We start from the raw sequence: 57,671 nt of genomic DNA on the forward strand, positions 1-57,671 counted from the left end.
ATATTTGCCATTGGTACATTTGTAATTTTACTTAAAAATGGCACCGTACGAGAAGAACGTGGGTTTACTTCAAGAACATAAACTTCTTCTTCTTTTGTCACAACGAACTGGATATTTAACAATCCAACAATTTTTAATCCGCGTGCAATACGCGTTGTATAATCGACTAATAATTCCATAACTTTATCTGATAATGTTTGTGGTGGATAAACTGCCATCGAGTCTCCTGAGTGAACCCCTGCACGTTCAATGTGTTCCATAATACCTGGAATATACACATTCTCACCATCTGAAATAGCATCAACTTCTACCTCTTTCCCAGTTAAATAACGATCGATTAAGATTGGATTTTCTCCATTCTCTTTTAAAGCTTCTTTCATGTAACGCTCGATTTCTGCATCGTTATCAATAATTTCCATCGCACGTCCACCGAGTACATATGAAGGACGTAATAAAACTGGATACCCGATTCGGTTTGCAATTTCTAAAGCACCTTCAACTGATTGACAAGTTGAACCTAATGGTTGTGGCACTTCTAATTCGCGTAATAATTTTTCAAATTGATCGCGATCTTCTGCACGATCGATATTTTCTAAAGATGTTCCTAAAATTTTAATGCCACGCTCTTGTAATTTAGAAGCTAAGTTAATCGCTGTTTGCCCACCGAACTGAACGATAACTCCCTCTGGTTGTTCTAAATCAATCACATGCATGACATCTTCGATTGTTAAGGGTTCAAAGTATAATTTATCTGAAATTGAGAAGTCCGTAGATACTGTCTCCGGATTGTTATTAATAATAATCGCTTCGTAACCTGCTTGTTGAATAGCCATAACACAGTGAACAGTTGCGTAATCGAACTCTACCCCTTGTCCGATACGAATTGGTCCTGATCCTAACACGACAACACTTGGTTTATCTGTGCGCTTAGACTCATTGAATGTTTCATAAGTTCCATAGTAGTAAGGTGTTTTTGATTCAAATTCCGCACTACATGTATCAACCATTTTATAAACTGGCATTATTGATTTTTCTTTACGGAAGTTATAAACTTCAAGCTCTGTACTTCCCCAGTACTTTGCAATCGTAATATCAGCAAATCCCATACGTTTAGCTTGTCCTAAGATATCTAAATTCCATGGATTTTCTTTAATCACTGATTCAAAATCAATAATCCCTTTTAATTTTGTTAAGAAGAATAAATCTATTTTCGTCACTTCATGAATCTCATTAATCGAAGCCCCACGGCGAATTAATTCACTGATGACAAATAATCGCTCATCATCCGCTTCCTTCGTACGTTTCCATAAAATTTCGTCAGATTCTTCTTTTAAAGATTTCAATTCGACATGATACACTTTTGTCTCCAGTGAACGAACTGCCTTTAATAATGCCTCTTCAAAGTTACGACCAATCGCCATAACCTCTCCAGTCGCTTTCATCTGAGTTCCTAAACGACGATTCGCTGAGTTAAATTTATCGAATGGCCAACGTGGAATTTTTGCAACCACATAGTCAAGTGCAGGCTCAAAGCAAGCATAAGAAACACCAGTTACTGGATTGATAATTTCATCTAGTGTTAATCCCACTGCAATTTTGGCTGCAATCTTAGCGATTGGATATCCTGTTGCCTTTGACGCTAGTGCTGAGGAACGAGAAACACGTGGATTTACCTCAATAACATAATAATTGAAGCTATGAGGATCTAAAGCTAACTGAACATTACATCCTCCTTCAATTCCTAAGGCGCGAATAATCGTTAATGACACTTCGCGTAACATGTGATATTCGCGATCTGCTAATGTTTGAGAAGGCGCCACGACAATTGAATCTCCCGTATGGATTCCAACTGGATCAAAATTTTCCATATTACAAACCACAATTGCATTATCATTTGCATCACGCATAACTTCATATTCAATCTCTTTATATCCTGCAATTGATTTTTCAATTAAACATTGCGTTACTGGAGATAAATTTAATCCATTTTCAACTGTAACACGTAGTGCAGCTTCATCGGCAACGATTCCCCCACCTGTTCCTCCAAGTGTAAAAGCAGGACGAACAATAATTGGATATCCGATTGTATTAGCAAAAGCTACGGCTTCTTCGACTGTATTAACAATTTCTGATTCTGGAATCGGCTGTTTTAATTCAAACATTAACTCACGAAATAAATCGCGGTCTTCTGCTTTTTTAATCGCTGATAAATCTGTTCCTAAAATTTCAACGTTACATTCTCTTAAAATTCCATCTTCAGCTAATTCAACAACTAAATTTAACCCTGTTTGTCCTCCAAGCGATGGAAGCACTGCATCTGGGCGTTCTTTACGAATAATTTTACTTAGGAATTCTTTTGTTAAAGGCTCCATATAAACTTTATCGGCAACTTCTGTATCCGTCATAATTGTCGCAGGATTTGAGTTAACTAAAATCACTTCATATCCTTCTTCTTTTAAAGATTGGCAAGCTTGTGTCCCCGCATAGTCAAACTCAGCTGCTTGTCCGATAATAATTGGCCCTGACCCAATAACTAAAATGCGATTAATATCCGTACGTTTTGGCATAGTGTATTCCTCCTAATAAATTATTCTTCTCATCCTTAATCCAAAAAAGGGATTATTTTAAATTTGAAATGAATCGATCAAATAAGTAACTTGCATCATCTGGTCCTGGAGATGCTTCAGGATGGTATTGTACTGTGAATGCTTTATATGTTTTATGTGATAATCCTTCAACAGTATTATCATTTAAAGCAACATGAGTTACCTCTAAATCTGTCCCTTCAACTGAATCACGGTCTACCTCATATCCGTGGTTTTGTGATGTGATATGCACTTTATTTGTCAGTAAATCTTTTACTGGGTGATTACATCCACGGTGTCCAAACTTCATTTTCTTCGTATCTGCTCCATTTGCTAAGGCAAATAATTGATGACCTAAGCAGATTCCGAATAATGGGTATTTCGTTTGAATTTTGCGAATCATTGGTAAGGCCTCAACGACATCTTTTGGGTCTCCAGGACCATTACTTAATACGACTCCATCTGGATTTAACAATTCAATTGCTTCAGCTGTTGTATCGAATGGAACCACAACCACTTCGCATCCTCTAGCTGTTAATTCACGCACAATTCCTTTTTTTACTCCGAAGTCTACTAAGACAACTCGGTGCCCTGATCCTGGTGCTGTATAAACCATTTTGGTTGAAACATGCTCAACATGACGATTTAAAACAGGTGTTGCTTTTAACTTGGCCAAAATTTCTTCATCACTTAAGTTAATGTCAGCAATCATTCCGCGAATAGCCCCATGCTCTCGGATTTTGATAGTTAATGCTCGCGTATCAACATTGCAAAGTCCTGGAACTTTCTTTGCTTCTAAAAATTGACTTAATGTTTTTGTTTTACGCCAGTTAGACGGCACTTCACAATATTCTTTTACAATAATTGCAGATGCTGATGGTGAGAATGATTCGAAGTCATGATCATTAATTCCGTAGTTTCCAATAAGAGGATATGTCATCGTAACCATCTGACCAAAATATGATGGATCAGATAAAATTTCTTGATATCCTGTCATTCCAGTATTGAATACGACTTCTCCAATCACTGAATCTGTGCATCCAAATGCCGTTCCTAAAAATACTGTTCCATCTTCTAATACAAGCTTACGATTATACATTTTTAACCCTCCTGTTAGTTCATCTCAGACTCAATATAAACAATTTTTCCTTCTACTAAAGTCATGACTGGCCATCCCATTGTTTTATAACCAGTAAATGGTGTATTTTTTCCTTTTGATTTAAATGTTTTCGGATCAATCTCCCTCTCTTTATCTAAATCAATGACTGTAATATCTGCACTTACACCTATATTCAACGTTCCATATGGTAAGTCAAAGATTTGAGCCGGTTTAGTACTCATACAGTCAAGTAATTGTTTTAAACTCATTTTATTCGTCTTAACGAAGTGAGTGTAAAGTAGCGGGAATGCTGTTTCAAGTCCAACAATTCCAAACGGCGCTGTTTCAAGCCCCCACGCTTTTTCATCTTCATGGTGTGGTGCGTGGTCTGTTGCAATGACATCAATCGTTCCATCGAGAAGTCCTGCAATACATGCCGCACGATCTTCATCACTGCGTAGTGGCGGATTCATTTTAAAGTTTGGATCATCGTTTTGAATATCCATATCACATAAAATTAAGTGATGTGGTGAAACTTCAGCTGTTACATTAATACCTTGTGATTTTGCAAAACGAACTAACTCAACACTTTCCTTTGTACTGATATGACAGATATGATAATGAACTCCTGTCGCCTGTGCTAACATAATATCTCGTGCAATTTGTGCTGATTCACTAACTGATAAAATTCCACGATGTCCATTTGCCTTAGCATATTCTCCCTCGTGTAAATAACCGCCAAATAATAAACTATCATCCTCACAGTGAGCAACGATTGGTTTATTAACTGCCTTCGCACGTTGCATAGCTTGATACATTACACCAGCTTCTTGAATTCCTCTCCCATCATCTGAGAATCCTAAAATACTTGTATTTGATAATCCCTCAACGTCGACGATTTCCTCACCGCGCTCCCCAATCGTAATCGCTCCGTAAGGTAAAACACGTACCTTTGCACTTTGTTTAATTAAATTTTCAATATATGAAACATTTTCAAGTGTATCTGGGACTGGGATGGTATTAGCCATCGCTGCTATTGTGGTGTATCCGCCACGGGCTGCCGCTTCCGTCCCTGTTTCAATTGTCTCTTTTCTTTCATATCCCGGTTCTCTTAGATGAACATGTACATCAATTAATCCAGGTGCAACTAATTTTCCTTTTAAGTCATATACGGTTGCTGATGTTTCCTCAATATGATCAGCTATTTTTTTTATCATCCCTTTGTTGATTAAAATTTCAACTGATTCGAACTCACCGTGTTCATTAACACGTTTTCCATTTTTTAAAAGTATCATCCCAATCACTTCCTACTCAAAATTTGTAATCATATTCGCTCGATGACTTTTATCCTAATAAATGAGTTAAAACTGACATACGAACATAAACTCCGTTTTCCATCTGTTTAAAGATTCGACTTCGTTCACATTCGACGACTTCATTTGCAATCTCTACTCCACGGTTAAATGGTGCCGGATGCATAATAATCGCTCCATCTTTCATACGTTTTTCACGTTCTACTGTTAATCCATATTGCTGATGATACTCTTCTTTTGTTAAGCTCATCCCATTATCGTGACGTTCGTGTTGAACTCGAAGTAGCATGATAATATCCATTTCCTCAATCACTTCATCTAATGTTTCCCAATGGTACCCAACCTCCTGGAATTGTTCCGGTGCTACCACATGAACTTCCATTCCTAATCGATTCATCACTTCAATATTTGTATGTGCAACGCGTGAGTGAGCAATATCTCCAACAATTGCAATCTTTAATCCTTCAAATTCCCCATACTCTTGAAGGATAGTGAGTAAATCAAGTAATGACTGCGTCGGATGATTACCACTTCCATCTCCACCATTGAATATTGGAATGTTGAGATTTGGAATCAGTTCATCAAAGTAGTTATTTTGTGGGTGACGGATAACAACTCCATCTACTCCGATGGCTTCAAATGTTTTAACTGTGTCATAAAGCGTTTCTCCTTTTTGAACGCTCGAAGTTTCTGCCGTAAAATCTAATGTGTGGAGCCCCACTTTATGTTCAGCCATCGCAAATGAATACTGAGTTCTTGTACTTGGTTCAAAGAATAAATTTGCTACTACTTTGCCTGTTAATTGTGGTACATTCCCACCTTCAGCATATTGATTTGCTGTTTCTAAAATAGTCATAATTTCTTCAATCGTTAAATCAGATAATCGTGTTAAATGCTTCACTTGAGTCATTCTTACCACCTTTTTCTACAATATTTTTCCTTATTTTCTATATTTTTCTTGAAATTTGGTTATAAAAAAATCAGCACAAAAGCTGACTCTTTTATAAAAGACTAATTAGTCACAGTTGGTTTTGCCTTCACAACAGTAGAAGATACAGATTCTTCTGCTACTTCTAATTCACATTCAGTTGTTCTAGAACTTGGCCCGTAAGAAGCTTCTTTTTCAGGTAAGATTAAGTGTAAGATAACACCGATAATCGCAGCCAATGCCATTCCTGATAAAGTGATTTGTCCAATGTTAATTGTTAATCCACCGATTCCTGTGATTAAAATAACCGCACCGATAATCAAGTTACGTTGTTTTCCAAAGTCGATTTGATTATTGATTAAGACACGTGCACCTGATGAAGCAATAACTCCAAATAGTAAGATACTAACTCCACCCATAACCGCGCTTGGTACTGTTTGAACTAATGCTGTAAATTTTCCGATGAATCCTAGCGTGAAAGCGACAATTGCTGCCCCACCGATAACCCAAACAGAAGCTACTTTTGTTAAACCAATAACTCCAGTATTTTCACCGTATGTTGTATTTGCTGGTCCGCCAATGAATCCAGCCATAAATGTTGCAACCCCATCCCCAATTAATGTTCGATGTAATCCAGGATTTTTTGTTAAGTCTCGTCCAACGATTGTGCCAAGAACTAAGTGATCTCCGATATGCTCTGTAATGGTTACAATTGCAACCGGAATCATAATCGCTGCTACTTCTAAGCTAAAGACTGGCTTTGAATGTAAAAAAGCAAAGCTTGGAAGTTCGAATAGGTTCGCCTGTGCAACTGGTGTGAAATCAACTAAGTTAAAGCACACCGCTGAAATATATCCTGCTACAATTCCACTAAAGATTGGGAGTAGTTGTAATAATCCTTTTGTATAAGTTGACACGATAACGGCTGTTAGCAATGTGATTAATGCAACTACGATATGTTCTGATGCCATATTTACCGCAGTTCCTGCTAAACTTAATCCGATAACCATAATTGTTGGTCCGATAACAACTGGTGGTAAAATTTTATTTAACCAATCAGTTCCGACAAATTTAATGATGACCGCAATAAACATATAAACTAACCCAACCATCATTAATCCGCCCATCACGGCCCCATAATTAGCTCCGTCTGCTACTCCTGTTGCACTTAATGCTAAAGCTGCTGTAATTGGAGCAATATACGCAAATGATGATCCTAAATAGACTGGTGATTTTCCTTTTGTTACAAAAATATAAAATAAAGTTCCAATTCCTGATGAAATTAAAGCTAAACTTACTGGTAATCCTGTTAAAATTGGGACCAAAACTGTTGATCCAAACATGGCTAAAACGTGTTGAATACTTAATGCAATCCAGTGTAATGCTTTTGGTTTTTCATGGACATCTAAAACTAACTTCTTTTCCATAATAATCACCCTTCTTTTCTTTTTTAGCTTTATTTTTTCTGTATAAGAATTGGCTTAATCTTCAATCCACCTTCAACGAGCAGATGCTCGATGAAGCCTTTTATTATACAAAAAAATCCCCTTTTAGCTTATAGGTAGGCCAAAAGAGGATACACGAGTTCCATTAAAGGAAGATATAAAATATCTATTATCTATTAACGTGTTCTTCTCAGCCTCACGGGACCGAATTAAAGCTTTCTTGGTTATTATAGGAGAATTCTTTTAAAATGTCAACAACTCCTGAACGACAAATACATGTTTCGACAGAAAAACGTTTTTATACAAAAAACCATTCACTTAAAAATTCTTTAACAAATGACTCCATTACTTGATGACGATGGTTGGCAATTTCTTTTGCCGTCTCTGTATTCATTAAATCCTTTAATTTAAATAATTTTTCATAAAAGTGATTAATTACTGTTCCTTGATGTGCACGATACGCAGCCTCATCTAAAAAATCTACGGGTTCAATATCTTCATCGAACATTTTAGAACCTTTTGCTCCACCATACATAAACGTACGACCGATCCCAATTGCTCCAATTGCATCTAAACGATCAGCATCTTGAACAATTTGGGCCTCTAAAGTTTTAACAGCTTCTCCATTCCCCCCTTTATAAGAAATATTTTCAATTATATAAAAAATTTGCTCTAACTCAGACTGTGTACATCCAATCATTTGTAAAAACAAAAATAACTTAGCTTTTTGAGCAACAACATCTTCAAATAATTTCGCATCAATCACATCATGAACTAATGCCGAAATTAAAATAACACGTTCATTTCCTCCTTCTCTTTTAGAAATATGTTTAGCGATTCTAGAAACACGAAGGGCATGATCAATACTATGTCCACTCGAATCTACGCCTAACTCACTTTCTAAAAATTCAACGATACGATCAAAAACTTGTTCCATCATACTCACCGGCACTTTCTTAGTTGTCTTTTAGTCTTTCATTATAACATTTCATCTTTTAGTATTCTCAACTATTCACTATCTAATTTTTACTAATCCATCTACTATATAATTATAGGTAATATTTTAATGATAATTTTGTTTTTATTATAAATTATTAAATAATACGCCCCACTCTAAAACGATAAAAACCATCTACTCCTTCTACTATAGTTAAAAAAAAAGACTAATTTCCCGAGAAATTAGTCTTTTCCTCATTTATTTTGTTAAAGGTTTTGTTTGTTCGACTAACCACTCTAATTCGCGTCCTTCTAAATTAGGTGATAAAACGTCTAACACTTTTTGATGATACTGATTTAACCATGCTAATTCTGATTCTGTCATTAATGTTACATCAACCGCTCTCGTATCAATCGGGAAGTATGAAATAGTTTCAAATTCATAAAACTCACCATATTCTGTTGCATTACGTTCTACAACTAATAACGTATTTTCAATACGAATTCCGTGACGACCCTCCTCATAAATTCCTGGTTCATTCGTAATCATCATTCCCGGTTTTAATGGAACAGTTTGCGTTAATCTAAACCCTTGTGGACCTTCATGAACCCCACCGAAATAAGAAACCCCATGACCTGTTCCACAACGATAGTCTAATCCATACTCCCAAATTGGTTGACGAGCTAAAATATCAAGATTTCCACCTGTACATCCTTTTTGGAAGACTGCTTTACACAGATTAATATGTCCTTTTAAAACAAGTGTGTAATGTAATTTTTCTTCATCAGTCAACTCACCAAGCACAAAAGTTCTTGTAATATCCGTCGTTCCATCAAGATATTGCCCTCCTGAATCAATAAGCAGGAATCCTTTTTTATCAAGTTTCGTACAATTCTCTTTCGTTGGATTATAATGCATCATAGCTGCATTTGCACCGTAAGCAACAATAGCCCCAAAACTTGAACCATAATTTAATGGTTGACGGCTTCTATGAACTTCTAAAATTTCACGCACATCGAATTCAGTTAATCCCGCTTCTGAGTCTAGCTTTTCATAAATCTCGCAAACCGCACCAACTAACGCTACGCTATCTTTTACTTGAGCATTATGTGTATTTTCAATCTCAACTTTATTTTTAACAGCTTTCAATTCATTAACGATATCATGTCCATCAATCACTGTTACCTCTTGTTTCTTCGTTAAAATATCGTATAAATAATAGTTCATTGAATCAACAGGACATAAAATAGAACCACTTAATTGATTTAACACCTCATCAATTTGAGCGTAATCTTTCAATGTCACACCATTTTCAGTTAGATACGTTTTAACATCTTCACTTAAACGATGATTATCTACAAATAAGTAAGCTTCATTTTCAAGTACTAGGCCATAAGAAACGACAAGCGGATTGAATAAAATATCATCACCTCGAACATTAAATAACCAAGCAATACTTCCAAGTGCTGTTAAAACATAACCATTGGCCGATATTTTTTTCATTTCCTCGCGTACAATGCTCAACTTTTCATGACAACTATATCCTGTATACTGAGTTTCATGAACAAATACATCTGTTGATGGAATTGCCGGACGATTTTCCCAAACAGAATCAAGTAAATCTTCATCGACTTTAAGTTTAAGATGTTTAGCTTCAAACGCCTTTTTCATCTCTTTAACAGTCGCAACAGATAATACTTTCCCATCAAATCCTACTGTATCTCCTTCATTCAACACACTAACTAAATACTCATTAATAGTTGGAACGCCCGGTTGTGCCATCTTAAACAGCTTAACCTCACTTCCTTTTAACTCATTTTCAGCTTGAATGAAGTAACGTCCATCTGTGAAAAGTCCACTCTCATCTAATGTAATCACAAGTGTCCCCGCAGAACCTGTAAATCCCGACATATACGCACGACCTTGCCAATGTGTCGCCACATATTCACTTAGATGTGCATCAGAACTCGGAATCACATACGCGGATAATCCATGATTTTTCATCATATTTCTTAATAAATTAATTTTCTCATTCACGTTCATTATTTTCGCTCCCTACTAATCAAATGATAAACTACGATGATTGTAACATGCTTTAACCTTCTCAAACAGTAATTTTTGGAAAAATAATAAAACGACAGTACCTGTCGTTTTATTATTATAAACAATTGTTAATAACTAATAACAAAGAACGATATTTTGGAATGATTTCATCTTCTCCTAAAACACTGATAAAATGATTTAAAACAGCAGCTGCATCCAGTAATAAATTAAGATCTAATTGTTCGGGAAGAACATGTAAACAAATATCTTTTACTGCATCGGATGTCCATTCATTTGGAATTTGATCCTTAATAGTATACATAGCTAAAACAAACGTCTGAGTTATCACTTTATAGTGTTGTTGCTGTGAAGGCGATAGGTCATCTAAAGCTTGTTGCGTCTGTAATGTATCTGTAATTTGTTCTACAAAACTAACTAATTTTTCTTCATCTGTTATTTCTTCACTTTCAATCGCTTTAGGTTCATTTGCTGATGTTTGTAACTCTTCAAAAATATATTCTGCAAATTCGTGAGCTCTTAAAACGTGTGGATTTAATGTTAGCTTAACATCAATTTGGTGACAAAAATCTTCAAGTAATGCATAAGTATCTTCATCTTCAGCGACAATTTCGCATGGTCTGAGTTTAAGTTCAAGTAATTGTTTTCCAAACTCATTAATCGTATCCGTTAAATAAAGGGCTGCCGTTTCCTGAATATCTAGGAAAAACAATTGGCCTTCTTCAGAATCCACAAAGGCTGTCACCAACATATAGAAAGGTTGCTTTGAGTTTTCTGATACAACCGGAGTTGGTAAGTAAAATTGAATGGCTTCTAATGTGACGAGTAACTGAGGCAATTTTTTTAAGCGATAGGCGAGTAAATCATTTTGAAAAATTGTTTTTTTAGTTGAGACACTTTTGCGGTATAGACTCGCATCCACAAACTTAGATTTCCAACCTTCATCTGTATGATAACGCATATAATACTTTGCATCATAAATTTCAGGAACCTTTAACACCTTTTGAAAACAAAGCTTAGACACCACTATAGCTTGTTCTATCGCCTTCGTTAAAAAACGGCATTGCCATCCATCAGTTAAATACCAAGAGTAAACGCCTGGATGATGATATCTGAAGCGTGGAAACTGATTTTTTCCCTTAAAATCATATCCAAGTAATATTGCTTGTTCATCATCGACATCTGTCATGTTTTCCGAATTTTCGAAACTAACTGTTAAACAATTACGTTTCACTTCACTTTTCATAAAGACATGATCCATATAAGCTAAACTTGCTTTATCATACAAATATCGATATGATTGATAACCACTTGGACCTAAATACACAGATAATGAGAAATGTTCGCCCATCATTCCCATAATACTACAAAATCCATCAATATCCCTTTCATCGTCATGAATAATAAACACCTGAGATGCATACATCCACGTCCACGGCTTTAAATCTCTAAACGCAATGGCTGCTTCATAAAGACGATGTAGCTCAATATTCGTGATATTTCCCATCTAAATTCACCCTCTCCTCGACTAAAACTAATCATCCTTAGTAAATAATATGTCGTTACTCGAAGAATCATGTTAAATTTTACAGAGGTAAAAAAACAAAAAGTGACTTCAACTAGCTTAAGTCACTTAAACACTCAGTTTATATGTATTGTTTATTGGTTAGAAGTTGATCTTTTTACAATAAAGAATTGAATAATTTGCATCACGGACCCTGTTAAAAAATAGAGTCCAAACGCAAATGGAGTCGCTATTGTAATCGAAAACATGGCAAATGTCATATAATAAGTCATTACTTTCATCATCATATTACTCGTTTTATTTTGTTGCGCAGACGAATTAGTCATCATACTCTTATTCATCAAGCGCTGAGAATAAATTGAAAGCCCCGCTACAATAAGGGCCAAAATCCAGTTAGCCAGTTGTACTGTGGCACCTAAATTAACCCCTAAAAATTCAGATGCAGCTGCATCTTTAATTAATGGATGACGAGAAATTGCCTGGTAGAATGCTAAAAAGACTGGCATTTGTAAAAATGGCAAAATACATCCCATCATCGGATTAAAATTATATTTTTTATAAAGATCCATCATCTCAGTTTGCATTTTTACTTGAGATGCTTGATCTGTTTTATTTTCATATTTCTTTTGAATCCGTTGCATCTCTGGCTGAATCTCTTGCATAATAGCTGAAGTCTTATTTGACTTCAAATATAATGGCATTAAAACTAACCGAACAATAGCGGTAGCTAAAATAATCGCAAGTCCCAAATTTTGATTTAATAAGTTATATAAAAATGTAATGAATGTTGCTAATGGTAATACAAAGACCTTATCCCATAGACCGGATGCCGTCTCAGGAGTAATAGATTTAGTTGAAATAGAACACCCCGTCATCAATCCTATCGCTAAGATTAAAGATACAACTAAACTTAACTTCTTTTTCAAAAAATTCCCCTCTTTCTAAAACTTTGCAACAATTTGGATAAATATCCGATTAAAAAATTCTCTCTTCGAATCAATCTTTTTAAATACTATAGCATTAAAGAATAGCTAACCTCGTCGAATAATATCTCTTGTTTCAATTTAATAAAAAATATTTTCCAACTCATAAAGATATGACCGTCATTTTTTCTATTAAACACTTTAAAAGTAAAATCGACTATATCTTCAGTTCAAATTTATGAATACCAAACCATCATGAACGCTAAAATCCATTTCATTTTTCTAAGCTTTTTAAATTACCACTTTTACCTACAACTAGAATTTATCAAATAAATAATTTGTCCTTCTATCTCCATTCATTCTAATTGCTATGAGAATCCATAACCTCTGATTTGAAAAATTCATGGTATCGCTTATCATTTGATTTTTCTGACATTAAGCTACCATCTATCTAGGATTCCTTCATAAAACTATCCTCAACTCTCATCAAAAGCAATCTATCTCATTCTTATCCCTAAATTAGAAAATTTTTAAGATATTTTTTTAAAATAAAGAATATGAGTAATCATTTATAATCAAAATAATAATGAAAAGAAAAATAATCGTTAAAAATTCTAATAATTATAATTTTATATCTAAATAAAATTGCTTCTAATTTATGTGTTTTTTTCATTAAAAGAATTTTTTATAATGATAACCCTTCATTTTTAAAAGTTTTTTTACACAATTTTTATTGAATTAGCCCTTAAATTCACTTATAATACTCATTATTGTAAGTATTTAATATAATTATGGAAAGTTTAGAATATTGTTGGTTTTGACTTGGTTTTGATAATTAATTGACTTAACAATATATCAATAAACACTACTAGGGGAAAGAAGGTATTCACTTGAAAAAGAAATTAGGTCTAACATTAACATTGGTTTTAGCTGTTGGATTATTATCAGGATGTAGTATTTCGCAAGTTCCAATTACATCTGAAACAGCATCTGGTTTATGGGACAAGGTCTTCGTATTACCATTAGCAACATTCATTACATTTTTATATAACATATTAAGCCAAAACCTAGGATTTGCGATTATCCTGGCGACTGCAATTATTCGTTTAATCTTAATGCCATTATACTCAAAATCAAATAAATCAATGGCTGTGATGCAAGAAATCCAACCGGAGATGCAAAAAATTCAAAAGAAATATGAAAACAAAAAAGATCAAGCTTCTCAAACAAAAATGCAAACTGAGATGATGGATCTTTACAAAAAATACAACTATAACCCAATGATGGGATGTATTTTACCATTCTTACAAATGCCAGTCTTCTTAGCATTCTACCAAGCAATTTCTCGTCATCCATTAATTAAAGATGCGGCTGCAGCGGAATTCTTCGGAATTAACTTAGGAGCAACTGGAACAATGCCTAACTATATTTTGGCATTCATTGTAGCTGGATTAACGATTCTTTCTCAACGTATGATGAATAAGAACATGGCCTCTAGCGCTCAACAAAACCAAACAAGCAATATGATGATGAAAGTTATGACTTACTACTTCCCATTTGCAATGTTCTCAATCACAATTGGAACACCATTTGCATTTGGATTATACTTCTTAACTGGACAAATCATGACGATTGTTCAATACTTAATTTTCAAAAAACCACAAGCGAAAAAATAATTTTATTTTAGATAAGTTAATTTAAATAAAATCATATTTTTTAAAAGAGAAGCACAAAAAAGTGTTTCTCTTTTTTTATATAATAAATTCCTTCTGTGTATAACTCTTTTACAAATTAAAATACTAGTTAATATATAATAAATATTCACCCTCATATATCAACTAAATTTTTATGTAAGAAATTATATGAAAACGTAAATAAAATGAGTGATTAATAAAGAAAATAGATTTTTTTTCTTGTCGAAGAGAAGTTAAATTTGTAAAATAGGAAAGTAATACTTTATATCTGATATCTTTTAAAAACAAAAAATATTATGGAGGGCACAATATGCAACAACCACGTATGTTATCAGCAAAAGAAATTGCGAATGAAGTCGTTGAAGTAAGTAAATACAAAGTATCTAGAAAAAATAGTGTTGTTTTAATTTCTGGTATGCTAGCTGGATTATTTATCGGCTTAGGATATACAGTTTATTTACTAGTTTATGGTCAAATGTCAGACCCTTATGTAGGTAAAGTTGTCGGTTCATTCTTATTCCCAATTGCTTTAATTTTAATTTTATTAACGGGAGCAGATTTATTTACTGGAAATACATTAATTGCTAAAGCATGCTTTAAAAAAGAAGTTAAAGTAAGTGCTTATATTAAGAATTTAGTACTAGTTTGGGTCGGTAACCTATTAGGTATTTTATGTGCTATTGGATTACTATACGGGGCTCGTTTATTTACAAATGGTGTTAGTCCAACGGTTGCAGAAAATATTATGCATATTGCTGAAGTAAAAATTCATACACTTTCAACATCAGAAGTTTTCTTCCGTGCAATTTTATGTAATATCTTAATTGCCGGTGGTGTATATGTATCTTATGCAGCTAAAGATGTAACAGGAAAAGTTTTATTAAATGTTATCGTTGTTGCAGTCTTTGCTTTAATGGGTGTAGAACACTGTATTGCTAATATGTTTGTTTTAGGAATGGGAAAAGTTTTAGGTGCTGATATTACGTTTGGTGGTATTGGATGGAATTTATTCATTGCTACTATCGGGAATATTGTTGGTGGATTTATCATTGCTATTCCATATTACTTTAACTTTATTCACGCATATAAAAAACAACAAGTATAAAAAAAATAAAAACACTGAATTTCAGTGTTTTTATTTTTTTTATTTTATTCCATTGATTTTGAATATAGAGATACATCTTTTTATAAATTATAAACTGTCTTTACTCTTTGTTGTAATGTTTCGCTATTAGGCATAATTTTAGCCTCTCCTGCGATAAATAAATAACGATATAAAATTTCAGGAACCAATTTTAATTCCTCTTCAGATAAAATATTTGGTAAAATTTCACGACATGCTGTTTCTACATGATCTGCTGTCCAATAATCCGGAAATTCATTAAAATTTCCAAGCATAACAATATGAAACAACTCCACAATATTTGAAAATTGAGCTTGAACTTCTTTTGACATATCTCTAGATAGTGAATCAGAATTTAAAATAGTCTTACAAATCTCTCGAATTGTTTGCATCATGACATCAACTTGATTTAGAGAATCTTCATCAAAGTCATAATTTTCATCTTCTGTAGAATCAATTAAATCGTCCATAAATTCATGAGCAGCTTCTAAATAATCTACTTTCAAAATCGGTATTTTAGTTTTCTTACAAAAGTCAGCAAATACATCAATAACTTCTTGATGATCTGAGACTAAACAAGCAGGTCTAAATTTTAAATCTCTACTTAATGTTCTTGCAAATTTTGATAAAACTTCATCATAACTTTCTCGACTCGAATCCGTCATCTCAGCTAGAACTAATTGCTTTGAATCTTTATCTAAAATCGCTGTAATCATTGGAAAAAATCCTCTGGCACTAGGTTTTGTTTGAACGGGGTCAGGCAATAAAAACTGAGTGACTTCAAACACCATATCATACTGTGGTAACTTCATAATACGGTACGCTTCTAATTCATTATGATATGTAATTTGCAAATCAGAAATTTGTTCCAAAAATAAATTCATTGAAACTTTAATCGTATTCCACTCAGCTTGTTCATTTTGAACACGGATAAAAATTTGATCACCAGTTGCGTTAATTTGATTCGTCTGAATGAGGTTAGCTAACTGAGTTGCTTGCTCAAGTGCTGTGGCTAAAAAACGGCATTGCCATCCATCCTCAAGCTCAGCTGGTAAAAATCCTGCTTTATAATCTCGAAACTGTGGCCATTCCTTAGTACCTTTAAATTTTAAACCTAATGCTTTGATTTGTTCAATATCTTTATCAGATAACTGACTTCTATCTTCAAAGCTAGAAACTAAACAAGTTTGTCCCCATAATGTTTTAAAATAATTTGGGTGCCACAGCTCATCATCACTTAATTCTAACATCTGTAAATACCCTTTCAATCCTTCTATCCCTAAATAAACATTCAAAGCTAAATGTTTTCCTTTTTGGCCCAAAATACAGCAAAATCCAGTCAAATTAGTTTCCGGATCTTGCACCGCAAATAATTGATGCTCCGTCATAAAATTCCATGGACTAAAACATTTAAAATCCATAGATGCTTGATATAATCGGCTCCATTCAGTAACAGTTGGCATCCTACTCCTCCTTATTAATCGTTTAAATTATTATGGTAAAATAAGGTTTTTGTTACACATAAAAGTATAATTTTTATTTCAAAAAAAATTAGAATGCACTATTCTTGACCATCTTTTTTGAATTTTGTTAAAGTAAGATTAGAAATAAATTAAAAATATCACAATATATAAATATAGATATAGTTCATACTACTTATAGGAATAATTCCGTAATTTATTTCAAATTTGACTGTTGGAGGGTAATGTATGATTCAGACTGTAGCCTTAAATAATGATGTTCATTGGTTAGGAATTCTTGACCCAAATCTTGATGTCTTTGATATCATCATGGAGACAAAATACGGAACAACTTATAACTCTTATTTAGTTAACACAACTGAAGGAGCAATTCTAATTGAAACAGTAAAAGAAAAATTCTTTGATTCATATTTAGAAAAAATTAAAGAAACAATTGGGGACTTAGAAAATATTAAGTACATTATCACCAATCATACAGAACCAGATCATGCTGGTTCAATTGGACGTTTAGTAAAACTTCTTCCTAATATTACAGTTATCGGTTCGAAAACGGCCATTACTTATTTAAAAGATTTAATCAATATGGATTTTAACTATTTAACAGCCGAAAGTCTAAAAACTTTCACACTGGGAAATAAAACATTTGATTTCATCCCTGCTCCATTTTTACATTGGCCAGACTCAATGTACTCTTATTTAAAAACAGATAATATTTTATTTACTTGTGACTCATTCGGATCACATTATAGCCCGAAACATGGCATTAAATTATCTGAAGTACCAGAAAGCGAGGAAGCGAACTACCAAGATGCCCTACTTTATTACTACACGGCTATCTTTTCACCATTCAAACCTTATGTCTTAAAAGCAATTGATAAAATCAAAAATTTAAAAATCGAAATGATTTGTAATGGACATGGCCCTGTGCTTGATACTCGCATTGATGAAATCATTAATACATACAAAACATGGTCAACGGCACCACAAAAAGCCCATCATAAAAAAGTAGTCGTCCCTTATGTATCAGCTTATGGTTATACTGGGGAACTTGCCGAAGCTATCGTCAAAGGAATCCAAGAAGTAGACCCATCTATCGACGTTGTAATGTATAACTTAGATATCTTAAATTATCCACAGAAAAAAGATGAAATCTTAGCAGCATTCGCTGATGCAGATGGGATTTTATTCGGAACATGTACAATCAATGGAGACGCACTTCCTATCATTTGGGACTTAGCAATCAATTTAAATCCAATCGTTCACGGTGGAAAAGTGGTATCATGCTTTGGATCTTATGGTTGGAGCGGTGAAGGTGTGGATAATATTATGGACCGTCTACATCAATTACGTATGAAAGTATTAGATGGATTCAAAATTAAATTCCGTGCATCGGATCGCGAAACAAAAGATGCTATCGATTATGGTAAATTATTTGCTAAATGCTTAATCGAAGGAAAAGTTCCTGCTCGAAAAAAAGCCGGAGCTACAAATACAGAAGACTTAAATCCAAGTGGAAAAGTTGTTTTATGGCGTTGCGTCATCTGTGGAGAAGTTTATCCTGGTGTATTACCTCCTGAAGTTTGTCCTGCTTGTGGAGTTGGTGCTGACTTATTCGAGCAATATGAAGAAGAAGTTATCACATTCAATTCAACTAAAGAAGAAAACTTCGTTATCGTTGGTAGTGGTGTAGCAGCAGTAAGTGCTGCAAATGCAATCCGTGCTCGTAATGAGGTAGCATCTATTACATTAATCAGTAAAGAAGCAAGCTATCCATACTACCGCCCTGCTTTATCTGATTTAATTGTTAAAGATGTACCGACTGAAGAATTCTACTTAAATCCTGAAGCGTATTACGCTGAAAAAAATATCACATTAAAATTAAGTACAACTGTTGAGTCATTAGATGCTACTAACAAATCACTTGTATTATCTGATGGAATTACAATGTCTTACGATAAATTAATCTTAGCAACTGGATCATCTAACTTTATCCCACCTATCAAAGGAGCAAATGCAGAAGGTGTGTTCAGCATTAAAGATAAAGAAGATGCATTAGCGTTACGTGAATACGCTAAAGGAAAATCTAAAGCTGTTATTATTGGTGGTGGAGTTTTAGGACTTGAAGCAGCTGATGCGTTACAAGAACTTGGATTACAAATCACAGTTATTGAAGCAGCCCCACGCATTATGCCACGTCAATTAGAAGAATCTGCATCAGCATTCATGCAAAATATTTTAGCTACTAAAAACATTAACCTAATTACTGAAGCATCTGCTCAAGAAATTGTAGCAAACAGCAATAAAGTAACAGGTGTTAAAGTTAACAATGAATTAATTGAAGCAGATTTAGTCGTTATCAGCGTTGGAGTTCGTGCAAATACAGGGTTAGCTGTGTCTGCTAACATTACTGTTGATCGTGGAATCGTTGTTAACGAAAACATGCAAACATCAGTTGCTGACATTTATGCTTGTGGTGATGTAGCACAGTTTGAAGGTATTTCAACAAACCTTTGGGCCCCAGCCATTGAACAAGGTAAAGTTGCCGGTACTAATGCTGTTGGTGATGTGGCAACATTCGCTAATCAAGTTGAACCATTATCATTAATTGCCTTTGATACAGAAATGTTCTCAGTGGGAACATATCCAACAGAAAACATGGAATCTTACCAAGTGATGATGGATTCAAATCCAGCAACAGGATTATTCAAAAAATTATACTTCAAAGATAATCACTTAGTTTATGGTGTCTTATTCAAAGATATCTCTAAAGCAAATGTTGTATTAAATGGAGTTCGTCAAGGTCATGACTATCAGACAGTGATGAGCAAAATGTTTAACTAATAAATAAAAAGACTCTAGAACCTCATCGTCCTAGAGTCTTTTTATTACTATTTATTGATGCAGTATAGTGACTTATTATTTTTCATCAATTTTTCTTAAAATCCTAATATAATTTTTTAATATATCCTCACCTTGACATAATAATCTGAAATTTATTTTACCCCACCGTACAATTCCTTTTTTCTTTAGTCATTATAAATGTTAGTAAACTTCATTTAAAAATTTTAATAATAAAAAAAGAGCCGCTTGGCTCTTTTTTTATTATTAAAATTTGCTTTCATAGTCATAGATTGTACGTAAAATAGCTTCCATATCATGTACCATTGGCATTCTTGGATTAGCTGGTGTACATTGGTCCTCGTAAGCATTCATTGCCATACGATGTACTGATTCTTCCCAAGCATCAGCATCAATTCCTTGAGATTTAATATTACAAGGAACTCCAACTTTTTTACATAACTCTTCGCAGGCATCTGCAAACATCTCTACCCCTTCAGCTGGAGTTTTTGGATTTAATCCAATTAATTGAGCTAACTCCATGTATTTAATATCTGCTTTATAATTTTCAATTTTTGGCCAGATATTTAATTTTGTTGGAATCGTTCCGTTATAGCGGATTACGTGTGGTAATAAGATTCCGTTTGTACGTCCATGAGGAACGTGCCATTCTCCACCGATTTTGTGGGCTAATGAGTGATTCATTCCAAGGAATGCGTTGGCAAATGCCATCCCTGCAATCGTTCCAGCATTATGCATTTTTTCTCGTGCTTCAGGATCATTTTTTCCATTCTTAACTGAACGTTCTAAATAATCGAACACTAATTTAACAGCTTGTTTTGCTAATCCATCTGTAAAATCAGACGCTAAAATTGAAACATATGCTTCAATCGCATGTGTTAAAACATCAATTCCCGTATCAGAAGCAATCGATGCTGGCATACTCATTGCGAATTCTGGATCAACAATGGCAACAGTTGGCGTTAATGAATAGTCCGTTAATGGATATTTTTTATTAGCCGCTTTGTCTGTAATAACCGCAAATGGAGTTACTTCAGATCCCGTTCCAGATGTCGTTGGGATACAAATTAAGCTTGCTTTTTTACCGAGCTCTGGGAATTTAAAGGCACGTTTTCTAATATCCATGAATTTTTGTTTAATATCATCAAAGTTTACTTCAGGATGTTCATACATTAGCCACATAACTTTTGCAGCATCCATTGAAGATCCTCCACCTAATGCGATAATCGTATCAGGTTGGAATTTTCTCATTAATTCAACACCTTCATTAACTGTGTCGATACTTGGATCTGGTTCTACATCAAAGAATAATTCTAAATCAACTTTATTACGACGTCTTCTAATCACATCTTCAATTTTTGCAACGTAACCAAGATTATACATTCCTCTATCCGTGATAATCATGGCTTTTTCCATTTCCTTCATATCTCTTAAATATTTAATTGAATTTTTTTCAAAATAAACTTTAGGAGGAAGCTTTACCCATTGCATATTATTGTTACGGCGCCCGATGCGTTTAATATTTAGCAAGTTAATTGCACTCACGTTGTTAGAGACCGAATTGTGCCCATAAGATCCGCACCCTAAAGTCAAAGAAGGAATGAACGCATTATATACTGAACCAATCCCACCAAATGTCGATGGTGCATTTTCAATCACACGAATAGCTTTACATTTTAATCCAAATTGAACTGTAATATCATGATCTTGCGTATGAATCGCAGCTGAATGTCCAAGCCCGTTAAATTCAACCATTGCTGCCGATTTTTCGATTCCATCTTCCGTAGACGTCGCTTTTAACACCGCTAAAACTGGGGATAACTTTTCGCGTGTTAAAGGCTCGTTAGGTCCTACTTCTTGGCACTCAGCACAAATAATTTGAGTATCTTCAGGCACAACAAATCCAGCTTGCTGTGCAATCCATGTCACAGGTTTACCAACTACAGCAGGATTTAAGTGAGCATCATTTACATGATCACTATAAGCCGTGCATCCAAACATATAATTTTCTAATTTTGCTTTCTCTTCTTCATTAGCAAAATAAACTTTAAAACGGCACATTTCATCTTTAAAATCTTGATAAATTTCTTCATCAACAATGGCTGCTTGCTCAGAAGCACAAATCATTCCATTATCAAATGACTTAGATAACACGATATCATTGACTGCACGTTTTAATACACAAGTTTTCTCAACATAGGCTGGCACATTTCCTGCCCCTACCCCAAGTGCTGGTTTTCCACATGAATAGGCGGCTTTAACCATCGCGTTACCACCTGTTGCTAAAATCGTTGCAATTCCTTTATGATTCATCAATGCAGATGTAGCGTACATTGAACGCATTCCTAACCATTGAATACAATCCTCAGGTGCTCCAGCAGCAATCGCCGCATCACGGATGACAGTCGCTGCTTGAACAGAACATTCATAAGCAGATGGATGGAATGAGAAAATAATTGGATTTCGTGTTTTTAATGCAATTAATGATTTAAAAATAACCGTAGACGTTGGATTTGTTGTTGGAATAATTCCACAAATCACTCCGACAGGTTCTGCAATTTCAGTAATTCCAGTTAGCGGATCTTCACTAATAATCCCCACTGTTTTTAAATGACGGAGGTTGCTCGTTACATACTCACAGGCAAATAAGTTTTTAACTGCCTTATCTTCAAAAACTCCACGCCCAGTTTCTTTAACAGCTGCTTCAGCTAACACACCATGTTGATCAAGCCCTGCAACTGAACATTTCGCTACAATATAATCCACAGTTTCTTGATTGAAAGATTCAAATTTTTCTAAAGCTACTAGTGCCTTTTGAACTAACTCATCGACATGAACATCAATTTCTTCATTAGTCCATTCCATCTTTTGTTCACTCATTATTCAAATTCCTCCCCATTTAAAATTTATATCTTATGCTACTACTATCCTTAGTATCAACAAGTCCTATATACTAAGCTCGATTCTTAAAATCTAAGAATCTATCTTACTGTCTATACAGATGTATTATAAAATTTCAAAAATTATTCCTGATTAATTCACTTTCTTATAGAAAAACGTTTTACTTTTTTTTATATTTAAATATTTTTTGTCTAAGGTACTATTCCTATGCTCATAACAAATATAATGATATGATTTCCATAATAAGGATGAAAAGAGGGATTGAAATGAAAAAGGTATTAGCAATCGTATTACTGTTTGTTACAATACTAGCTGGCTGTTCATCAAATGAAGTTGATTTACTATTCTCAAACTTTGATGAAAAGTTGGTAAATAAAGATTTTGAAGGGTTATATCTTTTACTGAGTAGTGAATCACAGGCTGCCATCACCCAAGAAGAGTTTGTCACAAGATATAATAATATCTATTCTGGAATTGAGGCTAGCAACTTAAAAACTGAGATGGGAGAAATCGATACTGAAAATGAAGTAATCCCCTTCTCACTAACAATGGATACCGTAGCTGGAAACTTCTCGTCATCTGACTATGAACTTCCATATATCAAAGAAAATGGGGAATTAAAAATTTTATGGTCTGAAGCCTTAATCTTTCCGATGATGGAAAGTGGTGATAAAGTTCGCGTCGTGACGAAAAGTTCAACGCGCGGGAGTATTTTAGATCGAAACGGTGAAGCGTTAGCATCTGATGGAACATTAAAAATCATCGGAATTCATCCTGCTGAGTTTGACGATAATAATCGAGAAAGTAAAATTTCAGAGCTTGCTACCCTACTCGATATTGACGAAGATACCATTATAAAAAAACTAGACGCAAACTCAAATCCTGATTACTTTGTTCCAATTGTTACGGTTCTTCCTGGAACTTCACTTATACAATTTTTAAGTAATCGAGAACATGAAGGAATTTTAATTCGAAATACCCAAGGTCGAATCTATAAAAATGAAGAAGCGTTTGGCCGATTATTAGGGTATATTGGTGAAATTACAGCTGAACAATTAGAAGCGGACGAAGAAGGCATTTATACAAGAAATTCTTTAATTGGAAAAGCAGGACTTGAACAAGTTTATGAAGAAACGTTACGTGGAATTGATGGAATGGAAGTTTATATTGAACGAGATGGAACAAATATCGAAACCATTGCTTTAACAGAAGCTCGAAATGGATCTGATATCAAACTTTCAATTGATCCAAATTTACAGGTAAAAATTTATGAAACAATGAATGGTGAGAAAGGTTCAGCCACAGCTGTTGATCCAACAACAGGAGAAATTTTAGCTTTAGTTAGCTCACCTTCTTACAACTCAAATCGTTATACGACTTACATGACAAACAGTGAGAAACAACGTCGCGAAGCCATTAATTATGCAGATGAAGCCAATCGCTTCACTACCCTCTACTCACCTGGATCTACATTTAAATTAATTACTGCGGCAACTGGGCTTGAAAATGGAACTCTTGATCCCCAGGAAATCAAAACAATTGAAGGCTCAGAGTGGCAAAAAGAAAGTTCTTGGGGAAATTACAAAATTCACCGTATCAACGGGCAAACGCAAGTAAGTTTAAAAGAGGCTGTTAAATATTCAGACAATATCTACTTCGCCATGAATGCACTAGCTATTGGAAGTGATGCCTTCATTAAAGGAGCAGAAAAGTTTACAATCGGAACAGAATTAAATATTGGTTATCCCCTTAACACAAGTCAAGTCTCTAATAGTGGAGCACTAAGTAGCGATATCTTGCTTGCCGATAGTGGTTATGGACAAGGACAAGTGATGGTTACAACTTTAAACATGGCACTCGCTTACAGTATGCTATCAAATAACGGAAATATCATGAATCCAAACTTGGTATTAAATGACTCAACAACTCCTACAATCTTAAAAGAATCTATTGTTTCAACTGATCATTTAACGATTCTACAAGACGTCTTTTCTGCAGCTGTTGAAGATAGTGATGGAACCGGTCATCTAGCTAAAATCGATGGTGTAAAACTTGCTGGAAAAACAGGTACAGCTGAAATCAAACAATCTCAAGGTGAAACTGGAAGTGAAAATGGATGGTTCGTTGCAACTGACTTAGATAACTCAAAAATATCAATAGCCGTTGTCGTTGAAGATGTTCAAAACGGTCTTGGGACACTAGGCGTTGTTTCAATGGTCGGAGATATTTTAAAAGCATACTTAAAATAAAGACAAAAAAGCTTAGAAAACCTCACATAGGTAATCTAAGCTTTTTATTATTTTCACTCCACTCACTTACTTAACACGGTATGAACCTGTTGCAACAACCTCTATTTTTTCAATATATGGCTCTTTACGGCATTCGAGGATTTTGATTATTAGATTATCCGTAACTATTGGCTCAAAAATTGCAATTTTTGAAAAACCAATGATTGTCCCCTCATATATTTTATTTTTATCGGAATAAATAAAAAAACGCTCAACTCGCTGAGATTTTGTTGTATCTTCTGAAATCCGTATACGGTCAACAGACTGCTTTTCAAAGGTCATTTTTATGTTAAAGCCATCAGTAGAACGTTCAATCTTCACATTATCTATTACTAAGTCATCTTCTTTTTTTATCCACTGTCCCATTTCACGCAAACGTTCAATATCCCTCTCATCAAGCAAACCATTTTTATCAGGAGGAATGTTCAATAGCATAAGCGAGTTATTCCCGGCAGAATTATAATAGATTTTCATCAGATGATGAAGCGACTTAGGACTTTGCGTTAAGTGATAAAACCATCCTTCACGAATTGAAACATCTACCTCAGCAGGATACCACATAAATTCATCAAAATGACTTAAGAATTCACGTGATCCCATATCAGGCAACATAATATCTTGGCAACGCTGTTGAAATTTCTTCATATCATGGTCTGTCTGACAATTTGCTACAAAATTCTGTTGTTCATATTGAAATTTTGGAACGACATTCCATTCACTTTCACGAGTTTTTCCACTTTCATTCCCTATCCAACGAACATCAGGAGCACAACCGGACATCACAATATCAGGTTGTAATTCAATTGCTGTAGTCCAAATACGTTCAAAATCATATTTTTGAACTGGCTTACCATCTTCTTTGGCACCACATGCACCATCTAACCAAAGCATAAATATTTCACCGTAATTAGTTAATAGTTCTGTTAACTGTTTGATATAAAAATCATTATACTCAGGAGTTCCATAACAATCTGCATTTCTATCCCACGGAGAAAGATAAACCCCGAATTTAAGTCCATATTTTTTACAGCTATTCGCAACCTCCTGTACCACATCTCCCTCACCGTTTTTATAAGGACTATTTTTAATTGAGTGCTCTGTTGTTTGGGTTGGCCACAAACAAAATCCATCATGGTGCTTGCAAGTTAAGATAATCCCTTTCATTCCCGCATCAGCAATCGCACGACACCACTGATCCGTATCTTGATTTTTAGGATTAAATAAACTTTCTTCCTCCCTGCCATTTCCCCATTCTTTATCCGTAAACGTGTTGATACCGTAATGAATGAAGGCATAGTATTTCATTTCCTGAATGATGAGCTGACGATGATTGGGAACTATACTAGTATACATGTCCAATCTGTGATCCAAAGTAATCTCCCCTTATAAAATATTAGAATCATCTTAATAGTACTGCCATATAACGTATTGTTGAAAGTGTAAAAATTCAAGAATAACTCGTTATTTTACTGTATTTAAAACTAAAAAATGTACGCTATGGAATAGACTTTTTACATTGTCTATCCTATAGCGTACATACTAATTTCTTTTATAACAGTCTTTTAATATCTTCTACAATCAAATCTTCTCTTAGGCGGTATCGTTCATATAATAGGTTAATATCCTCACGATCCGTAAATTCTTTTGTTGCACCGTAATTTAAAACTTTGATCTCTTTATCCGCGTAGAATCTTGAGATTTTTTCACCAAATCCACCATCAAGAACACCGTCTTCTAGTGTCACGATTATCTGATGATTAGCTAATAATTGTGTCAGTAAAGCTTCGTCAATTCCACTAGCAAAACGAGGATTGATTAACGTTGCCTCGATACCTGTTATAGATTTTAACTTTTCTTGAACGTTTTGACCTAATGTATAAAATGAGCCTAATGCTAAAATAGCAACCTTGCTTCCATCATTCATTTTTTGATAACAATTTAGTTGACTGAAGTTAGGTGCAACCTCTTCTTTTGTCGAAATAACAGGACCTCCAGGTACTCGCACCACAACCGGATGCTCATTTTGTTCAAGTCCCCATTCTACCATGGCTAGATATTCTTCCTTAGTCGTAGGAGCTAGATAAACGATATTTGGAATATTTGAGACAAGCGCAATATCAAATACACCTAAATGAGTAACATCAGCCGAAGAAATTCCGCTACCAAATACTAAAATCAGCGCAGGATTATTATTGATGGCTAAATCTTGAGACAATTGGTCATATGTTCGTTGAATGAATGAGCTGTAAAGACCAAGAACAGGTTTTGCACCTTGAGAGGCTAATCCTGATGCTAGCGCAACGGCATGTTCTTCTGCAATTCCAACATCCATAAATTGTTCAGGGAATTCATATCTAAACTTATTTAATCCTACAACCCCTGGTGTTCCAGCTGTAATCGCAATGACTTTTTCATCTGTTTTAGCTTTCTCACATAAGAAATTATCTATAATTTGACCATAGTTTTCACCATTGAAACTGTAAAGTTGTTTCCCCGTCTCTAAATTAAACGGTCCTACATAATGGAAACCTTCTTTATTTGATTCTGATGGTTTATATCCTTTTCCTTTGACCGTATACATATGAATGACAACAGGTTTCTCGGTATCTTTTACTTCTGAGAATACATTAATTAAAGCATCAATATCATGACCATTTGGAACAAAGCGATAATCAAATCCAAGTGATTTAAAGAAGTTATTTTCACAGGTTCCATTCGATTGACGAAGTTCAGCTAAGTTTTTATATAAACCACCATGGTTGACAGCAATCGACATATCATTATCATTTACTAAGATAATCATATTTTTACCTGAGGCAGCAGCATTATTTAAACCTTCATAGGCTTCACCACCACTTAACGAACCATCTCCAATAACTGCAATAATATTTTCTTTTTCACCTTTAACATCGCGCGCTTTGGCAAGACCGCACGCCAAACTAATAGAAGTCGAGGTATGACCTACTGTAAAGAAATCATGTTCACTTTCTTTAGGTGAGCTATATCCTGTAATTGATGCAAATTGCTCAGGATCAATAAATCCATGTTTTCTTCCTGTTAAAATTTTATGTGGGTAACATTGATGTGAGACATCATATACAATTTTATCCACAGGTGAATTAAAAACATAATGCATTGCAATCGTTGCCTCTACCATTCCTAGATTCGGACCAAAATGCCCGCCTGTTTGACTCACCTTTTCTATAATAACTTGTCTAATTTCATCCGCTAATAATGGTAAGTCTTCCTGATTAAGCGCCTTTAAATCTTTCGGGGAATTTATACGATTTAAAATATTTAACTCCATTTAATTTCCTCCTTTATGTTTTCCTCAATCTCGAAGAATTTAGTTAATAAACAATGATTTACATCCCTGTCTTATCCTATTTTACTTTGAACCCTCTACAAAGAAAGTATCACCTATTCTTAACTTTAATATCCATCTGAAAGAGAGTATAACACCTGAAGTAAACTCTAACGCAATAGTGAAAATTAAATTTTTCAAAATAAGAAAAAGCTCCCTATAATAAGGAGCTTTTCGTTAATCTATTGTTTCTTTAACAGGCTTCTCTTCACTAACATAAGAATCTACCACATTTTCAAATTTCTTTATTTCTTCAATCATTAAGGTAGATGACGTTTGGTATTCTTTTTTCCCTGATAGACATCTCCTTCTTCTTTATACGCTATTTAAACCCTTTTATCAACTATCAACTTTGCATATCCTTTAAATAACTAAATTTGCTCTTCTAATAGTAGAACTTCAATCTCTTTATCAGGCCAATACCCCCACGATTCAACAATTTTACCATTAACAACTTTAAAGTTTTCCAATGCTTCAAAGCTGATTGTTTTATGTGTTGCACTAATTCCCATATACTCGCCAATATGTTTAGCCTCGTACCGAACTCTCGTTGCCACCTGTTCATTTTCTGCAAAAACGTCTAGTATTTCTATCTTAAGATTATCAAATATGTTAGCAATAATTTTTAAAATATTAACTGCATCATGATTACTTCTAGCTGACGCTGGACTATGATCAATATAATCTTCACTTAAAATTTTTAAGACATACTCATAATTCTTCTTCACATACCCTTCAATAAAAAAAGCGATGACTATTTCTTTTTCACTCATTTACAACTTCAACTCCTCTCCTTCTTTATAAATTTATGTACTTAAAATTGATTCTTTACTTCTTAATTTATTATTTATTCCTTATAAAAAAAGCTTGGAAAAACTTTAAAATAAAGGTTCTCCAAGCTTTCTAATATTATTCCCACTCAATTGTTGCAGGCGGTTTAGATGTAATGTCATACACTACGCGGTTAACGTGTGCGACTTCGTTTACGATACGAACAGAGATTTTTTGTAAAACATCAAATGGGATACGTGCCCAATCTGAAGTCATACCATCAATTGACGTTACGGCACGAACAACAACCGTATGGTCATATGTACGCTCATCTCCCATTACCCCAACTGATTTAATGTTAGGTAACGCAGTGAAATATTGCCATACATCGCGTTCAAGTCCTGCTTTTTTGATTTCTTCACGTAAAATGAAATCTGACTCACGAACGATTTCTAATTTCTCTTCTGTCACTTCACCTAAAACACGAATTCCAAGACCAGGTCCAGGGAATGGTTGACGGAAGACAATTTCTTCTGGTAATCCAAGCTCAAGTCCTAATTGACGAACTTCATCTTTGAATAAAGTGTTCAGCGGTTCAATTAATTCGAACTCCATATCTTCAGGTAATCCCCCTACGTTATGGTGTGATTTAATTGTTTGAGCTGTATCAGTACCAGATTCAATAATATCTGTATAAAGAGTTCCTTGTGCTAAGAACTTCATGTCTTTTAATTTAGCAGATTCTTCATCAAAGCAATAAACAAACTCATTACCAATAATTTTACGTTTTTGCTCAGGATCAGAAACACCTTTTAATTTATTTAAGAAACGTTCTTGTGCATCAATTTTGATGAAGTTCATATTGAATTTTCCATCAAATGTTTCAACAACACTTTCCGCTTCTCCTTTACGAAGTAATCCATGATCAACGAACATACATGTTAATTGATCTCCGATAGCACGGTGAATTAATGCTGCAACAACAGATGAATCAACCCCACCACTTAAGGCACATAATACATTTTCAGATCCAACTTGAGCGCGGATTTTTTCTACTTGCTCATCAATGAAGTTTTTCATTGACCAGTTAGCCTCTGCACCACAAACATTAAAGATAAAGTTCTTTAAAATTTGTGAACCATACACTGAGTGTTGTACTTCAGGATGGAATTGAACTAAATAAATGTTACGTTCTTCATTTGAAGCTGCTGCAATTGGACATGAATCGCTGCTAGCATCAACAACAAATCCTTCTGGTAACTTTGTTACATGATAACCATGACTCATCCATACCACTTGTTCTTGTGGCATATCTTGATATAATTTATTCACATTTTTAATTGTGATTTCTGCTTTTCCATACTCACGTTGTTCAGCACGTTCTACTACTCCACCGTGCATATGAGTTGTTAATTGCATTCCGTAGCAAATCCCTAAAATCGGTAATCCTAAGTTAAAGATTTCAGGATCAACTGTAAATGCACCTTCTTGTGTGACACTATTAGGACTTCCACTGAAGATAATTCCTTTAACATTTGGCATTTGCTTGATTTCTGCTGCCGTTAACTTATGTGATTTTAATTCACTATATACTCCGAATTCACGAATACGGCGAGTAATTAACTGATTATATTGACTACCAAAGTCTAATACAATAACCTCATCATGTTGCATATGTCCTTCACCTCTTTTTACTAGTTTGTTTTTTGCTTCGATATTTTATAGGATGACCGCCTAAAAATTTCTTATTTAAGATTATATAGTAAAAAATGAACTTTTGTCACCCTCATTATGACAAAATGTTCATTTTTTCTACTATAAGTTACTTACTGCATGATGAAATGTAATAGGAAAATAACTGCTAATCCCCACATAACTGGATGAACTTCTTTAGAACGACGTGCTGCTACCATCATGATTGGATATAATAAGAACCCTGATGCAATCCCTTCAGCGATTGAATATCCAAGTACCATCATAATAATAGTTACGAATGCTGGAATTGATGTCTCGATGTTTTTCCACTCAATGTCACCTAAAGAAGAAGCCATTAAAATACCTACAACAATTAAGGCTGGTGCTGTTACAGCTGAAGTAACAACTGATAATAAGCCTGAGCAGAATAACATAATTAAGAAACATAATGCAGTAAAGACTGAAGTTAATCCAGTACGTCCACCCGCTTCAACTCCTGTTAATGATTCAACGAAAGAAGTTGTTGAAGATGTTCCTAAAACGGCACCAACAACAGTAGCAGTTGAATCGGCAAGTAATGCTTTATCTCCATCTACTAAATGACCTTTTTCATCTACTAAACCTGCACGTGCTCCAACAGCCATTAAAGTTCCCGCCGTATCAAAGAAATCGACGAATAAGAATGAGAAAATAACTGGAATCATTTCTACTGTGAAAATACTTGGTAAGGCTTCAAATAATGCACCAAATGTTGGTTTTAAAGAAGGAACTGATGCAATAATTTGCGTTGGTAATTCAACCACACCTAAAATCATTCCGACAACAGCTGTCACAATCATACCAATAAAGATAGCTGCTGGTGTTTTACGAACTAATAAAATTAACGTTACAACTAATCCAATTACTGTAATTAATACATTTGGATCTGTGAAATCTCCGATTCCAACTAATGTTGCATCGTTATTAACGATGATTCCTGAATTTTGGAATCCTAAAAAAGCAATGAAAAATCCGATTCCTGTTCCAACAGCATGTTTTAACGATGTTGGAATACTATTAATAATTAATTCACGTAACCCAGTTGCTGATAAAATAATGAATAAAATTCCTGAGATAAAAATACCTGCTAAAGCTTGTTGCCAGCTATATCCCATCATTAAAACAACGGTATAAGAGAAGAATGCATTCATTCCCATCCCTGGAGCAAGTGCTACTGGGAAGTTAGCGAATAATCCCATAATTAATGTTCCAATAGATGCTGCTAAAATTGTTGCTGTAAAGACAGCGCCTGTATCCATTCCCGCAGCTCCAAGTGTATTTGGATTAACGAAAATGATGTACGCCATTGATAAGAATGTTGTAACTCCGGCAATAAATTCTTTTGAAACAGTTGTGCCACGTTCTTCTAATTTGAAGAATTTGTTCATGTCGGTACTCCTCCCAATTCTTCTCCTTCTCTCGGCTCGTAAATTAAAAAGGTAAGTATCACGGATCTATCTAATTTCCTACTCCAATGAACAAAGATAGAATGTCCTCCCCCGTAATACTTACCTAAAAAACAAAAGGGACTTCCAGCTAAAAATGCTGAAAGTCCCTACTTATGGTAAATCAGAAATCAAAAAAATAATTGGCCTATTTTCTTAATAACTGATAAAACCCGTAGTCTACTCATTTACGGTGAGTAGGTAGAGACTTTCGGACCATATTTCCGATGATATACGAGAGAAAAGATTCAATTTACTACTTAAATATAAGGTCTATACCTATAAAAGTCAATGATTTTCCACAGAAAATTTACACCTTTTTTGTATTTTATTGTAAAAATGTAAATAATGATTTTTATTTTCATAATTTAAGCTAGTAAAAAAGCGATTATATCTATAATCGCCTCATTCAACGTAAAGAAATATTCTCTTAATTTTGTTAATAACACACCAAATCAATTTTAAGACAATATAAATAAGATATCCCCAAAAAACCCCCAGTGTGTTTACCATTAAATCATCGACATTAAATCCTCGATAAGCATATCCAGTTACTAAGTCGTACGTTAATTGCAAAGATTCTATACATAAAGAGGTCATAAAACCAATTAGTGTTATATTTACTAAATTCCACTTATGCTTTTTAAATAGAATCGGAAAATAAAAACTCAATGGCATTAACAACAAAAAATTCCCGACCGTTGTAATATGAAATAGATTTCCCCATTTCATAAAATCGAATAATTCAAAATTATGTCGTCTCTCAAGTAAAATTCCACATTCAGACTCTCGCTTTAAAATCTCAATATAATTTGGATTAATTGGAATCGGAAAGAAAACTAACCGAATGACATTTAAAACATAAAAAACAAAACTCGTGACTAATAAACACTTCCATATCGAATTCGTACTATTAAATCGGCGATAAAAAAACAAAAAAATCACTGACAAAATAACAGTAACCCAAAAATTAAAGTGAATAACTGATGTTGCCTCTAAATGTTGAATTTGATTATACAACTCTCTTAAATCACTACAAGTTGTTAACATCATCGTTTTTTCCTCTATTTCGTTACTTTGATAACATCTGTTTTCATAACATAATCTTGAAATGCGCGTAACGGTTGTTTACGAATCGATTGATACGTTAATAAAATAGCATTAAAAATAACCACAAATCCTGAAGTCATAGAAGATAATAAAAATTTTAATAAGAAATCACGTTTAAAATAATCACTAACTGTCATTTCCTTTTGGTTTTGTTTTACTTCTTTAATTTTCATGATACGTTTTCCAACTGTTTGCCCGGGCATACGAACTGGAATATAAATAAAATAAATGAATACATAAATAAGTTGTAGCATAATCATCGCTATGACAACTTGTAATCCAAAAGTTTGTCCAGCATTATCGAATGAAATAAAAATAAACTGTGCATTTCCATAGAAGATTAACAATAATAAAATAAAATCAATAAAAAAAGCTACCCCTCTTCGTATTAACATCTCAAACATGCGCATCACTCCTCTAGCCATTTTAAATTTTGTCCTAATGTCCATTGTTTGATTCTTCTATCTCACAAAAATAATTATACATGACAATTGAAAACGCATAAATGAAATAATATTAATTTTTAAAACTTTCCTCATAATTAAAGATAAAAAATTCCAAAATATAGTATAATACGTTACATAGATTTCAAATTAAATTAGAAATGGGGAATATCGATGAATTTTGATCATTCATATTTTTATTCATTAGCAACAGATATTTTAATGACACCCAGTCCAAGTGGTTATACACAGGCTGTGATTGAAAAAATTGCAACTTATGCAAAAGAATTAGGTTTATCAGCTATTAAATCAAATAAAGGAAATCTAATTGTCACATTTGAAGGATTAGATTCTACAAAAGTTCTTGGACTTTCTGCTCACGTCGATACACTTGGATTGATGGTTCGCTCAATTAGTGCTGATGGAACATTACGCTTAACATCAATTGGTGGAAATCAAATGATGACGCTTCTTGGAGAATACTGCACTGTTCATACCCGTGATGGAAAAGCTTATACCGGAACAATCTTAAGCCTTGCCCCAGCTTCACATGTTTATGAAGATTGTGGTAAAAAAGGGCAAACAGTCGATGAGTTAATGGTTCGTCTTGATGAAGTTGTGCTTTCAAAACAAGATGTTATTGATTTAGGGATTCAAAATGGGGATTTCATCTCAATCGATCCTAAAACCACAATCACAGAAAGTGGGTTCATTAAATCCCGTCACATCGATGACAAAATTAGTGTTGCCATCATCTTTACTGTTTTCAAATCTTTACTAGAAGCAAACATCAAACCTAATCACACGATTCAATTCGTTGTTTCAACATACGAAGAAGTAGGTCATGGAGCAGCTTCATTACCAGCTAACATCACACGTATGATTGCTGTTGATATGGGCTGCATTGGTAAAGATTTATCATGTACAGAATATGACGTCTCAATCTGTGCAAAAGACTCATCAGGTCCTTACGATTATGAAATGACATCGGAGTTAATTGAACTTTCTAAAAAGCATGAATTAGGATATGCTGTTGATATTTATCCATTCTACGGATCAGATGCATCAGCTGCTCTTCGTGCAGGTCATGATATAAAGGCTGCATTAATCGGACCAGGAGTTCATGCTTCCCATGGTGTAGAACGTACTCATATCGATGGATGTGTTAATGTTATGAAATTATTATCTGCTTATCTTACTGAAATTAAATTTTAATTAAAAAGGTGACTCCTAAACTATTAGGGTCACCTTTTTTCTATCCTATTCTTCAACAACTAAACGAGCTGATTTATCTCCATTTAAGTAAGCTTCGTAACGATTTACAATGTCCATCATTTCTTCACGAGTTTTAACAGTTGTAATCATACGTTTAACATGAGTTGCCCCTTCTAATCCTTTGATATACCATGCCATATGTGAACGCATTTCAAGCAATGCTACTTTTTCACATTTTAAGTCAATTAAACGATCCATATGATCAACCGCTAAACGTAATTTTTCATGAGCTGATGGTTCTTCAATTAATTCATCTGTTGCTAAATAATGAACGATTTTTTTCATTAACCATGGGTTTCCAAGTGCGGCACGTCCAATCATAATACCGTCTACACCACTCTCTTCAAGAACACGCTTCGCCATTTCTGGTGAATTAATATCTCCATTTCCGATAACAGGAATCGTCTTAATAGCATCCTTAACATCTTTAATAATTCCCCAGTCAGCTTTTCCTTCATACATTTGAGAACGTGTACGCCCATGAACAGCAATTGCACTTGCTCCGGCTTGCTCAATTTTTAGTGCATTTTCAATCGCATAAATATGTTCTTTATCCCATCCAGTACGCATTTTAACTGTAACTGGCTTTTTAACAACATCCACAACATTTGCCACAATATCATAAATCTTATCGGGTTCAAGTAATAAACGTGCTCCCGCTTCATTTTTAGTAACTTTAGGAACAGGACATCCCATATTAATATCAATAATATCGCAATCACAATTTGCATCTACGTATTTTGCCGCTTCAACAAATGTTTCCTTATCTGATCCGAAAATTTGCATTGATAATGGACGCTCAGCTGGATCAACATAAAGCATATCTAATGTTTTCTTATTTTGATAAACAACCGCTTTATCACTTACCATTTCAGCGTAAATTAATCCCGTTCCCATCTCTTTGATAATCGTACGGAAGGCTGCATTACAAACACCTGCCATTGGTGCTAAAACAACTGGATTATCAATCTCAATTTCTCTAATTTTAAAACTCATATCTTCACCACTTTCCTAAAAGTTTTATATATATAAAATTTCTTATAATCAATCTTCGACAAATCATCATTATACCTTATCCACAACTTTTGTGCAACCAAGATAAAACCGTGTTGCCATGATAAAAAAGTTATCTACTATGCGGTAGTAGATAACTCAATATCCTACATAAAATTAGCAAAAGCAGAAGCGGCAATTATCATAATTAATCCAGCTACTGTACTAGATAACCTACTCATTGTATATTCGATTTATCCAAAATAACTTCTACATTGAAACCAATACAATCAAAGAAAACTTCTATTATTTTTTAACTCATTTATTGGCGCTATCAAATAGTTTAGCTAGTCAATATATTTCCCAAGAAAATAAGATTCTCTTTACATCAAACTTGGGTTTATAGAATTTACTACAGTTAAATCAAACATTTTCTAAAATGGACTTATTATCTTTTACTATTTTACAAAGAAAAAAAGGCTTACGCCTTTTTTAACCTTTCCAAATAACAAAGATCATGTATGCAACATATAAGCAAACAAGGAATGCTCCCTCTTTTTTATTAATACTACGTTTTGATGCTGCAAATCCGTATGTAATAAATGAAGCAGCCATCATAATAAACATATCTAAGAAGACAGCACTGTTAATTGTAATCTCATGGATAAATGATGAAATACCTAATACAAAGAAGATATTAAAGATATTAGATCCAATAACATTTCCTAACGCAATATCACTTTCACCTTTACGTGCAGCTACAATTGAAGTAACTAACTCAGGTAATGAGGTTCCAACCGCAACGATTGTTAAACCAACTAAACTTTGACTCATTCCCCAAGCTAAAGCGATGTTTGAGGCACTATCTACAACTAAATCTCCACCAATTACAATTCCAACAATCCCAATAATTGATAAAAGAATACTTTTTGGCAATGGATAAGATTTAATTTCTTCCTCATCTTCTTGGTCTTTTCCTTCTTTACGTGCTGTTAAAGCTAATTCAATTAAATAATACATGAAAATTCCAAGTAATACTAATAACATAATTCCATCAGCACGTGTTAAAACGTTATCTGTATAATTATGATATTTTGAATCTAACCCTAGAACAATTAAAACAAATGCTCCGAGTAAAGCAAATGGAAACTCTTTTGCAATAATTGACTTCTTAACATTTAGAGGTGAAATAAAGGCTGCGACCCCAACTACCACTAATAAGTTAAAAATATTTGATCCAACAACGTTACCTACTGTAATATCATTAGCACCAGCAAATGCTCCTGTAATACTAACAGCTGCTTCTGGAGCACTTGTTCCAAATGCTACGATGGTTAACCCTATAATTAAACTAGGAATTTTTAAAGTTTTGGCAATAGATGATGCTCCATCAACAAATAAATCTGCTCCCTTGATTAAAAAGATGAATCCAATGACTAATAAAATATAACTCATAAAAAATTCGCACCCTTCTATTAAATTTTCGATTTATTAATTAAGCTAAAACCGTGTGTTCTAAGAAAATACTAACTCCAATCAGAATTAAAATGATTCCCCCAACGATTTCTGCATAATTCTTTAGATATTCTCCTACTTTGTTCCCTATAATAACACCGGCAAAACTAATAACAAATGTAATAACACCAATTAAAGTAATAGATGTCAAAATGTTAACATTTAAAAAGGCAAATGTAACTCCTACTGCTAAAGCATCAATACTTGTTGCAATAGCAAGAACGAGTAAAGAACGAGCATTTAACGGATCAACCTCAACACTATCCTCTTCATCCTCTCCTTTAAATGATTCATATAACATTTTTCCACCAATTAACGTTAATAAAATTAAAGCAATCCAGTGATCAAATGCTGTAATATATTTTTCAAAACTTAACCCAAATAACCATCCAAGTAGCGGCATTAAAGCCTGAAATCCACCGAAGAATAAAGCAACTTTAGCAGCTTGTGGAACAGTTGCCTTTCTTAAGCTAATCCCTTTAGCAATTGAGACTGTAAAAGCATCCATTGCTAAACCAATTGCGACAAAAACTAATGCAATAATACTCATTTTAAACCTCCTATTTTATTGACTCAAATCATAACTCAAAGGTCGGCATAAAAAAAACGAGACCAATGCATAACAAAAAAGTGTTATGCATGAGTCTCGTCATTTAAGATTAAGCCAGAACTAAGTTCGCGTTTTGTTGACTTAACCACACTAAACGTGCCAACTACTCCCTCATCATAAAGTGAGTTATTTAGTTACAACAAGACTATTATATGTTATTTTTACACATAAAATCAACAATATTTGGATACAATTTATATTTATTATTAATTTATGTAAAAAACGATAAAATATGTATTTTTTTAATAATTACCACACTAAATTTTCTCCTAATCTATATACATGTTGTGAAAAGGTGCTAAGGCCTACACCAATTCAAACTAAAATCTAGGGGGAATAACTTATGAAGGAAAACTTAATTAACCGTAAATTAATGATTTATTTTACAGCAGGTGTCGATGATGATGGGAAAATTATTAACAAAACTAAAACGTTTAATGCGATTCGTCTAGATAGCGAGGAATCAGATCTTGCCATCTTTGCTGATAAATACAGGGTGCTTTCTAATCACATGTATAAAAAAACAGTAGCAGCTGACTACTTTGAAATCTCATTAGCAGATACACTTTAATCTTTATCCACAAAACAAAAATTTAGGGGGAATTTTAGATGATTACAAAATCACTTATTTTAACATGTAAATTTAAAGATAGTTTAGGAAAAGCAAGATCAATTAATATTGATACGCCAAACGAAAATATTACAACAGACCAAATCAATGCTTTTATGCGAGCCGCAATTGAGACGAATGTCTTATTAGTTGATGATAATCAGCCTGAAGTGACATTGGCAACCATTGAAGGTGCTGAAATTGTCAACAAAACAGTTGAAAAGCTTGATTTAGCAGAGTAGACAAAAAGCTCTTATCCTTGCGGTAAGAGCTTTTTTATTTCAAAATAAGAGTTAGTTCTTTCAAAAATTACTATCAATTAGGCCATTTATCTATTTTAATCATTTAGCTACTCTCGGTTTTACAATTTTTTAGATAAACAATCAAGTATTTATAAAACAAGATGGCTATGAGATTTTAAGATACAATAAAAATCCATCATCTTTACCATAATCCGAAGTAAAAAAAGATAAACTAACATCCTTTGTATATATTTCAACAAAAGTTATAAGTTTTTCCAAATTACCGACGTAAGCTTCTATTTTTCCCTTTTACTGTTATTTCACTCCCTAATCATAAGGGACCTAAATCAATGGTTATAATCTTTGCCTCTATTCCTGAAGGTTTGTCTGACTACCCTGTCACTGCATAATTACCTCTAAAATGTTTTTCCAAAACCTCAATTTTATCAAGAAGTTCAAGTCTTAAGAGCTATTCGTGATACGCATTGTATAGTTCAAAATCTATAAAAATCCAATCATCATACACTATTTACTCCAATACTTCTAAAGCTAACATTTTACGCATTCTCTCCCTAATTTATACAATTATTACAACAGAAAGTATGGAAATTTTAAACAGTTCCATTGTATAATTAAGCGATTAATTAGGGGGTGGACATTTTGAGACAGCAAAAAGAAACGCAGAAAATTATTTGGTTAACTCTAACGATTTTTAACCTCTTTCTACTCTTAGTTGGAAGTTTTGCCTACTACTACGATAAAGCCAATACGACAATTAAAGAACTAACCTTAAAAGTAGAACAACAAAACATAACCATTGAACAACAACAATCAGCACAAAGTTCACTAATTGCTTCTAATCAAGAGATGCAAAAACAACTTGAAGAAGTATTACAAGCATCTGTTATCATTGAAGAAGAAAGCAACCAACAAGAATCACAACTTTCTCAGCTTTCTCAACAAAACCAACAACTAACTGATAACATCAAAAACTTGACCAGTCAAATAGATGAGTTAACAAAGCTAAATGAACAATACGTATCTGAGCGATCATTAAGCGTTAAAGAATTAGAAACAAAATACCGAACACTCGTATCAGATGCCGAAACAAAAGTAACCCAACTTGATACTGAAATTGTTCAAAAGCAAACAGAATTACAACAATATTATGATCAAATCAATTCATATTTCTATATTGACGACGACCTAAAAATAAAATTAGTCGAAGAAAAATCAAATAATCAACATTACTGGGTGGCCGAAGTTATTGCCTCGAAAAATAAACAACTACAGTCCGAATTCGCTAATAATACTTATGGTGGAACTCGAGAAACATTATCTAGTATGGCTAATCGCGTAGGAGCAACACTTGCTATCAATGCATCAGGATTTTATACCGATACCAATAAACCAATGGGATCTATCGTTCGGGACGGCCAACTTCTTCAAACCGATCCAAACTTCACCTGGGAAGTCCTCTCTACCACTTGGTCGGGAGACTTAAACTTCTTCCAAGTAGATGATCAAGCCTCTGCTTATGCCGCTGATATCAACGATTCCTTTGCCTTTGGCCCAATATTAGTTCGAAATGGTGTAGCAACAGAAATCAAAGACACTTCTCGTCATCCACGAACAGCCATCGGCCAACTTGATGAAAATCGATACATCATCGTTGTAGCTGAAGGACGTCTACAAGATGCCGAAGGGCTAACCTTAACCGAACTACAAAACATTTTCCTAAGTCTTGGCTGCCAAACTGCGTATAATCTAGATGGTGGGGGATCAACAACTTTGTACTTTAAAGGAAAAGTGATCAATACACCATCAGATGGTGCAGAACGCGCCATTGCCGATATGATTTACTTCTAAAAAGGAGCTAAGCTCCTTTTTATTTTTGAAAATAAAATTTATGTCTTTCATATGTCATCGTCTGTGACAATTCCGTCACTTTAAAAATATCATCCAACCACGTATAATATATTTATAAAGAGATTGACGTTTAAAACTAGATTAAACTATAGAAAAGGCTGAAATCACCAGTTAAAAATATAAACTACAAAAAGAAGCTAAAGGAGAGTTTATGATGTTAATACTTGATAACATTTTAAATGAGATTGACGAGGAATGGGATGTTCCCGTTGAAATAAACCATCATTATGATATGGCAATTTTTAATGAAAGTATGTCATCAGATATTAACAATCACGGACACCTTTTATCGGTCTTCTTTGCAGATTAATATAAAAAAGTCATCACCTATAACTAGGCGATGACTTTTTTTAATGCCTTCTGATCAAATTTTTGAATAATTGTTTCAACTGTGATGCCATCTATCTTTAAATCTTTTGCAATCTCACAAAGCGGAATCATTACAAAGTCACGTTCTGTCATAAATGGATGCGGAATCGTTAAACGTTCAGTATTTATCGTCTCATCTTCAAATAATAAAATATCTACATCAATAACACGTGGTCCCCATTTAATTAAACGTACACGGCCAAGCTCTTGTTCAATGAATTGACAACAATCTAATAATTCAACAGGAGACAAACTTGTTTCAATTAAAACAACCAAATTCATAAATAAATCCTGCTCCGTATATCCCCACGGACTCGTCTCATATAAAGAAGATAACTTTACGATGTGAATACCTTTATACCCATCCAATAACTTAATCGCATCATATAAATACTTTTTCTTATCTCCTATATTTGACCCTAAACTTAAATAAGCTAGTTTCATCCGATAACCCCTCCAACTTAACGTTTAATCGTCACTTCAACGGCAGCCGTTCCATTAAACCCAGTAATCGGAGGCTGCATTTTGCGGACTTCAACCTTCACCTTATCAATCACAGCATAAGTGTTTAATAAATCTGTCCCAATACGAAAGGCCAACGTCTCAAGTAAATCTACATGATCGCCATACATAATATCTGCCACCACATCGTAAGCATCTGCATAATTAATCGTTAAACTTAAATCATCAGTTGCTCCCGCTTCTAATACACAATCCGTATACATAAACACATCAACCTTAAACTTTTGGTCAAATTCATATTCATGTGGACATGCTCCATGCTTCGTAATAAACTCCATATCATTTAACATAATTTTCGCCATCTCAGTTTCCTCCTATAATTAAACTAAAGCTTTCATAACCTTTGCTGCTCTCGCATTTTCTAACACATCATGCACACGAATAATATGAACCTTTTGACTCACAGCAAAACAAGTCGCTGCCACCGTACCTTCTAAACGATTTGCTACATCCAGTCCACCAAGCAAATGTCCAATCGTTCCTTTCTTACTCACACCTAAAAGAAGTGGATAACCTAAAGAATGAAGCTCACCAACACGACGCATCAACTCAACATTACCCTCTACTGTTTTGGCAAAGCCAATCCCTGGGTCAAGAATAATCTTATCCTCACTAACCCCTGCTGCTTTAACCAACTCTACACAGTCTTTTAACTCCGTCATTACGTCTTGTACGATATCATCATACACGGTTAATTCACCTGTAATCGCCGTAATACAATCTGTTTCACTCATATTAGGCATACGATTATGCATCAGGACAACATAAGCACCTGAAGTGGCCATCACATCTGGCATATCGGGATCAAACTTGCCACCACCAATATCATTAATAATCTTAGCACCTGCTAAAACAGCCTGTCTTGCCACTTCTGCTTTATAAGTATCAATTGAAATCGGAACATCAATTTCTTCAACCAATCGTTTAATAACAGGAATAACACGAGCAATCTCATCTTCTACTTTTACAACAGTTGAACCAGGTCGTGTGGATTCCCCACCAATATCAATAATATCAGCGCCATCAGCAACCATTTGGCGTGCCTTTTTGACAATCTCATCAATATGTTGATAACTTCCACCATCCGAAAAACTATCCGGGGTCACATTCAAAATTCCCATAATAAGCGGTCTATTTTGAGCAAACACTCTCATCACCTCAATCAATAAAGCCTCTAAATTATACCTATTAGTATAATTCATCTCAAAATTTCTGTAAACATAAGAAAAAAAGTATCGGAAAATCCGATACTTAATTATTAGCCGCTTCTGCTTTAAAGTAACCTTTAGCATGTTTACAAACTGGACAAATTGCTGGAGCTGCGACACCATAATGAATATGACCACAAACCTCACAGTGCCAGGCAACAGGAGTTGGTTTTGTAAATAAAGTATCATTCTGCATATCTTTTGCAATTGCTGCAAATCGTTGACTATGAGTTTCCTCAATCTTAGCAATCATATTAAAAGTTGCTGCAATTTGATTAAATCCTTCTTTTTTAGCCACTTCTGCAAATGCAGGATAAATTTCCTGATGCTCATGAGTTTCAGCTGTAACAGAAGCTAATATATTTTGAAGGGTATTTTCTTGGTATATATCTACTGGATAAGCTGCATCAATTTCAATCTCTTCTCCATTAAACTCTTCAGAAAGATATTGAAAGAAAATCTTTGCATGCATTTGCTCTTGATTAGCTGTTAAAGTAAATGTTTTTTCGATTAATGGATAACCTTGTTTTTTTGCAATTGAGGCATAAAACGTATATCGATTTCTTGCCTGTGATTCACCTGCGAATGCACGCATTAAATTTTTATGTGTTTCAGATCCTTTTAAAGATGCCATCCCAACAACCTCCATATGTACGATTTCACCTTTATTTTGGAACATATTCATCCGATTATTCAAAATTACTCATCTATGTTTAAAATACTTTCACCTAGATGCCACAATGCACGAAGATTATACAAATATATGTAAACACAATAAACTCATCTATCACATCATCAGAAAAAAACTCCTCTTTGTCGATTAAGGAGGAGTCATGATACACTTAAATACAAATTCTTAATATAAAATTATATAACGTAACTTGATCTTCTATCAGTGAGGTAACTTCATTCGTCGCCTTAATAAACTCACCTCGTTTTTGTTCTACTTTATCCCTAAGTTCTTTCATATCCTTCGTTCTTAAATATGTTTTAAACGGCAAAGATAATTGCTCTAACTGTGGATATTGCTTATAATAAAAAGCTACTAAATCGATCATCGCAACATTCGCACGGTCATATTTCATTAACTGACGATTCAATAACTTCGTAAAATAAAAACATAACTCTGTCACAAGGGGAACGCTCTGACCTTCTTGCTGTAATTTTTTATTATATTCATTCGCATGTTTAAGTTGTGATAGCGTCGTTTTTAAATTACTTGATTTCGCAAAATGGGTATTAATTCCTTGTGCCATCAACCAATTATAAATACTAAACAAATTCGCTAAATCTAAATGACCCAGTTTTGCAAGAGTCACAGCAATACGATTTCTTAAATGACAACTAGCTTTTGGATCATCTTCTTCACCATACAAATAAACATACACTTTTAACCTTAATTCAAGAGGCAAGTAATCCACAGGACTTGTGGGATAAACTCTAAAATTACCTTTATATAACCACACGACTCTTCTAGATAAGAAAGACTCTAATTCCTCATCCACCTTCCCATGTTTATTTATAATATTCGCAAATGTTTTTTCGAAATAATCATATAAATCATTAATTTTTTTTTGCATTAGAGTGCTATACCAACTTGGAAATGTTTGACTTGTTTTATAATACTGATACAAATATAAATATTTAATTGTTGACAGATAAGCTTTACTATCAATACCCCGATTTAATTTCTTGGATTCTTCTAACAACCCCTCATTTTGTTGTTCACCGTAAAGTGAAACAAGTTGTTCGGACTTATAAATCGCCTTATTAATATTCATAATTTCACCCCACCTATTTAACTACGTAATACCCTATTGCCTTAATACATTATATGCAGGGAAAAGATTTATTTGTTAACACCCTTTAAAAAACTTAAAATGATAAATAAAAAAAGAAGGGGGTATCCCTTCTTATTCAGTCACTTCTTCAGCGGTTTCTTCTACCTCTTCTTTTACTACTACATCTTTTGTTGCAACTTTTGATTTTAAAGTAGGCGCAATTTCATTTAATAAATAATCACGAACTTGATCCCCTAAATCTTTACGATTTAAAGCAAAGTCAATTGTTGCCTTGATAAATCCAAATTTATCTCCAACATCATAACGTTTACCTTCAAAATCATAAGCATATACGGCTTGACGATCCATTAAACGATCAATTGCATCTGTTAATTGAATTTCTCCACCTGCACCTGGCTCTTGAGTTTCTAACATTTCAAAAATTTCAGGTGTTAAAACATAACGTCCCATTACAGCTAAGTTAGATGGTGCATCTTTTTGAGCTGGTTTTTCAACCATTCCACTTAATTTAACCATACGTCCATCTGCAACATGAGAAGATGATGGACGAACAATTCCATACTTAGATACATCTTCCCTTGGAACTTGTTGAACACCCATGATTGAGCATCCAATTTTATTATAAGCTTCTACTAATTGATGCGTTGCTGGATTCTCATCATTAACAACCACATCATCTCCAAGTAAAACAACAAAAGGCTCATCTTTAATAAATGTCTTAGCACAAAGAATCGCATGTCCAAGTCCTTTTGCTTCTTTTTGGCGCACATAATGAATTTGAGCCAAGTTAGAAATTCCTTGAACCATTTCAAGCATCTCTGTTTTACCTTTCTTAGCTAACGTATCCTCAAGTTCATATGACTTATCAAAATGGTCCTCAATTGGACGCTTCATTGAACTTGTCACAATTAAAATCTCTTCAATTCCTGAAGCAACAGCTTCTTCAATAATATACTGAATCGTTGGTTTATCTACGATAGGTAGCATCTCTTTTGGTTGTGCCTTTGTAGCAGGTAAGAATCGTGTTCCAAATCCAGCTGCTGGGATAACTGCCTTTCTTACTGGTTTACGCATCGTTTCATCTCCATTCACTTAACACTCTATATTAGATGTTTAATCAGTGTCATTATATCACAACTAACTGACTAAGTAGAAGTAGTAATGGCTAAATTATGTAACCGATTAACTATGCTATCTTTATTCCGAAATACAATCAACTATTTCTCCTAATAAATTTAAAATTAATATCTGATTTATATCACAAATTATTCCATTCTTCATAAATTAAATTAGGTAGTGAAACTACCGATTATGTTAAATGAGGTGAATGTAATATGTGTGGAAATCAAGGAAATTCATGCTGTTTCATTTTAGTGTTATTTATTTTATTAGCTATTATTTCTTGCTGCTGCTGGCGTTAGTGAATAATGCTATGAAACCTGAATAATATAGATGTGGGAAAGGGACTATCTCATTTGAGATAGTCCCTTTTTGTTTTACTAAAGCTGAGAATAATGTTATTTGACACGTCTACGATTAACTCGTCCATAAGCAATTTTCCATATAATAGTGCGTTGAAAATACTTCATTGGTCTTATTCGAGATTGTCTCATCTAATACCAGTCCGTTACTTACATCTGTTTATCAATTAGCGCTACCTAATTAATACCCCTAAAGGTCACCTCTTTTCAGAGCGTGCGCAGACTATATCTTCATCCTAAAAACTATAGGAGCACCATTTTTCGAATTACCAATCACTTGTAATTCTACTCCCACGCAATGGGATAGTCGTTGAACGTTTTCCATATCACTGAGACTTAGGAAATTCGCTGCTAAACATCCATTTTTCATAAACACTTAGGATTTAACCATATGTTCATCTCAATGTTTTTTTCTGCTTTCGCTACGTTCACGCTTATCTTTTCAGATGACGTTTTCGTACATTGAGCTTTAGGATTTCAAAGCAATTAACGGTGAGTATCTGCTAATCACTTAACAGACAGGGCTAGTATACCCCTTTTTAGCACAATCGTTTTTACGTGCTTATTAAAATCTATTCAACTTTACTAATTAATATACTAATTAAAGTAACTCAGCCAAAGCACTAGCTTCTTCACTAGTCACATCGATGGCACTAATCATCTCGTAATATATTTTAACTTCTTCCATCTTCCCATCATTGACTGCTATATTCGCTAACTCATAATATTCATTCACTGTTTCTGCTATAATATTCTCTCTTAATTGTGATAGCTCCTCTACTTGTGCATCAGTAGTTGCATATTTGACAGCTTCTTCTAAACTATTTAAGAATAATGAATAAAATAATTTATGATTAAAATATGTTGATGCCTCTGTTTTCGCTCTATCTACATAATATTCAAATAGAACATTTTGATAATAATCGATTTTCTCTTGCGTTTCTTCAACGTTTACACCATATGATAATGCAAGTTCTAATTTCCCCATAATCATTAAGTATAAATGCTTATCATATAAATCATCAACTTCTTCGTAAATAGATTCTACTAACCTTTGAGCTACTACTTTTAATTCATCCTGCGCTTTTTCATATCGTTCTTCATCACTTGGAATAACATTTTGATAATAGTAATACGCACTATCATAGTTTTTATTTTGATTTGCTCTTTCACCTTTTAAGTAGTTAGATTTTGAAGTAATTAATTGCTTCACTTCATCGATATTCTCTTCAATTACTTTTTGTTTAACTGCCTGATAAGCTTTTTCATAACTTACTAGGGCTCCTTCTAAGTCATCATTTAAAAGTGAAACTTTAGCACTTTGAATATTTTTATACATTTCGATATAGCCCGGAGCTTCTTTTACAATAAAGAACATAAAAATAATTAGGAATAATCCGATTCCTAATCCAACTTTTTTTCGATTTGTAATAATCCAATTTTTGAAATTACTCATTCCTAATACCCCTAACCTGACTTAATAGTTACATAAAAAGTCATTTTAATACAATTTTAGACTCTTTTCCATGTAATATCCTATCAGATATCCTACTAAGGATAAAGCATTTTATCATTAATTTTCCAACAAATTAAAAAAGCTCCAAAATGTTTAATGACACTTTTGAGCTTTTTTATTACAAATCATAATTTTATGCCCTGGATTGAGATAAATCGGTCCATATTTTTCAAGATAACGAGTTAAAAACAAAGTAAACTCCGCTATACGATGTCTTTTTACAATCAAATCAATAAAATTTAAATTTTTAGCTGCAATTAATAAATTTATTAAAACATCTGCTTCATAAATTCCTGAATTATTATTATAATTTATGATTTCAATACTTTCAAATTTCTTTTCTAAAAATGACTCCACTTCATATCGTTCTAATCCAGTAGGATCCATTTGAATATCTAAACTTGAGTCAAACTGATACAATAACTGATTCATTATATTTGTAAGTTGATTATTATCAATAAAGAAATAACAAGTACCATTTGGTTCAACCACTCGACAACATTCTTCAATCATTATAAGTTGATCACTTAGACTACATTCCTCAAAATCAATACGAGAAATGACTTTATTAAAACTATTATCATCAAACTTTAAACGCTTATAATCAACTAACTCAACTGGATAATTAATATTTCTTGATTTTAGATTTTGCTGTGAAATCCGAACATTAACTAAAAGATTCTCCCCTAATGTAATAGGTGCATATGATTTTAACTTCTCCACATTTTGACACCATAGAACGCCAAAAGAACAACCTAAATCTAAAACAGTAGTGTCTACCTTTAAATTTAGATAATCAAAAAAGCTACGACTAATCCATCTTTGATGTTGTCCAGAATTAAAATACTTCATTTTTAACTTATAATATTGTTCATTCAATGGATGTAGATTAATGATAGAAGATTTATTATTAAATTTAAAATGAGATGTTACCCTACGTACTAACTCCACCCTATACTACCTCGATCTTATCTTAAATTTAGACAGCTAATTTTAAACTACATTTATTTTTACCTATGATGAGATTTACACGATGCTTAATTAAAATTCCACCATCTTCTTTTATTTTGTTCAATAAAAATGTTCTAAATTTTGATAATCCAGATTCGGAAATGATAAGTTTCAAACTATCAAATTCACGTTCTGATAATAAATATCCGATTAAGTCATCAACATTCGTTATCCACCAGTCAGATTTAAAATACTCGACTTTAACCTCTGAAAAAATCAGTTTAAAAAAATCATGTACTTTATCGACATTTACGATTTGAAATTGACTCCAATCTAAACCACTAGCTAATCGTGAATCATACTCTATTAATAGTTCATAAATAGAATCATAATATTCCGCTGAAAGATTGGAGAAATAAAGAACCCCATCGTCTTTTAGAACTCGTAATCCTTCAGATAAAAAACTCATCCTTACGTCTTCAGGTATCAAACTAAATGATGAATTACTAAATATAATATCAATTGAATGATTCGGTAAGTTTAACTTACTTTTCGTTGAAAGACTTACTTTAAGGTTCGATACAATATTTTTTATAGCTGTTTTAAAATGAATCATCCCACCAAAATACTGATCTAAAACATAAACGTTTTGAAATTTACTGAAAACCTCTTTATGCTTCATCAAAGCTAGACCACTAATATCAATAAACTCAATAGCATTTTTATTTTTATTAGGATTCACATTTTCATTTACCCACTGAAGATAATCCATTGATGAAGTTGCATATTTCTCCATCATATAAACTAAATCATATTTTCGACGATAACTGCAATTTTGAACATTAGAAGACTTTGTAAAAAAAGGTACCAACATTTTGTTCTTCATACTAAAATTAAATAGATTGTTCGCAATCACGAATTATTCCCCTCCTTAGTGACTTCGTTTACGATAAGTTATCCCCTTCTTATCAACAAAACCAAAAAATCTATGTGGATAAGAAACACATACCTTAAAATATGGTAATATCAATTATCATTAGCTATATTTCATCTTTATTATCTATTAATATCCACAAGACTGTGTATAAATCTATTCTAACATATTGTGGAAAAAAATAAATATCTTTGTTCCTGTTTTTTACATTTTTCTGATATTTCGATAAAATTCTCACTTTTTAAAAATAACATTTTAGAGTATTTTGTCTTTTTTTACACACTGTCGACACCTAATTGTCGAAAAATTATTTATCTTATCCCCTAATTTCAACTTTAAGCTGTTGATAATATCCACAATAAAAAAAGATAGTGGATTTTCCACTACCTATCACATTATAGTCACTCTATTTTTTTACCACTACGACACCAACGCACAAAATGTTCACAATTATTTGTAATCAAATTATATTTTTCTTCCCCTAATCGACTAACAGCCCTGACCATTACTTCTTCCCTTGAATAAGTTATTTTACTTTGAACAATAAAAATAGGCATCCCCTTTGCAAACTGTTCTAAAGTCACAATACAAATTCGATTAAAATCATAATGAATAACAAGTCCAAGACCAAGATAAAGTCCATGATGAGTATACGGCGTTGGTTTATATCGAGTGACGCATATATGATCAGCACAATCTAAATTATATTTAGAAGGAACATAGCGTTGATTAGCCCTTAAGTTAAAATCACTATCAATTTTATTCCCTATTGTTCGTCCTATCCGTTCTACCTGTTCGACTGCATCTACAATTTTATGATACTTAGGTGAACTCCCTTCAGTCTCTTTTTTAGAGTTTTTTCTGTTTTTTCTTCGTCTATCGTCAGTCTTCACGTTATCACCACCATTTACATCGTTACTATAGTGTATGAATAACTAAAATCACTTGTGACTTTTAAGAAAAACTATGAATATTGCAGATACTAATCGCATATATATTGATATAAATTATTTAAAAATATTAAAAAGGGGGGACCTTTGTGAAATTTCAACTTGTTGATCCTTCATACTGTGTCACAACTGATTTAACCTATCATAAACATGCGATTCGCGAAGGAATCCACGTCCTATATCCAAACGCAACAATTAATATCCACCGATATTATTTTGAAATTGAGGATGAATCGACTGAAATCATTAAAGACTTACCGTTAATTAATGAAGAAATTGCAGCAAGAGATCCTTATCTAAAATCCCTCTTCAAAGACTATCCAACGAAGCAGAACAATGAAATTACACTCTCATCTTTTCTATTTAAAGATGCCAACTAAATATAAAAAAAACGTAGATTTTTTCTACGTTTTTCTTTTCTATCTTTTAAATTTACTAAATAAACTCTTAAAAAATCCTGATTTTTGAACCTCAATAGGCATAACCACTTCAATTAACTCATTATTATAAACCTTTAACGGATTTTCAATGAATAACTCACGTGCTTTATCACCACTTAATCGGGTGATTTCATCTAATGCTTTTCTTACCTTAGGTGCACGGTTTCTTGGTGTATGAGCATCTGTTGCAACAAAATGAATCATATGATGTTCAATTAACGTGATCACAGTTTTTTGAACGCGTTCTCCAAAAAATCCCCGAATACTTCCGACATTTGCCTGACATAAAACACCTAAATTCAAAAACTTTAACAATATATTAGGATCCTCCATAATCATTGGATAACGTTCCGGATGCGCAAGAATCGGAGTCAACCCCATTAATCTTAATTCATAAAAAACATCCTCAGCATAAAGTGGGATATCATTCATCGGGAATTCAACTAAAATATACTGCCCATTATTAAGTGTACTAACCTCGCCAGATTCAACTAATTTCGGTAAATCCGGAGTTAAATAAATTTCCTGACCGACTGCAAGTGATAAAGCAATATTCTCTTTTTTTAAAACATTATTCACTTCGTCTACAAGCTGTTGAACCTGCTCCTTATTAGCATAATCACTATACTGGATATAGTGTGGTGTTGCAATAATATGATAAATCCCTTCACTTACCGCAATACGTGCCATTTCTAAAGTTTCATCCATAGATTTTGCACCATCATCAATTCCAGGTAAAATATGACAATGAATATCAATCATAAACTATCCCCCTAATAACCAAATTATTATATTATTTATTTTATCTCATCTATTTTGAACAAACAATTAATATTACCTTTAAAATCTTTCCCTTTATGTGACCTATATCACATTTTTATCTCACTATATCTGATATAATACTCTTAACTAGATATGAAAGGGATGAATGATATGAGTGAAATGATTTCAATGAAATGTGGTTGTGAATTTGAAAATGGTCAAGCCGTAGCAGATAAAGTGCGTATGAAAGGATTTGCTGATAAAGAAATGCCAACACCAGCAACTATTAACTGTTCTTGTGGAGAAACATACACTAAATTAAAATTAGTTGATCAGTGTCCAAACTGTAACATGACATATGCCGTTACACCATGTTCTGCTGATGATCATCAATATATCGTTCCAGCTGGATTAAACTATTAAGATCATTAAACCCCATCAATTATAAATTTATAATTGATGGGGTTATTTTTTATTTTCTTGAATAATTAGGAAGAACCGTTAAATACTATGAAAGAAATCGACATGAAAGGAAGATTCAGAATGAAACGTTTAATGGTTATGTTTATGATTGGGTTATGTTTAGTTGCTTGTTCAAACAATAAATCAACAACGACAACAACAGAGAACAATACAACTCAAAATACGCCAACAACAACTACTACAGAGGATAAACAAATTAAATATGTAAGTGACTTAGGATTTAAAAATGTTACTAATGTTAACGGAAGTAAGTACTACCAAACCTATACACTTGATGAAGCAACAGCTGCACAAGGCGATGTCTATAATCAATGGTTATATACATGGGTAGAACCAAGTGAATATGTTGGGAAAACAGTTGATGTTTATCAATATACAGGAACAAAAGATAACAAAGATTATGATATTTATTTACTAATGAGCGGAGACAAAGAAATCGGTGGTTACTACTATGAAAAAGGAAAAGATATGTCTTCTGCAACAATTTTAGATAATTCAGTAACTGCCCGTATCGCATCTGACTTCCAAGCAACATGGGATAAGTTATTTAATATTCAAAAATAAAATAAAAAAATCCTCAGATTAATCTGAGGATTTTTTTACTCTATTAAACTAGCTTTCACAACATATCTTTCAGGTGTTGGCCCCATATAAACAAACGGATAACAAGTCACTAATGTAATCATTGATCTATCTGATGACTCGTAAATCCAATCATCATCTGGATCAACAATCTGAATATCTTGTATCTCATAAGTCAAGGTATTATCTAATGTCTCAATTGTAATTAACTCTCCAACCTCAACATGTTTTAAATTCCAAAAAATTTCTTCTCGGTGGCCGTAAAGTACTGAATTACCCACATCACCAATCATAGATGTGTCGTCATCTATTCCTACCCCTTTTGTCAAAATCGCATCAGATGTTCCAACACGGATTGGCAATAACTTGTCAAATGAAGCAATCTGCATCATCCCAACAATACTTTGATCGACATTCTCATTCGATGTTTCTTCCTTAGGAGTATTTTTTAATTCCTCCCATTGTTCCACCGATTCTTTAACTCCTTTATTCATCTCAATTAATGGATAAATTCCTATACCTAAACAAACTACACCAATCAAAATCAATAAAATTGGTATTATCTTCTTCATCACTTCTACACCTCTAACGCAAAGGAGAAGCACGTTAGTAGCGCCTCTCCTTTTATGATTACTGAACGTAATTTAAATTATCAAATGAAACAATTGTTTTTGTCTGATTATTTGCGTCAATATACTCAATCTCAACTACGTCACCTTCGCGGGTAATAGCTAACTCCGGTGAGATAGTGCTTGCTCCCATCAATAATAAATTAGTTTGATCTTTTAAAATAATCGTATAATAAGTATTTCCATCACTTTGACTCATTCCAAAACGCTCAACAGTCCCCTTAATTGACTTACGTTCTCCTGATGCAAGATTTGAAAAATCACCTTTTCCAAACATCAACTTCGTATAATTAGCACGAGCCTCACTTAATGTTTCACCTGTACCAACCATCGAATAATCTTTTACATTAACAAATGCATATTGCTTAACTAAACCTTGGTTATCCTTTAACGTCATAAAATACGTTGGTTCATTTTCAATATTTAATAACAATGGGAAACTCGCAGAATATGACATTTGTTGAACTTTTCCTTCTGCTGAACGCATCGCTGCAATCTCAGTTGCACCTGCAATTTTATAGAACTTTGTTTCCTTCGTTCTCGTATTCGATAACATAAATCCAACCGTTGATTCATCAGAGCTAGCTGAAGTCATACCAGTATAGAAATACCACTCTCCATCGACATACATATAATTACTTCCCTGAGTTGCTTGAATAATCCCTTTTTTAGCAAATAATGTATTGAAGAATCCGTTTGTATACCACCCCCAGTCATTAATTTGATTAATCACAAATGATTGTGGTTGGATACGGTCAATCCATGTTGGTGCCTCTTCAGTTGAATATTTATGAGTCTCTCCAGTTTGCGCATCAACCACTACTACTCCAGTCGCATCAGATCCACCATTAATTCCGACTTTCTTAGTATAAGTTGTCACAACCCAATAAGGGCGTCCTGAATCATCTAATTCAAATGAGAAATCAGTCAATCCTTCAAACATATTTCCTTCAAAATATACCTTACGTTTAATATCATCATTAAAGAATGCCGAAGGTAAATACTTTAAGTGAATTGGGTTTCCTTCTGCATCTTCTTGAACTAAACGTACATCCTGAGCATCAGTCGCTGAAACCATTATATATCCAGGGGTCCCCTCATGATTAGCAAACCACTTAATAATATCAATATGTTCAAGAGGTGCTACCCAGAATAACTCGTCATTCATACTAATTAACGTATAATCCCCAACATAAACCTGAGACCCCAAACCAACATCTTCTCCAAGCTTTTTCTCACCTAAACGGCGAGCATAATCTTCATCAACTGTTGGAATCTTAGATAAATCAACTGATGGAATCTCTTCAACAAATTCTTTTGTCTCCACATTACCAATTAAATCGTGATATTGTTTGCTCCAAAAAATAGGTAATGATGATAACTGATATCCAAAATAAATGATAATCATCGTCAGTAAAACAAACTTAATTTTTGAACCTGGAAAACTAATGGGATGTCCTTTAGCTATATCTTGAAAAATATAACGTACATCTTCATAAAAATAAGCAATAATTGCAATAATTAATAACCCGTAGAATAATCCAAATCCTTCTTCAAATCTAATATTTAAAGGTACTAATAATACATAATCCGCAATTAAAAATAAAACAATCAACGGAATAATTGTAACTAAAATATTACGTAATCTTTTCACATTATTCACTCCATTATTTAATAAGACGTATAAAAATTATTAATGTAATTATATCAAATCATGATATTTATTACCACACTTTCCCCTTACTACTATCATTTAGAAAACGACACCCTTCATCGCTTAATCTAGTAAAACCACTAAAATTCTTCATCACACTCTATATTATTAAAAGACTTTGAATGGTAGTCTTCAAAATTCACGACAAATAAAAAATCCTCGAAGTTTACCTCGAGGAAGATAATCAGAAAACACTTGGTGGAGATAGTGATAGAATTTGAAGTCTTTTTAGAATCTACGCCGCAAATCATAGATTCCAAATTTAGTTTTATTTATATTTGAGGAGTACAAAACTAATCTATAGGGAATAAGTATTCTTAAAAAATACTTGAATGACTTCCAAATTTCTATAGGTGATAAATTCGATGAAAACTCATGACAATTTTCATCAAAACTGACACTATCCTGTCATTAAATGACCATGTTTCCTAACACGTATATTATACTATAATTTTACATATTTTTGTGAATTTTTTTAAAAAGTTTGTGATTTTTTTATTTTTGTAATTAAATTTAATAAAAAAATAAGGTGAAATACTCACCTTATTTGCAAATTATTATTTTAACGCAGCACTAATTTCATCAATCATCATATTTGTTGAAGTAAATCCACCACTCGCTGTATACCAAATCCCAGCATTTAAATAAACAATGTGATCATTTACACTTGCATTTGTTGCATGAATTAATTCATTATCTAATAAAGCCGCAGCCGTTGATTCTCCTCCAATCGCAGCCCCACGATCAACAACAAATAGATAATCTGGGTTAACTTCTAAAACATATTCAAATGAAACATTTTGTCCATGTGTTGATACTTCAATATTTTCATCAGCTGGAATAAATCCAAATGTATTGTGGATGATTCCAAAACGAGAAACTTGACCATAAGCACTTACAGAACCATCATTAACTAACGTAATTAAAGCATTAGCTCCTGTTGCCGTTACAGCTTCATTTAAAGTCGCAACTGATTCCTCAATTTTAGCTAATTCTTCTGTAACAAACTCTTCTTTTTCAAAGATTTGACCTAAAACTATCATATTTTCTTTGAATGATTCTAAATAATTCTCATTATCAATTCCCATGGAAATAGTTGGCGCAATTTTTGATAATTCTTCATAGTAATCAGATTGACGTCCAGAAATAATAATTAAATCTGGTTGCATTTCATAAACAGCTTCTAAATCTACTTCTTTTAAAGAACCTGCATTAGCATATTCAGAACCATCAAATTTTGATAAATGTTCTGGCATTGAACTTGATTGTGGAACTCCTGTAATTTCAACCCCCATGTAATCTAATGAATCTAAAATTCCGTAATCGAAAACAACAACATTTTCTGGGTTAATTTCAACTTCTGTTTTCCCTAAGTCATGTTCAATTATTAAAGTTGTTGCTACTTCTTTATTTTCAGTTGATTTTACTTCTTCAGATACAGCTGTATCTTCTGCCGGTGCTTCCATTGCAGGTGCCTGTGAGCATCCTACCATTCCCATTGCCAAAACGGCCATCATTACTAATAAATTTTTCTTCATTTTTCTTTTCCACCTTTTCTTATATATTTAATCCTAGCCTAGTAATACACACAGATTTTTTTGTTATTAATCTCTTTAACTTCAAAATCCATATCATATAACTCGCTTAATGTTGATGCCTGCATAATTTCATCTACTGTTCCGCAAACCGAAATTTCACCGTTTTGCAAAGCAATAATTTCATCTGAATAACATGATGCAAAATTAATATCATGAATCACAATAATAACTGTTTTACCAAGCTCATCTGTAATACGACGTAACATCTTCATAATTTGCACACTATGCTTCATATCAAGATTATTTAAAGGTTCATCAAGTAAAATATAGTCAGTATCTTGTGCCAACACCATTCCGATAAAAGCGCGTTGCCTTTGGCCCCCACTTAACTCCTCTAAAAACTTATCCTGAATATCCTCAAGTTGCATATAATGAAGCGCCTCGTCAATCTTAGCTTGATCGACTTCCGTTAAATTACCTTGACTGTGTGGGAAGCGACCGAACGCGACTAAATCTCGAATTGTAAGTCGGACGCTTAAATGATTACTTTGCTTAAGTATCGCCAGGACTTTAGCTAATTCATTTGT

Annotated in this window: 48 protein-coding genes and 1 riboswitch (2 of these 49 only partly in view); of the genes, 12 read left to right on the forward strand and 36 right to left on the reverse strand. The window is 33.5% G+C overall.

The window, feature by feature from the left end:
- The 9 genes from carB to HLK68_RS03760 form a co-directional block, all read right to left on the reverse strand.
- On the reverse strand, positions 1–2,567 hold the 5' portion of the coding sequence (gene carB / locus HLK68_RS03720; protein WP_009607439.1) for a carbamoyl-phosphate synthase large subunit. Its footprint begins 619 nt before the window's first position; 2,567 of the gene's 3,186 nt are visible here — the first part of the coding sequence; it begins with the start codon at positions 2,565–2,567; its stop codon lies off the left edge, out of view.
- A 52-nt stretch (positions 2,568–2,619) separates the two neighbouring features.
- A complete protein-coding gene (locus tag HLK68_RS03725) occupies positions 2,620–3,684 on the reverse strand; it encodes a carbamoyl phosphate synthase small subunit (protein ID WP_006785115.1) in 1,065 nt (354 codons plus the stop codon).
- Positions 3,685–3,698: 14 nt separating this feature from the next.
- Positions 3,699–4,979, reverse strand: coding sequence for a dihydroorotase (locus HLK68_RS03730; protein ID WP_009607444.1), 1,281 nt, complete (start codon positions 4,977–4,979; stop codon positions 3,699–3,701).
- Positions 4,980–5,028: 49 nt separating this feature from the next.
- On the reverse strand, positions 5,029–5,907 hold the full coding sequence (locus tag HLK68_RS03735; RefSeq protein ID WP_006785117.1) for an aspartate carbamoyltransferase catalytic subunit: 879 nt from the start codon (positions 5,905–5,907) through the stop codon (positions 5,029–5,031).
- 101 nt (positions 5,908–6,008) lie between these two features.
- Positions 6,009–7,352, reverse strand: coding sequence for a solute carrier family 23 protein (locus HLK68_RS03740; protein ID WP_006785118.1), 1,344 nt, complete (start codon positions 7,350–7,352; stop codon positions 6,009–6,011).
- A 316-nt stretch (positions 7,353–7,668) separates the two neighbouring features.
- Positions 7,669–8,310, reverse strand: a complete 642-nt coding sequence (locus tag HLK68_RS03745) for an HD domain-containing protein (protein ID WP_230311928.1) — start codon at positions 8,308–8,310, stop codon at positions 7,669–7,671.
- 255 nt (positions 8,311–8,565) lie between these two features.
- The gene (locus HLK68_RS03750; protein WP_006785120.1) at positions 8,566–10,350 is read right to left on the reverse strand and encodes an aminopeptidase P family protein; all 1,785 of its coding nucleotides are present in this window, start codon (positions 10,348–10,350) and stop codon (positions 8,566–8,568) included.
- 115 nt (positions 10,351–10,465) lie between these two features.
- Positions 10,466–11,875 (reverse strand): DUF7309 domain-containing protein, encoded by a 1,410-nt coding sequence (locus HLK68_RS03755; RefSeq protein ID WP_132942734.1) that lies wholly within the window; start codon positions 11,873–11,875, stop codon positions 10,466–10,468.
- A gap of 152 nt (positions 11,876–12,027) precedes the next feature.
- Complete coding sequence (locus HLK68_RS03760; RefSeq protein WP_009607450.1) at positions 12,028–12,819, reverse strand: YidC/Oxa1 family membrane protein insertase; 792 nt, start codon at positions 12,817–12,819, stop codon at positions 12,028–12,030.
- Positions 12,820–13,706: 887 nt separating this feature from the next.
- On the opposite strand from HLK68_RS03760, the gene HLK68_RS03765 reads away from it, so the two are divergent.
- Both HLK68_RS03765 and HLK68_RS03770 read left to right on the forward strand, forming a co-directional pair.
- A complete protein-coding gene (locus tag HLK68_RS03765) occupies positions 13,707–14,492 on the forward strand; it encodes a YidC/Oxa1 family membrane protein insertase (RefSeq protein WP_129821385.1) in 786 nt (261 codons plus the stop codon).
- A 328-nt stretch (positions 14,493–14,820) separates the two neighbouring features.
- Positions 14,821–15,615 carry a formate/nitrite transporter family protein gene (locus HLK68_RS03770; RefSeq protein WP_006785124.1) on the forward strand — a complete coding sequence of 265 codons (795 nt, stop codon included), beginning with the start codon at positions 14,821–14,823 and terminating at the stop codon, positions 15,613–15,615.
- Between the two features lie 80 nt (positions 15,616–15,695).
- Here HLK68_RS03770 and HLK68_RS03775 read toward each other — a convergent pair whose 3' ends face one another.
- On the reverse strand, positions 15,696–17,096 hold the full coding sequence (locus HLK68_RS03775; protein ID WP_006785260.1) for a DUF7309 domain-containing protein: 1,401 nt from the start codon (positions 17,094–17,096) through the stop codon (positions 15,696–15,698).
- A gap of 246 nt (positions 17,097–17,342) precedes the next feature.
- On the opposite strand from HLK68_RS03775, the gene HLK68_RS03780 reads away from it, so the two are divergent.
- Positions 17,343–19,955, forward strand: coding sequence for an FAD-dependent oxidoreductase (locus HLK68_RS03780; RefSeq protein WP_006785261.1), 2,613 nt, complete (start codon positions 17,343–17,345; stop codon positions 19,953–19,955).
- A 264-nt stretch (positions 19,956–20,219) separates the two neighbouring features.
- Here the strand turns inward: HLK68_RS03780 and adhE are convergent, their stop codons facing one another.
- Entirely contained in the window at positions 20,220–22,853 is a 2,634-nt protein-coding gene (gene adhE, locus HLK68_RS03785) for a bifunctional acetaldehyde-CoA/alcohol dehydrogenase (protein WP_006783704.1), read from the reverse strand.
- Between the two features lie 287 nt (positions 22,854–23,140).
- On the opposite strand from adhE, the gene HLK68_RS03790 reads away from it, so the two are divergent.
- Positions 23,141–25,123 carry a penicillin-binding transpeptidase domain-containing protein gene (locus HLK68_RS03790; protein WP_238843635.1) on the forward strand — a complete coding sequence of 661 codons (1,983 nt, stop codon included), beginning with the start codon at positions 23,141–23,143 and terminating at the stop codon, positions 25,121–25,123.
- Between the two features lie 66 nt (positions 25,124–25,189).
- Here HLK68_RS03790 and HLK68_RS03795 read toward each other — a convergent pair whose 3' ends face one another.
- The 7 genes from HLK68_RS03795 to HLK68_RS03825 all read right to left on the reverse strand — a co-directional run bounded on the left by HLK68_RS03795 (position 25,190) and on the right by HLK68_RS03825 (position 33,990).
- A complete protein-coding gene (locus tag HLK68_RS03795) occupies positions 25,190–26,533 on the reverse strand; it encodes an alpha-L-fucosidase (protein WP_229040128.1) in 1,344 nt (447 codons plus the stop codon).
- Positions 26,534–26,711: 178 nt separating this feature from the next.
- On the reverse strand, positions 26,712–28,469 hold the full coding sequence (locus tag HLK68_RS03800; RefSeq protein ID WP_009606891.1) for a 1-deoxy-D-xylulose-5-phosphate synthase: 1,758 nt from the start codon (positions 28,467–28,469) through the stop codon (positions 26,712–26,714).
- A gap of 428 nt (positions 28,470–28,897) precedes the next feature.
- Positions 28,898–29,299 carry an ester cyclase gene (locus HLK68_RS03805; protein WP_129821382.1) on the reverse strand — a complete coding sequence of 134 codons (402 nt, stop codon included), beginning with the start codon at positions 29,297–29,299 and terminating at the stop codon, positions 28,898–28,900.
- A gap of 136 nt (positions 29,300–29,435) precedes the next feature.
- Positions 29,436–30,971, reverse strand: a complete 1,536-nt coding sequence (gene guaA / locus HLK68_RS03810; RefSeq protein WP_009606881.1) for a glutamine-hydrolyzing GMP synthase — start codon at positions 30,969–30,971, stop codon at positions 29,436–29,438.
- 152 nt (positions 30,972–31,123) lie between these two features.
- The gene (locus HLK68_RS03815; RefSeq protein ID WP_006783698.1) at positions 31,124–32,419 is read right to left on the reverse strand and encodes an NCS2 family permease; all 1,296 of its coding nucleotides are present in this window, start codon (positions 32,417–32,419) and stop codon (positions 31,124–31,126) included.
- A gap of 213 nt (positions 32,420–32,632) precedes the next feature.
- Positions 32,633–32,734: riboswitch (purine riboswitch) on the reverse strand.
- A gap of 147 nt (positions 32,735–32,881) precedes the next feature.
- On the reverse strand, positions 32,882–33,529 hold the full coding sequence (locus HLK68_RS03820; protein WP_006783697.1) for a VanZ family protein: 648 nt from the start codon (positions 33,527–33,529) through the stop codon (positions 32,882–32,884).
- An 11-nt stretch (positions 33,530–33,540) separates the two neighbouring features.
- Positions 33,541–33,990: an RDD family protein gene (locus HLK68_RS03825; RefSeq protein ID WP_006783696.1), complete on the reverse strand. Its 450-nt coding sequence runs from the start codon at positions 33,988–33,990 to the stop codon at positions 33,541–33,543.
- Between the two features lie 213 nt (positions 33,991–34,203).
- Between HLK68_RS03825 and HLK68_RS03830 the strand changes: the two genes are divergently transcribed.
- Positions 34,204–35,244 carry a M42 family metallopeptidase gene (locus tag HLK68_RS03830; protein ID WP_006783695.1) on the forward strand — a complete coding sequence of 347 codons (1,041 nt, stop codon included), beginning with the start codon at positions 34,204–34,206 and terminating at the stop codon, positions 35,242–35,244.
- Between the two features lie 45 nt (positions 35,245–35,289).
- On the opposite strand, the gene dusB is transcribed toward HLK68_RS03830, so the two are convergent.
- The 3 genes from dusB to HLK68_RS03845 form a co-directional block, all read right to left on the reverse strand.
- Entirely contained in the window at positions 35,290–36,300 is a 1,011-nt protein-coding gene (dusB, locus tag HLK68_RS03835) for a tRNA dihydrouridine synthase DusB (protein WP_006783694.1), read from the reverse strand.
- Positions 36,301–36,789: 489 nt separating this feature from the next.
- Positions 36,790–37,752 carry a calcium/sodium antiporter gene (locus HLK68_RS03840; protein ID WP_006783693.1) on the reverse strand — a complete coding sequence of 321 codons (963 nt, stop codon included), beginning with the start codon at positions 37,750–37,752 and terminating at the stop codon, positions 36,790–36,792.
- 40 nt (positions 37,753–37,792) lie between these two features.
- Positions 37,793–38,362 (reverse strand): manganese efflux pump MntP, encoded by a 570-nt coding sequence (locus HLK68_RS03845; RefSeq protein ID WP_006783692.1) that lies wholly within the window; start codon positions 38,360–38,362, stop codon positions 37,793–37,795.
- 403 nt (positions 38,363–38,765) lie between these two features.
- Here HLK68_RS03845 and HLK68_RS03850 point away from each other — a divergent pair, with 403 nt between their 5' ends.
- From HLK68_RS03850 to HLK68_RS03865, 4 genes are all read left to right on the forward strand, one after another.
- Complete coding sequence (locus tag HLK68_RS03850) at positions 38,766–38,993, forward strand: DUF1659 domain-containing protein (RefSeq protein ID WP_006783691.1); 228 nt, start codon at positions 38,766–38,768, stop codon at positions 38,991–38,993.
- A 38-nt stretch (positions 38,994–39,031) separates the two neighbouring features.
- Positions 39,032–39,274: a DUF2922 domain-containing protein gene (locus HLK68_RS03855; protein WP_009606884.1), complete on the forward strand. Its 243-nt coding sequence runs from the start codon at positions 39,032–39,034 to the stop codon at positions 39,272–39,274.
- 651 nt (positions 39,275–39,925) lie between these two features.
- Positions 39,926–41,143 carry a phosphodiester glycosidase family protein gene (locus HLK68_RS03860; RefSeq protein ID WP_238698350.1) on the forward strand — a complete coding sequence of 406 codons (1,218 nt, stop codon included), beginning with the start codon at positions 39,926–39,928 and terminating at the stop codon, positions 41,141–41,143.
- A 214-nt stretch (positions 41,144–41,357) separates the two neighbouring features.
- Entirely contained in the window at positions 41,358–41,513 is a 156-nt protein-coding gene (locus HLK68_RS03865) for a hypothetical protein (RefSeq protein WP_006783688.1), read from the forward strand.
- 23 nt (positions 41,514–41,536) lie between these two features.
- On the opposite strand, the gene folK is transcribed toward HLK68_RS03865, so the two are convergent.
- The 10 genes from folK to HLK68_RS03920 form a co-directional block, all read right to left on the reverse strand.
- Positions 41,537–42,016: a 2-amino-4-hydroxy-6-hydroxymethyldihydropteridine diphosphokinase gene (gene folK, locus HLK68_RS03870; protein ID WP_006783687.1), complete on the reverse strand. Its 480-nt coding sequence runs from the start codon at positions 42,014–42,016 to the stop codon at positions 41,537–41,539.
- A 17-nt stretch (positions 42,017–42,033) separates the two neighbouring features.
- A complete protein-coding gene (gene folB, locus HLK68_RS03875) occupies positions 42,034–42,396 on the reverse strand; it encodes a dihydroneopterin aldolase (RefSeq protein WP_006783686.1) in 363 nt (120 codons plus the stop codon).
- A gap of 18 nt (positions 42,397–42,414) precedes the next feature.
- The gene (folP, locus tag HLK68_RS03880) at positions 42,415–43,296 is read right to left on the reverse strand and encodes a dihydropteroate synthase (RefSeq protein WP_238843636.1); all 882 of its coding nucleotides are present in this window, start codon (positions 43,294–43,296) and stop codon (positions 42,415–42,417) included.
- A gap of 49 nt (positions 43,297–43,345) precedes the next feature.
- Positions 43,346–43,936, reverse strand: coding sequence for a rubrerythrin (gene rbr / locus HLK68_RS03885; protein ID WP_039930882.1), 591 nt, complete (start codon positions 43,934–43,936; stop codon positions 43,346–43,348).
- A gap of 208 nt (positions 43,937–44,144) precedes the next feature.
- Positions 44,145–45,083, reverse strand: a complete 939-nt coding sequence (locus HLK68_RS03890; RefSeq protein WP_009606892.1) for a hypothetical protein — start codon at positions 45,081–45,083, stop codon at positions 44,145–44,147.
- A gap of 132 nt (positions 45,084–45,215) precedes the next feature.
- Entirely contained in the window at positions 45,216–46,178 is a 963-nt protein-coding gene (galU, locus tag HLK68_RS03895) for a UTP--glucose-1-phosphate uridylyltransferase GalU (protein WP_006783682.1), read from the reverse strand.
- A gap of 1,008 nt (positions 46,179–47,186) precedes the next feature.
- The gene (locus HLK68_RS03905; RefSeq protein ID WP_006783681.1) at positions 47,187–48,041 is read right to left on the reverse strand and encodes a hypothetical protein; all 855 of its coding nucleotides are present in this window, start codon (positions 48,039–48,041) and stop codon (positions 47,187–47,189) included.
- A 153-nt stretch (positions 48,042–48,194) separates the two neighbouring features.
- Complete coding sequence (locus HLK68_RS03910) at positions 48,195–49,052, reverse strand: class I SAM-dependent methyltransferase (protein WP_009606882.1); 858 nt, start codon at positions 49,050–49,052, stop codon at positions 48,195–48,197.
- Positions 49,053–49,080: 28 nt separating this feature from the next.
- On the reverse strand, positions 49,081–49,968 hold the full coding sequence (locus tag HLK68_RS03915) for a class I SAM-dependent methyltransferase (protein WP_132942736.1): 888 nt from the start codon (positions 49,966–49,968) through the stop codon (positions 49,081–49,083).
- A gap of 419 nt (positions 49,969–50,387) precedes the next feature.
- Positions 50,388–50,879, reverse strand: coding sequence for a lecithin retinol acyltransferase family protein (locus HLK68_RS03920; RefSeq protein WP_006783678.1), 492 nt, complete (start codon positions 50,877–50,879; stop codon positions 50,388–50,390).
- A gap of 146 nt (positions 50,880–51,025) precedes the next feature.
- Between HLK68_RS03920 and HLK68_RS03925 the strand changes: the two genes are divergently transcribed.
- On the forward strand, positions 51,026–51,316 hold the full coding sequence (locus tag HLK68_RS03925) for a hypothetical protein (RefSeq protein ID WP_006783677.1): 291 nt from the start codon (positions 51,026–51,028) through the stop codon (positions 51,314–51,316).
- A 39-nt stretch (positions 51,317–51,355) separates the two neighbouring features.
- Here HLK68_RS03925 and HLK68_RS03930 read toward each other — a convergent pair whose 3' ends face one another.
- Complete coding sequence (locus HLK68_RS03930) at positions 51,356–52,138, reverse strand: tyrosine-protein phosphatase (RefSeq protein ID WP_006783676.1); 783 nt, start codon at positions 52,136–52,138, stop codon at positions 51,356–51,358.
- A 171-nt stretch (positions 52,139–52,309) separates the two neighbouring features.
- On the opposite strand from HLK68_RS03930, the gene HLK68_RS03935 reads away from it, so the two are divergent.
- Positions 52,310–52,561 carry a hypothetical protein gene (locus tag HLK68_RS03935; protein ID WP_009606879.1) on the forward strand — a complete coding sequence of 84 codons (252 nt, stop codon included), beginning with the start codon at positions 52,310–52,312 and terminating at the stop codon, positions 52,559–52,561.
- Positions 52,562–52,681: 120 nt separating this feature from the next.
- Positions 52,682–53,185 carry a hypothetical protein gene (locus HLK68_RS03940; RefSeq protein WP_006783674.1) on the forward strand — a complete coding sequence of 168 codons (504 nt, stop codon included), beginning with the start codon at positions 52,682–52,684 and terminating at the stop codon, positions 53,183–53,185.
- A 35-nt stretch (positions 53,186–53,220) separates the two neighbouring features.
- Here the strand turns inward: HLK68_RS03940 and HLK68_RS03945 are convergent, their stop codons facing one another.
- The 4 genes from HLK68_RS03945 to HLK68_RS03960 form a co-directional block, all read right to left on the reverse strand.
- Positions 53,221–53,775: a class D sortase gene (locus HLK68_RS03945; protein WP_006784897.1), complete on the reverse strand. Its 555-nt coding sequence runs from the start codon at positions 53,773–53,775 to the stop codon at positions 53,221–53,223.
- Positions 53,776–53,833: 58 nt separating this feature from the next.
- Positions 53,834–55,486 (reverse strand): hypothetical protein, encoded by a 1,653-nt coding sequence (locus tag HLK68_RS03950; RefSeq protein WP_006784896.1) that lies wholly within the window; start codon positions 55,484–55,486, stop codon positions 53,834–53,836.
- A gap of 617 nt (positions 55,487–56,103) precedes the next feature.
- Positions 56,104–57,084: a siderophore ABC transporter substrate-binding protein gene (locus HLK68_RS03955; RefSeq protein WP_006784895.1), complete on the reverse strand. Its 981-nt coding sequence runs from the start codon at positions 57,082–57,084 to the stop codon at positions 56,104–56,106.
- A 38-nt stretch (positions 57,085–57,122) separates the two neighbouring features.
- Positions 57,123–57,671, reverse strand: partial view of an iron ABC transporter ATP-binding protein gene (locus tag HLK68_RS03960; protein WP_006784894.1) — the 3' portion only. It continues 207 nt past the right edge of the window; 549 of the gene's 756 nt are visible here — the last part of the coding sequence; the start codon falls outside the window, past its right edge — the gene reads right to left on this strand; it ends in the stop codon at positions 57,123–57,125.

This window comes from Turicibacter sanguinis, assembly GCF_013046825.1.
Lineage (GTDB): Bacteria > Bacillota_I > Bacilli_A > MOL361 > Turicibacteraceae > Turicibacter > Turicibacter sanguinis.

Bases quoted from the DNA above. Each gene is read 5' to 3' on its own strand.
- HLK68_RS03725 (WP_006785115.1), bottom strand. From the start codon at position 3,684: ATGTATAATCGTAAGCTTGTATTAGAAGATGGAACAGTATTTTTAGGA.
- HLK68_RS03730 (WP_009607444.1), bottom strand. From the start codon at position 4,979: ATGATACTTTTAAAAAATGGAAAACGTGTTAATGAACACGGTGAGTTC.
- HLK68_RS03735 (WP_006785117.1), bottom strand. From the start codon at position 5,907: ATGACTCAAGTGAAGCATTTAACACGATTATCTGATTTAACGATTGAA.
- HLK68_RS03740 (WP_006785118.1), bottom strand. From the start codon at position 7,352: ATGGAAAAGAAGTTAGTTTTAGATGTCCATGAAAAACCAAAAGCATTA.
- HLK68_RS03745 (WP_230311928.1), bottom strand. From the start codon at position 8,310: ATGATGGAACAAGTTTTTGATCGTATCGTTGAATTTTTAGAAAGTGAG.
- HLK68_RS03750 (WP_006785120.1), bottom strand. From the start codon at position 10,350: ATGAACGTGAATGAGAAAATTAATTTATTAAGAAATATGATGAAAAAT.
- HLK68_RS03755 (WP_132942734.1), bottom strand. From the start codon at position 11,875: ATGGGAAATATCACGAATATTGAGCTACATCGTCTTTATGAAGCAGCC.
- HLK68_RS03770 (WP_006785124.1), top strand. From the start codon at position 14,821: ATGCAACAACCACGTATGTTATCAGCAAAAGAAATTGCGAATGAAGTC.
- HLK68_RS03775 (WP_006785260.1), bottom strand. From the start codon at position 17,096: ATGCCAACTGTTACTGAATGGAGCCGATTATATCAAGCATCTATGGAT.
- HLK68_RS03780 (WP_006785261.1), top strand. From the start codon at position 17,343: ATGATTCAGACTGTAGCCTTAAATAATGATGTTCATTGGTTAGGAATT.
- adhE (WP_006783704.1), bottom strand. From the start codon at position 22,853: ATGAGTGAACAAAAGATGGAATGGACTAATGAAGAAATTGATGTTCAT.
- HLK68_RS03790 (WP_238843635.1), top strand. From the start codon at position 23,141: ATGAAAAAGGTATTAGCAATCGTATTACTGTTTGTTACAATACTAGCT.
- HLK68_RS03800 (WP_009606891.1), bottom strand. From the start codon at position 28,469: ATGGAGTTAAATATTTTAAATCGTATAAATTCCCCGAAAGATTTAAAG.
- HLK68_RS03805 (WP_129821382.1), bottom strand. From the start codon at position 29,299: ATGAGTGAAAAAGAAATAGTCATCGCTTTTTTTATTGAAGGGTATGTG.
- guaA (WP_009606881.1), bottom strand. From the start codon at position 30,971: ATGCAACATGATGAGGTTATTGTATTAGACTTTGGTAGTCAATATAAT.
- HLK68_RS03815 (WP_006783698.1), bottom strand. From the start codon at position 32,419: ATGAACAAATTCTTCAAATTAGAAGAACGTGGCACAACTGTTTCAAAA.
- HLK68_RS03820 (WP_006783697.1), bottom strand. From the start codon at position 33,529: ATGATGTTAACAACTTGTAGTGATTTAAGAGAGTTGTATAATCAAATT.
- HLK68_RS03825 (WP_006783696.1), bottom strand. From the start codon at position 33,990: ATGTTTGAGATGTTAATACGAAGAGGGGTAGCTTTTTTTATTGATTTT.
- HLK68_RS03830 (WP_006783695.1), top strand. From the start codon at position 34,204: ATGAATTTTGATCATTCATATTTTTATTCATTAGCAACAGATATTTTA.
- dusB (WP_006783694.1), bottom strand. From the start codon at position 36,300: ATGAGTTTTAAAATTAGAGAAATTGAGATTGATAATCCAGTTGTTTTA.
- HLK68_RS03840 (WP_006783693.1), bottom strand. From the start codon at position 37,752: ATGAGTTATATTTTATTAGTCATTGGATTCATCTTTTTAATCAAGGGA.
- HLK68_RS03845 (WP_006783692.1), bottom strand. From the start codon at position 38,362: ATGAGTATTATTGCATTAGTTTTTGTCGCAATTGGTTTAGCAATGGAT.
- HLK68_RS03850 (WP_006783691.1), top strand. From the start codon at position 38,766: ATGAAGGAAAACTTAATTAACCGTAAATTAATGATTTATTTTACAGCA.
- HLK68_RS03855 (WP_009606884.1), top strand. From the start codon at position 39,032: ATGATTACAAAATCACTTATTTTAACATGTAAATTTAAAGATAGTTTA.
- HLK68_RS03865 (WP_006783688.1), top strand. From the start codon at position 41,358: ATGTTAATACTTGATAACATTTTAAATGAGATTGACGAGGAATGGGAT.
- folK (WP_006783687.1), bottom strand. From the start codon at position 42,016: ATGAAACTAGCTTATTTAAGTTTAGGGTCAAATATAGGAGATAAGAAA.
- folB (WP_006783686.1), bottom strand. From the start codon at position 42,396: ATGGCGAAAATTATGTTAAATGATATGGAGTTTATTACGAAGCATGGA.
- folP (WP_238843636.1), bottom strand. From the start codon at position 43,296: ATGAATTATACTAATAGGTATAATTTAGAGGCTTTATTGATTGAGGTG.
- rbr (WP_039930882.1), bottom strand. From the start codon at position 43,936: ATGGCATCTTTAAAAGGATCTGAAACACATAAAAATTTAATGCGTGCA.
- HLK68_RS03890 (WP_009606892.1), bottom strand. From the start codon at position 45,083: ATGAATATTAATAAGGCGATTTATAAGTCCGAACAACTTGTTTCACTT.
- galU (WP_006783682.1), bottom strand. From the start codon at position 46,178: ATGCGTAAACCAGTAAGAAAGGCAGTTATCCCAGCAGCTGGATTTGGA.
- HLK68_RS03905 (WP_006783681.1), bottom strand. From the start codon at position 48,041: ATGAGTAATTTCAAAAATTGGATTATTACAAATCGAAAAAAAGTTGGA.
- HLK68_RS03930 (WP_006783676.1), bottom strand. From the start codon at position 52,138: ATGATTGATATTCATTGTCATATTTTACCTGGAATTGATGATGGTGCA.
- HLK68_RS03935 (WP_009606879.1), top strand. From the start codon at position 52,310: ATGAGTGAAATGATTTCAATGAAATGTGGTTGTGAATTTGAAAATGGT.
- HLK68_RS03940 (WP_006783674.1), top strand. From the start codon at position 52,682: ATGAAACGTTTAATGGTTATGTTTATGATTGGGTTATGTTTAGTTGCT.
- HLK68_RS03945 (WP_006784897.1), bottom strand. From the start codon at position 53,775: ATGAAGAAGATAATACCAATTTTATTGATTTTGATTGGTGTAGTTTGT.
- HLK68_RS03955 (WP_006784895.1), bottom strand. From the start codon at position 57,084: ATGAAGAAAAATTTATTAGTAATGATGGCCGTTTTGGCAATGGGAATG.